A 50,503-nucleotide genomic window follows, 5' to 3' on the forward strand; every position below is an offset into this window, starting at 1 on the left:
TTTATGATCGGCAAGCCAGCGAACTCAAAAAACTGCCGTACCCTGTTTAAGTCATGGGATACGGCAGTTTCCATTTATTAACTCACGCCAGTTTCTCTCCGCAATTTGGACAGAATTTGGCGCCGCTCACTTTTTCACCGCAGTTGGGACAGAAGTTCGGGCCTTTTCCGCCGCTGGATTCAGCCTGTCCACCACTGTCCATGCCTGAACCGGCTTCTTTTTGCTTGTCCATCATTTCCTTCGCGATGTTCATGCCCATCATCATGCCGGCCATATCAGACGCGGTATTGGAGCCCGACGATTTGCCCATCGCATCAGCGACGGACATCTGCTGGTATCTCGAGATGTCGCCGACCATTCCATGAGATGCGTTTTTATTGATCATATCCTGGATTTCCTTCGGATAATTAAAGCTCATGATCTGGAAACCGGTAATTTTGAAGCCGTCGTCCATGACCTGCATATCCAAGTCATCCTGTATGCCTTTTGCAATATCGTGTGCATTGGCCTGCAGGTTGAACATGTCCTTGCCTTCTTTCGGAATCCATTTCATCAGGAGCTGATCGAGCACAGCGGTAATGCGGATTTTTACATCATCAACTGTATAGCTTGTACGAACACCGGCAATTTTATCGATCAAATTGATATAATCATTTACTTTAAACTGAAACGTTCCATTCGCCCGGATCGGCATACCGCCCGGCATACCCGGAGCCGGAATATTGATCGGATTCTGCGTGCCCCATCTGACGACAAATTCTTTCGTGTTGACGAACAGCACTTCGACACGCATGCCGCTGTTGAAACCAAACCGGAAACCTTTCAAAGTCGACAGAAAAGGAACAATCTGTGATTCGATATCATACTCGCCGTCGTCTTCGAAAATCCCTTCAATCTTTCCATTATTGAGGAAGATTGCATCCTGTCCGGGACGGATGATCAGCCGGCTTCCTTTTTTGACTTCTTTATTGGCCCATTTATAAAAAATCATGTCATCGCGAAACTCGTCCCATTCCACGACATCTGCAAATTGATTGCCGAAAAACACCATATTGTTCATTCCTTCCTTTAGTTCGATTGGCGGCTAGAAGCTCCGGCCTCCGCCACTGAATGAACGGCCTCCGCCGGTCATGCCGCCACTGCCGCCAAAACCGCCGCCTGAATTATTATTCTTGGGAATCCTGCGCCTCGTAACGGTTTTATTGCGGAAACGGTCCGAATCCCGGACGACGCGCGTATTGTCCCGGTCGATATAAGTCGCAGGCGTCGTCGTATTGCGGCCGCCTGAGTTGTAAAGCATCGAACCGACGATGATGGCGGCAAGCACCAGACCTGCCGCTGCATGGAACCACGTCTTTAAAAAGATGCTCTCGGGGTTGACGCCCGGACGATATTCCATATATCGATCTGAAGTTTCGATCGTTTCCCGGAACGCGCCGGCATACTGCCCCTGCACCATATAAGAAGTGATGCGGTCGAGCACCATTTCGACGCGCTGATTGTCGAGACGCGTCTCAGCTGTTCCAAAACCGGCCAGATAAAAATTACGGCCGCCCATATCGATGGTCAGCAGAACGGCATTCTCCTGGCCGTTTTCGTCAGCCCACTCATCGAAAAAATTCCCCATATACGTTTCTATCGGCAAACCATTCGTGCTGTCCGTCGTCAACAGCAGGAAATCCGCCCCGTTCTCGCGGCTCTTCTCAGAAGCATATGCTTCCAGATCCTGGATTTCCGTCTCACTCAACAATCCTGCCCCGTCATATATATGCTGGTCGGTCTGGGCAAAAGCTGCAATGCCGCCAAAACTCATAAATACTGTCAGCAATAAAAACAAAGCCAGGGTTTTCAAAGACAGCTTTCTCACCAAAGAACACCTCCCACCATATAGGAGATGGCTTTCAATACTGCAAACGTCGAAACGGCAATGCCCGTAAACCAGGCAGCGACTTTTCCGCCGCTGATCGGGGGCTTGCCGACGACTTTCCCGGTTTGGCCGTTCATTGCAAAAGTGTGTTCTTTGTTTTCGAAATCATAGTAGACCATCCATACCGGGAATAAGGTGTAATATACTTTCTTCTTGTGAGCGTTGATGTGTTTATCTGTATAGCTGACAGTTGAATAGCCGGATATCGTGCTGCCGATAAAGGAATCGATGTACGGCACGATTTTCGATTCAACTCGTGAAAACAATGCATCTTCATCGTAATCGTATTTCTCGGCGAGGAAGCCCGCCAGATAAGGCATTCGGAAATCTTTCAAATCACTGTAATCATAAGGCTCAAGCTTATCCATCAGTTCATCATCCATTTTTTCGGATGCATCCGCCGGCACCTTTAAATAACTTAGGTCAATTTCACGGTAAACATCATAGAAATCGGTTTCCGTTATTACGGTATCGCCCTGCTGATAAGTGCGGACCCGTGTACCGATTGCGGCCACTTCGGCTTTGCCGTCTATGTCATAGAGCCAGAACGGCACATACATGCCGGTCATTTTCTTGATGCGGTCGCCGTTCATAAAGCCGCGCGGCGTCAAACGGCCATTTTTCGTCCACTTGCGGAATGCCGCCACCGCTTCGTCTTTGCTGATCGTGAACGGAATCACTTTTGCCGGGGCGAATTCCCCCGTCAGCCTGTCAGAAAGCACGACCGCCGCACCACAGAAACTGCAGTGTGTCGCGGTCGTTTCCGGTTCTGTCAAAAGGACGGCGCCGCAGTTTTCACAATGATATTCCTTTGCTTCTTCAGGAGCGAATTCCTGCTGGATATTTTCCGCCGGAAAAGTTTCGATATCGTCCTGACGCCCGCAGTTCGGGCAGGACAAATGGCCGGTGGTGGCGTCGAACGCCATATCCGATCCGCAGTTCGGGCATTTATAATGAGTGACCAACCCGTCCCCCTCCCTTCAGCGCAGCATATAACATATGGGTACCAGTCATTATTCGCCCTTATTGACCTGGGATTTCAGCGCTTCCAGTTCATCGTCGACATTGATGCCGGACTTCAATGATTGCAGCTCCGCATCGACGTTCGCATCGTCGTCATATTTTTTCGCGAGGTCTTTGATATTGTCTCCCGAACCTTTGTTGAGTTCAGACATCGCCTGCGCCTCATCCAGCTGCTGGTTGATCTTTTTCTCCATGGCATCAAAAGCGGAAATGCGCTCTCCAGCCCCGCCCATCGATGAACCCATTTCATTCATGCGGCTCTGCGTTTTGGCAACAGCCGCTTTGCCTTTCAATTCCTGGCGGCGCGATTCCAGTTCGCCGATGTCTTCTTCCAGTTTATCGTGTATCTGGCGCATCTGCTGCGTGTTGGCCGCAGCCATTTCGACAGCTGTCTGGAGTCCTTGTTCGCGCTCCGTCAGTTCGGCTTTACGCTGGAGGAATTTCCGCGCATCGTCTTCATTGCCCGCTTCCAGCGCTTTTACCGCATAACGCTGCATATCGTCCATCTCTTTCTGCACATCAGCCAATTCCCGGCGTTCACGTTTTTCCGCCGCCATGATGGCAGCCGTCTCCGATTTCACTTTACCCAGATCGCTGTTCAAATCACGCAGATACTGGTCGATCATTTTCTCCGGATCCTCCGCCTGATCGAGCATTGCATGAATATTGCTTGTCATAATATCTCTGAAGCGTTTTAGGATTTCCATCATCATTCTCCTCTTCGGTTTTTTCCCGTTCACCGGGTGACTCTATTCCTTAAAACTACCCTTTTCGGCTGCGAATTAATCCGAAAGCTTTGTTTTGTTCCACTTAGAAAATCTCTTTAATAAATCGAAAAACTCCCCGCGGTATGAAAATAAGCAACTCTCCCGCATCAATCAGCAAGTCGAAAATCCACCATCGATCCCTTTTCTTTTTCGTTTCCGCCACCATCACCATCGCCAGCCTTTCCTTTTTTAAAATATACGGAATAGTCTGTTTAAAAGTTTCACTAGTTTCTTATTATAATATTTTCCCGTTCGCACTTGTTCCACAGGTATTTGCCAGACCATTCTATTCAGGAAAGGTTTTGTATATACTTAACTTACAAAGAAACAAAAGCTAAGGAGGGACCACCAATGGCAAGAAAAGAATTATCGCCGGATCAGCAGGAAGAATTGCTCGCGAAACTGCAAACCCGTTTCGAAAAAAACATGCATCGCCATGAAGGCATCGAATGGTCAAAAGTCCAGGCAAAACTGGAAGAAAATCCGGAGAAGCTGTGGTCGCTGTTTCAAATGGAAGAAACAGGCGGCGAACCGGATGTGGCAGTTCTGGAACCTCAGGAAGAAGTCTATTTCTTTTACGATTTTTCGGCTGAAACACCGAAGGGCCGCCGCAGCCTCTGCTATGACCGGGAAGCATGGGAAGCGCGCAAGAAATTCAAGCCGGAAAATACAGTGATGGATATGGCCGCTGAAATGGGCATCGAAGTCCTGACTGAAGATGAATACCGGGAACTGCACAAATTCGGCGCTTTTGACAAGAAAACATCCACTTGGGTGAAAACGCCGGAAAGGATCCGGGAACACGGCGGCGCCATTTTCTGTGATTATCGCTATGGGCAAGTTTTCACTTACCATAATGGCGCGGATTCGTATTACGCCAGCAGGGCGTTCCGCGGAAAGCTCGAAGTATAAAAGAAACTCAACAATCATTTCAAAAGGCTTCTGCATGTCCGGAAGCCTTTTTGCAATTCCAGTATTTTTTCAAATCTTCATTTCTTCTCTTCCCCGCCTTCTATGGTATTATGGCAAAAGCAGAAAGACAGTGAGGAGCTTATTGTATGATTCATTTCCGCGAATCCGATATCCAGGACCGGATGGCTGCACAGAGCAGCCGGCTGACTTTGAAAAAGAGGATGATCCTGTTGATAGGACTGCTGATCTCAGCAGTCGTTCTCATCATGGGCATTTTCCTCCAATACTTCATAACGGATACACTTGAAACGCAATTAGGGGAACAGGCATTGGCTGTAGCGGAAAGCATTGCGCTGAATCCGGATATTGCGGAAGCATTCGGTGAAGACGATCCGGCGTCCATCATCCAGCCGCTTGTCTCGCCCGTGCAGCAGGCGACTGAAGCCGAGTTCATCGTTGTGGGCAATAGAGAAGAAATACGTTTCTCTCATCCGAATCCATCGCAGATCGGTAAAAAAATGGTTGGCGAAGACAATCAGAGAGCGTTGGGAAGTGGTGAATCCTATATTTCCAAAGCGACAGGCACTCTAGGCAATTCGCTGCGTGCGAAAGTTCCCGTATTCGATGACGGGGAAGTTGTCGGCGTCGTTTCGGTCGGCTTTCTGGCTGCAGATATCCAGACTTTGGCCGGCAATTACAATCAGGAGATCTGGTTCATGTTGCTTGCAATCGGGCTTGGCGCAATCGCAGTCTCCATCGCCATTGCTTCCTATATCAAAAGGAAACTTCATGGACTTGAGCCGGAAGAAATTTCCCATCTGCTGCTGCAGAAAGAGACGATTTTGCAGTCAACCCGGGAAGGCATCATCGCCGTGAACAACCAGGGTAATATCATATTGATCAATCAGGTGGCGCAACAACTCCTGTTCGGAGAAGATACCCATCCGGCCCCTCTCATCGGCCGGCCAATCCAGACTGTGCTCCCTTCTTCCAAACTTCAAGGCATACTTGAAACGAAGGAAAGCCATTACGATGAAGAGCAAAGATACGGAGATCACGCGGTCTATGTCAATTCCGGTCCGATATTCTATGAGGAGCTGCTGGTCGGTGCCGTTTCCACTTTCCGCAATAAAACAGAGATTGACAAACTGACGAAAGAACTCACCCATGTAAAACAATATGCCAACGCACTGCGAGCCCAGACCCACGAATTTTCGAACAAGCTTTATACCATTTCCGGTTTGCTCCATCTAGGTAAAAAGAGCGAGGCGCTCGATTTTATTCGGATGGAGCAGGATGTCCAGCAGGAATGGATCCGCCAATTGATCGATAAAGTGGCAGATCCGCTGATCAGCGGCATTCTGCTCGGCAAAATGAATCAGGCGAGTGAACAGCAGGTCGAATTGTCCATTGACCCTGAAAGCCGGCTGAACACCGGTTTATCCGAACAGCAAAAACAGGCGCTGCTCACGGCAATCGGAAATTTGATCGATAACGCAATCGATGCCGTTAAACAACAGGCACCTGACAGGCGGCAAATTTCGCTGTATTTTACTGATGTCGGTGAAGACATTCTGCTTGAAATCGATGATTCCGGACCCGGAATTGCCGCTTCACAGGAAACCAGCCTGTTTGAAGAAGGCTTTTCTTCAAAAACCGGTTCTGACCGCGGATATGGCCTCAGCACCACCAGGAAATTCATCAGTCTCGCCGGAGGAGAAGTGCATATGGAAGAAAGTGAACTTGGCGGAGCGTGCTTTGTCGTTTCCCTGCCTAAAAAGGAGCTGAAAATATGAAGCGCAAATTCCGTGTCATGATCATTGAAGATGATTTTCGGATAGCTGCCATTAATCAGCAGCTCGTCGAACAGGTCGAAGGTTTTTCGGTTGAAGAAATCGCAAAAACAGGCCAGGAAGCGATGAGCTTTCTGGCATCCGCTGAATGGCTGCCGGACCTCATTCTGCTGGATGTCTTTATCCCGGACCGGAATGGACTCGATTTGTTCCATGACATACGCCGAAATTTCCCGCGAATCGACATCATCATGCTGACTGCAGCAGCGGAAACGGCTACGGTCGAAGAAACTGTCCGGGGCGGAATTTTCGATTATATCCTCAAACCCGCCGATTTCGGCCGCTTTGAACTGGCACTCCGCCGCTATCTGCAGCGGAAAGAAATTTTCGCCGCAAAAGATGCGATGGCGCAGCACGATATCGATCAATTGCTCGGCATCCAGTACAGTCCGAAAACAGAGCCTGCTGCGCCGCAAAGCGGCTTGCCCAAAGGCATCGATCCACTGACACTGCAGGGCATCAAAGATTTTCTTGAGTCTTCATCCTCTGCCGGTGTCACCGCCATGGAAACTGGAAAAGCAGTAGGTGTCAGCCGCTCTACTGCGCGCCGTTATCTGGAACATCTTGTATCAGCGGGCGAAGTGCAGGCGCAGCTGAATTACGGAGAAATCGGCCGGCCCGAACGCCGTTACAGCCGTGAACAAAATGAACAAAAGGGCCAAAATGCTTTTTAATTGCCTTAATCAAATAATCTTATTTTTCAAATCCCTCTGTGCTAAGTTTATACCTACAACTTAGAAACAGAGGGATTTGTCGTGTCAACTCCATTTTGTATGCGTTTTCACAAAGCCCCTCCGATTTTCAATCTCTGTCTGGAGGAATTTAGATGTTAAGTATTATTGGTTTATTGACCATAGTAGTAATAGTTGGTCTGCTCATCAGCAATAAAGTCACGCCAATTGCCGCACTTGTACTGGTGCCGATCGTTGCCGCTTTCGCTGCCGGCTTTAGTTTCGGCGAAATCGGCGAATTCTTCAACAGCGGCATAAGTGATGTCATGAGCGTCGTTGTCATGTTCATCTTTGCGATTCTTTTCTTTGGTATCATGCAGGACGTGGGATTATTCGATCCATTGATCAATAAAATGATCGACATTTCACGAGGAAATATCATCGCTGTTGCAGTCGGCACTGTGATAATAGCTGCCATCGCCCAATTGGACGGATCAGGGGCATCCACATTCCTGATTTCGATTCCGGCGCTGCTGCCACTTTACAAACGGCTGAAAATGAACCCTTATTTACTGTTATTGCTGGTCGGCCTTGCTGCCAGTATTATGAATATGGTGCCATGGGGCGGTCCGCTTGGCCGAACTGCAGCGGTTCTCGGAATGGACGTCACCGAGTTATGGCGTCCGCTGATCAAAGTTCAGGTAATCGGTCTTGTGATGTTGATCGGGCTGGCGGTCCTGCTGGCTATCCGTGAAAAGCGTCTGATTGCCAAGCGTGGCAATTTAAATGATGCTATTTATGAAGAAGCGAAGCCGCTGGTCGAAGGAGCAGACGATAAAGCGTCCAAAAAAGCTGCCGCTCTCAGAAGGCCGAAATTGCTTTGGGTCAACGCCATACTTGCACTCTCCGTCATAGGTGTTTTAGTCTGGGGAGTCATCCCTGCCGGATTTACCTTTATTATCGGAGTCAGCATCGCTTTGCCGCTGAACTACCCGAATATGAAAGATCAGATGGACCGCATCAAGGACCACGCGCCAAACGCTTTGCTGATGGCTGCGATTATTCTTGCCGCAGGATCATTCCTCGGAATTTTAAATGGCACGCTCATGCTCGACTCGATTGCCACTGACCTTGTCACGATTTTACCGGCTTTCGTTATTCCATATTTGCATATCATCATCGGATTTTTTGGCGTGCCGTTTGATTTATTGCTCAGCACGGATGCTTATTATTTCGCATTGTTCCCGATTGTTGAACAGGTCGTTACCGGCTTCGGCGTTTCTTCGCTGTCTGCGGCCTATGCCATGATCATCGGGAACATCATTGGAACTTTCGTCAGCCCGTTCTCTCCTGCCTTGTGGCTTGCGCTTGGACTGGCCGGCCTCGAAATGGGCCGTCACATCCGCTATTCCCTGCCGATCATGTGGGGCTTCAGCATTGTGCTGTTGGCCATTTCAATTTTAATCGGTGTTGTGTAAGGCAGAAACAGTCAATTTCATAAACGAACCGGCTTTCCATTTAACGTGGGCGAGCCGGTTTTTTGAATTTATTGCATTAACCAGCTTTCTCCCCTGTTTTCGAAATTTAATGCCTGCTCCTTCAGATCGTTGAATTTTTCATGCCATTCGTCCCGTCACATTCTATCTATTCGCATTTATCGGGATTATAATGTAAGTAAGAAAAAGGGGGTGCCATTATGGATTTGGAACAAAAGCTGGTTCAGTGGCGCAATGAAGGGCTGCTTGATCAAACGGCAATGGATCGCATCCTGGCGTTTGAAAAGAAACAGCCCCAAAAGAAAAAAGTTCCTTTGTTATTGCTGATCGGATTAATTTTCTTCGCTTTGGCGGTATTCAGTTTTATCGCTGCCAATTGGCAGGCGATACCAGAGCTGCTGAAAGTGGCGCTGGCTGTCGGATTAATGTGGATATTCTACATCCTAGCCCATTTTTCCGAAAAGAAAGGGCTCGGCCAGCCGCTGCTGTTCAGGCTTCTCGGCCTTGCTATGTTCGGTGCCAGCATTCTGATCACAGCCCAGACTTTCCATTTCACCCTGTCGAATTCCGTTTTACCGTGGGCCGTTTTCATCGCTGCCCTCGCCCATTATTTCCAATGGCACCACCTGGTCTATGCCATCATCGCCTTCATTTTCGGCATCAATACGCTCACATCGTTTCTGCCGAATACCGGCTGGATTGAATGGGGTATGTTTGTCGCCATCTCACTTGCCTGGTTCTATTTCAGCAAAGACAGCGCATCGAAAGTTTTCAGTTGGATGCTGCTGTTTTTTTCCGGGCTGCTGATGTGGGACCTGGTCACGTACAACAGCCCGTTTTGGCCGATTTGGACCTTGTTCGCTCTTGTGCTGGTGCTGTTTCTGGTACCAGATCGCACACAGAAATTACTGTCGCCTCTCTACCTGATTTTTGGTGCCATTATGCTGGTCGTTTACCTGGCGCTCAGAGGAGAAACGGAATTGTCGCTGGTCGATCTGAACTGGCCGGAATCCATCGCACTTGCTGCTGCCGGGTTCGCTGTTTTGTTCATCTCGTATACGAAATTCCGCAGCATCATCTGGATTTCGATTCTCGGGGCTGTCGGGCTGCTGCTGTTTGACAATACGGCTCTTGGATTGGCGGCCGTCGCTGAAGTGAGCGCACTCGCCTATCTCATTATCGCCCAGCGCCAAAACGGGCCGCTTGCTCCTGGCTTCGTTTATTTCATCCTGGTGCAGTTCGTGATTTACGTGATTTATGCATGGGAACGGCTTGATATGTCGCTGTTCTTCCTGATCGGCGCCCTTCTGCTGTTTGCTTTATCGGGAGCCGCCTGGTGGCTGAACCGCAGGAAAGAAGGTGCAGAAGCATGAAAATGAAACAATGGATCCTGCCAATTGCTATGACACTGTTTATCGTCCTGTTGGTCGCTGCGTTCTATTCGGCTTCGTGGTTTGGTGAACAATACAAATTGCGCGCAGAACCTTTTGATCCGTTCGATCCCTTCTACGGCGAATACGTCATGCTGCAGTATCCTGATCTTAATGAGGCAAGTACCGCCTATCAGGGTGATATCTATTTCAGCCTGAAAGAAGGCAGTGACGGCTTTGCCGTTATTGACCGGATCAGCCGGGAACCTTTCTTTGGTGCCATCAGCGGCTACTCCTATGGCGACCGTCTGAGCGCACCCCAGCTAGAACAATTTTACGTGGAGCAGGGCCGCGGACCTGAACTGGAAAAAGCGGTCCAGCTCCAGGCGACCATCGCCGTTGCGCCATGGGGTTTTATTCGGCCGCTTGAATTGGATGTACGGGAAGAATAACTGCATTAACTGGAAAGGCCTTCATCATATTATTGATGAGGGCCTTTTTTAGGTTCCATAAAAAATCAGAAAATTTGATAGCAAAGGATTGACAACTATCGAACAAGGGTATATGGTTATACACATAAGTATATAACCGTTATACTATGTAAGCAGGAGGTGCTTTTATTGAGCAGCGCATTTGATTCGAATAAACCGATTTTCATCCAGGTACGGGAGTCCATCGAAGACCAGATTGTCAATGATCAGCTGAAAGAAGGCGAACAGGCGCCGTCTACCAACCAGCTCGTCGATTTCTACAAGATCAATCACGCCACCGTGTCCAAAGGAATCAATCAGCTTGTTGAAGAAGGAATCTTATTCAAGAAAAGAGGGATCGGGATGTTTGTCGCAGAGGGAGCCAAAAAGACGCTGGTGAATCAGCGGAAGGAAGCATTTGTGGATAATTTTGTAAAAGGACTTGTCATGGAAGCGGAAAAATTGGGGATTACGGAAGAAGAAATAATTCACTTGATAAAAAATGCGAAAGGAATTGATGGATAATGTCCAGCGAAATCAAATTGCAAGATGTTTCTTTAACCTTTAAGAAGTTCGAAGCATTGAAGAATCTTACCCTGACCTTTGAAGCAGGCAAGATCCACGGACTGATCGGCCGAAACGGAGCCGGGAAGACTTCGCTGCTGTCACTGATCGCGGCTTTTCGCGAACCTTCTGCAGGCAACATCAACATTGACGGCAAAGAGGTTTTTGAAAATTCTGAAATTATGCAAAAAGTGATGTTCGTTTACGATAAAAATTACGACAATGAGTATGATACGATTCCCTCTGTGCTAGAAATTACAGAGAGTTTCCGTGCAAATTTTAACAAGGAATATGCCGATTATTTAATCAAACGATTCAAATTGCCAATCGATAAACCCGTTTACAAACTTTCAAAAGGTATGAAATCAGCAATGAACGTTGTGATAGGACTCGCTTCCCGTGCAGAAATAACAATATTTGATGAAGCTTATCTCGGAATGGATGCACCTGCACGAGAGATTTTCTATCAGGAAATTTTGGCAGATCAGGCAAAACATCCACGCACTTTCATCCTTTCCACTCATCTCGTGTCTGAAATGGATTATCTTTTCGACAATGTCGTCATAATCGATCAGGGTAAACTGCTTCTTAACGAAGATTATGAAACAGTTATCAGCAGAGGAGCTTCGATTACAGGAGCTGCGGATCAGGTTGATGCATTTGCAGCAGATTTGAAAATATTGAATGAACAAAAACTAGGCGGAACAAAAAAAGTCATGGTTTACGGGGCACTGGAAGAAGACCGCCTATCAGACGCCTTGCAAAGTGGAATCGAAATCGGTCCAGTCTCACTGCAGGATTTATTTATCCACTTAACAGAGGAGGAGCATTAAATGAAACAAGATCAAGTTTATCCCAAAATCGCCCGCGGCACATTTCATGAGCAATTCAAATGGAGTCTATGGTTTTTCGGTTTTCTTACTGCCGCACACATCATCGGATTGATCATCGTAAATATTACGGATGAACAGCTGCTTGGATTTTTTGTATTCTCCACCCATTCAGTCTCTATTTTCTTGCTGGTCTGCGGAATCATTAGCGTATATGTCTTCATGGGACTCTTTGTTCAGCAAGGGGTAACACGAAAAGACAGCTATCTGGGTATAGCGATTGCCGCTTTGGCATTGACCTTTGCTGTCACTCTGATTTCTCTTGTGCTAAATGCAATCGAGCAACTGATTGCCGGTTCTATGTCGTTGCCGCTTGAGACAGATGTCACGAATATGTTCGAGCCGGCTGCAGGCTGGTTTGCAGCCGCCTGCTATTATTACCTGAACATGCTGACCTATTACCTGGTTGGGTGGTTCATCGGTGTCGGCTATTACCGTTATGGCTGGCTCATCGGTTTTGTGTTTGTCGCACTTGCAATCCTTGCAATCAGCATAAATGGATATTTTTGGGGAGATGCTGATCTTAGCTCTATAATCCCGTTAATACCTCATAGCCCGGCTGATGCCAGCCCTGTTATCGCAGTAATCGGCTCACTGATCCTGAACACTGCCCTGCTTATATCCATACGACTGCTGACAAAACGCATGGCAATAAAACTGTAGACAAACTAAAACCGCTCAGACATCTCGTCTGAGCAGTTTTAGTTTTATGAAAATTTACAGGCTATGCATTTTTTCTTTTTCTGGCCGACAAGATCCAAATAATTGCAGCTAATATCCCTAGTAAAAGCGTTGCAATCATTACAGTGGCAAGGGTATTATCTGAATCATAGGCGTACAATTCAACTGCCTGCAACGGTATTTCCTCCTGATCACCAAAATGTTCTTCTGCTAAATCTGTATTGTACGTGCTCGGTGAACAAAGGGGATGAACCCATTTATCTTTATCTTTTTTGAGGAAAAACAGATAAGTTGCACCTTCTTGGCTTTCTCCCCATGTAATGTCTTCATGGACAGTAATTTTATGCCTATTTACTCCTTTGAAGCTTTTCTCTACATCAATCGTCAGCTTTTTTGCTCCATTGGTGCTTTCGATCCCTCGCACTGAACCAATTAAGATCCCATCGTAATTATCGGCAGCGATGTCAACTGGCAAAGGTTCTGCACAGGAAAGAGCGAAGCTTTGGCCAGGAACCAGAAGTAAGGATAAGGCAAATAAAAGAATCCATCTGCTTTTCATTAAAATGAGCCCCTTTTTCCATTAGTTCGTTGAACAGCGGTAAAAGTTACACGTTTGTTGTAAAAACCTCTGGACTTATGCCGCTGTGCGGGTATTCAAACGGTACATGCCGAAGACGAATAAGAAGATGGTTAACAGCGCCAGGATGCTGAGCAGATGGACATCCCTGAAAAATTGGATACATAACAAAACCCGCATCCTGGAAATTCCAGGATGCGGGAATCATGTTTATTTTTCCTTATTGTACTTGTCATCATTATTGTCATTGTCCATGCCGCGCAATCGCTGTTCGGGAAGATTAATCTCTTCTTTGTAGTTCTGTGCTTGTTCTCTCAATTCCAGATCGCGCTGATTCGTCTGCAGCTCATCTTTGTTCTTGTCTCTTGCCATTCGAATCCCTCCTCTTTCATGTTAGTCCCTTTATTCCCGAATAGCGGTCAGTGAAACGGAAGATTGCATTTTTAAAACTTTTATTTTACTGATGCCTCGTGCATCTTTAACATTCAAATCTTTGCCACTGAAAATTGATATTCAATATATGTACCTATTCTGCCGGACATTATTGCTCCTGGCGGTACTGCTGTTCGTGGTGATCACATTCCTGACGGAAAAAGAATAGAACATAAAAGGGTTGCCCGCAAAAGTCATCCTTCATGACTTTTGCGGGCAACCCCTTTTATCTCAAGATTTTATAAAATGATTTTTTTATTTTCCAGGTCTTCAATTTCCACGAATGAAAAACCGATTTCCTTTAGAATCTCTTCATTGTGCTGGCCCAGTGTCGGTGCCGGCCTGTTGATCGCACCGGGCGTCTCAGACAGCTTTGCGGGAAAACCAAGCGTCTTTACAGTACCGGCTTTGGGATGATCGAAATGTTGAACCATCTGGCGGAAATTGATGTGCGGATCCGCCAACGTCTGGTCATAAGAATAGATGGGACCGGACGGAATGCCGCTTGCCTCAAGCAACCCAAGCCAATGTTCCGACGGCTTTTCCGCAAATACCGCTTCGATGTCCTTTTCCAGTTCTGCAGCATGTTCAGCCCGCTTACTGTTCGTTTCGTAGCGCGGATCTTGCAGCCACTCGGGTTTGCCTGCGACTTTCAGACAGAATTTCTCCCATAATTTCTGATTGCCGGCACCCACTAAAATGGAACCATCTTTTGTTTCAAACCCTTGATAAGGAGCCGAAACCCGGTGAGCCGTGCCATTTCGGGATGCCACTTCGCCTTTGCCGAAATAAGCGGCTGCTTCCCAGACGGTCCACGCCAGCCCGGCGTCGACCAATGACACATCGATGTATTGCCCTTCGCCTGTCTTCAATCGGTGGATATAAGCGGCCAGAATCGATTGAATCGCCGTTTGGGCTGCAGCAATGTCGTTGATGGCGATTCCCACTTTTACAGGCTTCCCTTCTTTTTCCCCGGTCATATCGATAAAGCCGCCTAGTCCCTGCGCCATTATGTCGTAACCGCCTTTCTGGCTGTAAGGACCGGTTTGCCCGTAGCCAGAAATCGAACAATAAATCAGCGAAGGATTGAGGGCATGCAGGGTATCAAAATCAATTCCCAGCTTTGCCGCCACTCCCGGACGGTAGTTCTCTATCACCGCGTCAGCCGACCGGATCAATTCCTTGAAAACCGCCAATCCTTCCGGAGATTTCAAATCCAGGCACATGCCCCGCTTATTGCGATTGACCATCATATACATATAGCTTTCTCCATTAATATAAGGGCCCATTTTTCGGGTATCGTCCCCGCCGCCCGTTTTTTCAATCTTAATGACGTCGGCACCCATATCACCCAGCACCATTGTGCAGTATGGGCCTGCGAGCACTTGCGACAAATCCACGACCCGCATGCCATGCAACGCCTGTTTCATGCTGATCTCCCCCTATTCCCTGATCAATTCCACGGAAGATAATTCTGTGATTTTTGAAATGCCGGTTAAGGCGAGTGAAACGCGGGTTTCTTCTATAAAATTGCCCAGCACCTGTTCAACGCCTGCCTGTCCGCCTGCAGCGAGCCCATAAATATACGGTCGCCCCAACAGAACTCCATCCGCGCCGAGCGCCAGTGCTTTGACAAGATCGGTTCCTCTTCGGATACCGCTGTCGAGCAGGACCGGTATGCGGCCCCCCACCGCTTTCGCTATGAGCGGCAATGCGTCGAGTGAAGCTGCCACGCCGTCCAGTTGGCGGCCGCCGTGGTTCGACACGATGATGCCGTCAATGCCCGCTTCCACTGCAAGCATGGCATCGTCTGGATGCAAGATTCCTTTCAGCAGCACCGGCAAAGTGGTCGCCCGTTTGATCTTATCAATTTTCTTCCAGTCAAATGAAGGGTGATAGACATTTTTTAAAATTCCCTGGATGATGCTGTCGTCAGTCGCGTCCGGCAAAGATGCCATGAACGCCGGGTCATTGACGTAATTTGCTTTCCCGACGCCTGCACGCAATGGGGAAAATCCATTGCGCAGATCCTCTTCCCGCCAGCCGAGCATGACTGTATCCACCGTTACGACGATTGCTTCGTAGCCCGCTTTTTCTGCGCGCTTCAGCATGCTGAAAGAGACTGCTTCATCGTTGGACCAGTAAAGCTGGAACCAGCGCGGATTGTCCCCTGCCGCTTCTGCGATGTCTTCGAGGGAATAGCTGGAGACCGTGCTCGCGATGAACGGAACATCCCATTTTGCAGCAGCCCGTACAGAAGCCAGGTCGCCTTCTTCGTGGGCCAGCTTCTGCATGCCGATTGGCGCGAGCAAAAATGGATGTTTATAAGTATGACCAAATAATGTAAGTGAGGTGTCGATGGCTGATACATCTTTCAGCACACGCGGCAGAATCGCCCATTTGGAAAAAGCGGAACGATTTCGCCGCAGCGTTTCTTCTGCTCCGGCACCGGAACGAATATGGCCGAATTTATGGGGCTCCATTTTCTGTTTGGCACTTGCCTCCCATTCCTCGTGCGTCAGCGGGTTGTCTTTCTGCGCAACAATGCTTTTCAGCAACGCGTCTCCCTTTACTATGCTGCTCATCCGATTTCCTCCTCTATCTTGTGAAATTCGGCTCCCGTTTTTCCAGAAAAGCCTGGATGCCTTCTTTATAATCATCGGATTCGAACGAATCCAGTATCAGTTCGGCCATTTCTGCATCTTCCGACTGTGTACCGTCAATAATTGCCTGGATCACTTTTTTATTGCCGTGCATCGCCGTCGAAGAAACAGTTGACAATTCATGTGCAAAATCGAGTGCCGCAGCATTGGCCGCATCGCCTTCATGAAGCTGTTGGATAATGCCCAGTTCCACTGCTTCTTCCGCTTTGATCAATTTGCCGGTATACAATAATTCTTTCGTTTTCACAGGGCCAATGACGTTCATCAGCCGTTTCGTGCTGCGCAGGTTATAGATGATGCCGAGCCGTGCGGCTGTGATGCCGAATTTGCTGTCGCTTGACGCAATGCGGAAATCGCAGGACATTGCCAGCTCGAGACCGCCACCGATCGCCAGTTTCCTGATCAGGGCAATCGTCGGTTTCGGAAAACGGTAAAGCTGCTCGATGGCCGCCAACGCATGATCGTTGTAGTTTTTCGCTTTTGACTGGGACAACCGGTTGTCCATGAACTCTTTGATATCCGCTCCGGTTGAAAATGCCCGGTCGTCTACGCCTTTCACAATCAGCACGCGGACCGCCGGATCATCAGCCGCTTCTGTCAGCAGGGACGGCAGTAATTTGAACATATCGAGTGAAAATGCATTGCGCTGATCTGCCCGGTTGATGACAATCGTTGCAATCGCTCCGTCTTTCTCCAGGTATAATTCCTTTTGCATAATGATTGCTCTCTCCTTTTAATCTTTTTTCAAGCGTGCCGAGAAATAATTTCCGAAGCTCTGGATGCCTTGAACAAGAACAATCAGGATGAATACAGTTGCATACATGACGTCGACCTCGTAACGCAGATGCCCATAGCGGTACGCCAGGTCACCGAGTCCGCCTGCACCGACAAGCCCGGCCATAGCCGTAGCGCCAATCAGACCAACCGTCGCAATCGTCAGGCCAAGTACAATCGATGGCCGCGACTCGCGCAGTAATACGTTCCAGATAATATGATGCGTTTTGATGCCCATTGCTTCATAGGCTTCGCGCACACCGCTGTCCACTTCCAATAACGAAGATTCCATCAGGCGTGCGATGTAAGGAGCCGTATAGATGACGAGGGGCACAATTACACCTTGCACGCCGATTGTCGTGCCCACAATAATTTTAGTGAATGGCAGGATGAAAAACAGCAGGATGATGAAAGGGATAGAACGAATGATATTGACCAATAAATTCAGGATCTGGTAAATCCATTTATTTTCCCATGCCTGCCCTTTTCGCGTCAGAACGAGCAGGATGCCGAGTGGAATTCCAAGAATCGCGGAAATGACCAGCGAAATGAGGACCATCTGTGCGGTTTCCAGCACGGCTGTCCCGATGACCGGCAGCCATTGGTTTATGAACGTATCAAGCCTTTCCATATTGCACCTCCCATTCCTCGATCGCGACGCCGTTAGCATTCAGAAATGCCAGCGCACGTCCGACTTCCTCTTGTTCACCAGCAAGGTGGACATCCAGATTTCCGATGACGCCGTTTTTAAGTTCCATAATATTGGCCGTCAGGATATTCGGCTTCACATTGAATTCTTTAGCTACAACGGCAAGCAGCGGTTCACCCGTTGAATCTCCACGGAACGTCAAACGAAGAACGGATCCTGTCTGTTTCAGGTTGCTGACAAAATCATTGGAAAGTTTGCGCTGCGAAATGGTATTCAGGAAACTGCGCGTCGTTTTATGGCGCGGCTTTGAAAACAAGTCGATTACCGGCCCGTCTTCAACGATGTCCCCAGCTTCCATGACGTAGACATGATCGCAAATCTTTTGGATGACGTGCATTTCATGCGTGATCAATAAAATCGTAATCCCAAATTCCGCATTGATTTTCAACAGCAGATCCAAAATCGACTCGGTGGTTTCTGGATCGAGCGCACTGGTTGCTTCATCGCTCAGCAGCACTTCCGGTTCCTGTGCAAGTGCCCGCGCAATGGCGACGCGCTGCTTCTGCCCTCCGGATAATTGGCCGGGATAAGCGTTTTTCTTATCCGTCAATCCGACAATGTCCAAATATTTTTCCACACGTTCCGGAACTTCCCGGCCTTCGATGCCGATTAACCTTAAGGGAATGGCGATATTTTCTGCAACCGTAGCCGTACGCAGCAAATTGAAGCCCTGAAAGATCATGCCGATTTTTTTGCGTTCATCCAGCAATTCGTTTTTTGTAAGTTTAGTAAATTCGCGGCCGTTCACCTGCACTTTTCCTTCGGTTGGGGCTTCCAGTAAATTGACGCACCGGATCAATGTACTTTTTCCTGCACCGCTATAGCCAATGACGCCGTGGATCTCGCCTTTTTTCACATGCAGGGACACATCATTCACCGCTCGTATGACCCCTTTTTTCGACTTATACTCTTTTGAAATATTCTTAAGTTGAATCACGTTGCCTGCACCTCCCTCTAAAAAGGAAAAGCCAGTGGCCTTTTTGACCACACGGCTTCCAAGATTTTTTACCAGATTGCCAAAACCGATCCGTCAAATTCTTCTTCGATAAACGCCTTCACTTTATCCGACTGATATGCCGCATTCAGCTTTTCAAGCACAGCATCATCTTTATTCTCTTCTCTGACAACGATGTAATTGACGTACGGCGATTCACTGGATTCCAGCAAAATCGAATCTTCCAAGGTATTCAATCCTGCCTCGATCGCCCAGTTGGTATTGATGGCGGCAGCATCCAACTCGCTTAATTGTTTCGGAATCTGTGCCGCTTCCAGTTCAATGAACTCAAGTTCCAGTGGATTTTCCTCAACATCAAAAATGGAAGCCGTCTCTTCCGTCCCTTCCTTCAGCGTGATGACTCCCGCTGCTTCCAGGATGAACAATGCCCGTGCACCATTTGTCGGATCATTCGGCAAGCCGAACGTTGAACCTTTCGGCAATTCTTCGATCGAAGCATATTCATTCGAATAAACCCCCATCGGATTCAGGATCGTAGTGGCTCCGGCGACAAGATCCGTACCATGGTCTTCATTGAATGCATCCAGGAACGGTTTGTGCTGATAGCTGTTGACATCGAGGTCGCCTTCAGCCAGCGCGGTATTCGGCAGGACATAATCCGTGAACACTTTCAGTTCGATTTCCAAGCCGTCTTCAGCTGCCACTTCGGCTACCACTTCCATGATCTGCTCATGAGGCCCGGATGTTACACCGATAACCAATTTGTCTTCGCTCAATTCACCTGATTCTGCGTTGCTGCCGCACCCTGCCAATAATCCTGCTGCCAGTGCGAATGCTCCAAATACAACCATTTTTTTCATTTTATTTTCCTCCAATAATGTTATTAGGTTTAGAACAAGAAAAAGCCTCTCTTTCCATAAAGAAAGAGAGGCACAAATTCATCATAAATTCATCCTCTCTTATCTTCCAGAACATATCTGTTCTGCTGGATTTAGCACCTTTACATGTATTTAACATGTGTGGTTGCCGAGCTTCATAGGGCCAGTCCCTCCGCTACTCTCGATAAGAGATTTAATTGCTTATTCAATTGCCGAAACCTTATTGAATAATTTATCGCACCAATTTGTGAAAGTCAAACGTTTTTTCAATATTTTTTTATTCTCTTGAAAATTTGGATGATTGCTATATGATAGTTAGAAAAGAAATGGGGTTATGAAAATGAAGAAACAGACCCGTATCCAATATGCTGCCGGTTCATTGGGCCGTTCCATTGCTGCCAGGCTGCTACCTGGCACAGACCTGCTGACGGGAATAGAAGAATTATGCCGGGAAAACGGCATTTCCTATGCACAAATTTCCACCTGTTTCGGCAGTCTCCAGCAATCGGGGTACTATTACCTGGTACCTGATTCTTCTGCTAATCTTGGCGCCAGTTACGGAGAACTGCAGGAAGTTGCAGGGCCTATCGAATTTTTGAACGGCACCGGACTTGTCTGCAAAAGAGCGCAAGAATTCGACATCCATTTGCATGGCACCATCGCCGATCAGAACGGCTCGGTTTTTGGGGGGCATTTCGTAAAAGGGAAAAATCCCGTCTATACAGTCGATTTGATGCTCACGGAAGTTTTAGGAATGTCATTGACGCGGGCGCATGATGAAGAAAGCGGAGTAAACCAGCTGTATCCTGTGCCATACGGCAATAACAAGCCTCAGCAACTGGATTCATGAACTTACGGCCCTCTCTTTTCTGACGAAAATTTCTGTTCTGCTGATATCTTTTGAGAAGCTGCGTACTTTTGTGTGCAGTTTCTTTTGCTTTGGATAACTTAAGAATTCTTCATTTTTATGCATCATAATTCTTCAGATTTCTCCAGTACACTACAGTTAATACTCATGATAACGCGACTGGAGGAAATAATATGAAAACCATTTTAGAAGCTTCAAACATCTCAAAGACATACGGCAAAAAAGGCACTGCCGCCTACACGGCAATCCGCGATTTATCTTTTTCCATGAATGAAGGTGAATTTATCGGCATCATGGGCCCTTCCGGTTCCGGGAAAACCACCTTATTGAATATGGTGGCGACACTGGATCCGATGACGAGCGGTGAAATCACGATTGATGGAATTTCTGTTTCGGCCATGAACGAAGATCAGTTATCGGACTTCCGTTCACAAAACCTCGGATTCATCTTTCAGGATTTTAATCTACTGGAAAATATGACTGTCTTTGAAAATATCGCTTTGCCCTTGTCTCTCCGAAATACAAAATTAGAGAAGATCCAGGCGGGCGTACACCAGGTTTCCGCCATTCTTGGCATCGGTGATCTGTTGGAAAAATACCCGGCTGAACTGTCAGGCGGTCAAAAACAGCGGACAGCCATCGCGCGTTCTCTCATTCACGAACCGACGCTCCTGCTGGCAGACGAACCGACCGGCGCACTCGACTCACAAAACGCCGCTACTTTGCTCGATACCTTAGCCGATTTGAATGCAGAACGGAAGGTTTCCATATTGATGGTGACCCACGATCCGCGCAGCGCCAGCTATTGCAGCCGCCTCCTGTTTATAAAAGACGGTAAACTGGACCGCGAGCTCTTTCCGGCCGGCACGCGCGAAGAATTCCATCAGGAAATTCTGGCTGTTCTCGGCGACTTGGACCGCCGCCCTGTGGCAGGTGTCCGCATATGATCCTGAAGCTGGCATTTAACGGTCTGAAAAAGAAACAGCGGGATTATCTCATTCTTTTTACCGGCCTGATCATTTCCATCGCTGTATTTTATATGTTCCTCACCATGTCCCTGAACAAGGAATTCATTCTGCAAAATTCCGTCATCAATAATATCCAGGCGGTCTTCCTGGTAGGCACAGTGATGCTTTCCATCATTACATTTTTCTATTTGTTCTATACCAACTCATTTCTGCTGTCCTTGCGGAAAAAGGAGTATGGACTGTACGAACTGATCGGCGCAAAAAAGTTTCAGATCAGACGCGTCTTCCAGATTGAAACTATGGCCATTACGGCGATTTCACTCGCCATCGGTCTGATGCTCGGAATCATTTTAGCCCGTCTAGTTTCCTGGCTGTTGATGAACAGCCTGAATGTCGAATTCACGCAATTCAAGATCGTCTATTTACCGGCGGTTTTCTGGACCATGGCCTATTTCCTGACCGCTTCTTTCATTACGTCGACCGTTCATAACACACGGCTTGCCAAATCCTCCATCATCGAATTATTGCATTCCGATATGCACAATGATGGGATACCAGCGGAGCCAAAAGGCTCGGCATTGCAGATTCTGCTTGGCATCTTTTTTCTTGGAATCGGTTATTCAGCACTCTATTTTATGGAGCAGCTCCGGTTTATCGGTCTTTTCACCGCTCCGGCAGCAACGACGCTCGGCACTTACCTGCTGTTCACGGCGCTGCTGCCAAACATTGTGCGAAATTGGAAACGCAATAAAAGAGCCAATTTCAAAGGGCTCCATTCTTTCACATCCGGACAGCTTAACTTCCGGCTATCGTCCCTGAAGTGGGTGCTCGCCACCATTGCGATGCTGATTGCATTGTCTGCCGGCGCCATTGCAGGAGGATTCGCCTTCAAAAATAATGCTTTCACATCGATTGATGAATATTGGCAGTATGATGCCACACTTTACAACCCGGGCGCTGCCGAAACGGCTGTTTTAAATTCAATTCCAGTTGACGAACAACTCACTTTCCGCATGAAATTGGATGATGAGTTTATGTATCTTGTTCAGGAAGAACTGAATGCTTCACCTCCGCTGATCAGAGACTTTGTCACGTATGAAGTAGTCCGTCCCGATCCGCTGCCGGAAAAGCTGGACATTGTTGACGGCTCTCAAATTATCTCTGACCAATGGTTTACTGCATTGTATGCGATCAACCCTGCTCTTGAAGGCACGAAATCTACCCGCATCGTTCCGCTTGAAGAATATGAACTTGCGGAAGGAGAGGAAATTTCTATTCTGCTGGCAAGAACAGATGATTTTTCTGCCTATATCGGGGAGTGGCAGAAGCTGGATGAGCTGCAGTTGGACGTTTACACAGATCTCTTTACCGGGTTTGATCCAAAGACCGATTCTGTCGCGACCAAGTACTCCCAGTTCAAAGCACAATACGCCATAGCAAGCGGAACATTTTTCATGGGCTTTTTCCTCGGCCTTGCATTTCTGACGATGATGGCAAGCATCCTGATGTTCAAGATTCTGTCCGGCGCAAGCAATGACATTCGTCGTTACGACAGCCTGCGGAAACTGGGTGTGCGCCGCAGACTTCTTGAAAATTCCATCTATCGTGAAATTCTGGTCGTTTTCCTGTTTCCCGGCATTTTGGGTCTGCTGCATGTCTTTGTCGGTATGCGGATGTTCACATTCATCATGGATGACCCCTATTACCGTCTATGGGTTTCCATCCTGATTTTCCTGGCGATTTACGGCGGCTATTATTTCTTCGCTGTCCATCTGTACAGGAAGATCGTTTTGCCCCGCCAATAAAATCAGAACTGCCTGTTCGGAATCCCGTTTCCGGACAGGTTTTTTATTATCTAAAAATTTCCGAAATAATTTCCGCAATACCTTGCAATGAACAGTACTGAATGATATATTATTCATTAACCACTACTGTTCATAAAATACTAGCGAGGAAAGGAGGCAGTTCCGGTGAATATTCAATTTAAAAAAGGCGCCCTGAATTTATGTGTGCTGGTTTTACTGGATAAACAGGATCGCTACGGGTATGAATTGGTCCAGAAAATCTCGGACCGCATCGCCATTTCGGAAGGCGCGGTTTATCCGCTGCTCCGCCGGCTGACGAAAGAGGGCTATTTCTCCACCTACCTGCAGGAGTCGACTGAAGGGCCGCCGCGCAAATACTATTCGCTGACGGATGCCGGCAGAACGTATCTCCACGAACAGCTGAATGAATGGAAAAGTTTTACGGACGGGGTCAATAAACTAATTGAAGAGGGTGTGCAAAATGACTGAAAACCAATTTATCCAAGAACTTGAACATGCGCTGGACCGGCTTCCCGTTGAAGAACGAAAAGACATCATGCAGGATTTCCGTGAGTATTTCGCCAACGGACGGGCTGACGGCAAATCGGACCGTATAATTGCTTCGGAACTTGGCGAACCGCAAGCTATTGCAAAGGAATTAGTCGACAGTTTTGATTTCAGTCAACCGGAATTTTCAACGCTGAACATTGATATATCAAAAGACAAATTCGATGGAGTGGATATCGAGATCGAAAACGGAAATCTTGTGATCTCCCCTTCGGCAGATGGGAAAATGCATGTCGATATAGCGGATAAAAATTATAAGCAGCAGCTGACTGTTGATATTGTGAACCGGGCACTTGTCATTTCGCTGAAAGAGGAAATTAAGTTATGGGGTATCTTCAGTATCACCCGAAGCATGAATACACCAACACTCAATGTGCAGCTGCCGGACAAGCTTTATGAAAAAATAGAGATCAACTCAGAGAACGGCAGCATCACTGGTGAACGCCTTTCCGCCACTGTGTTTGAATTGGAAGCTGAAAATGGCAGCACCGATTTCACACATATTGGCGCAGGCAGTCTTACAGTGAACTCTACCAATGGCGATATCTCACTCACTTCGATCCAGGCAAAACAAATCGAAGCCGAAACAGAAAATGGACAGCTCAAACTGCAAGACGTTCAGTCTGCCAAAGTAAATGTTGTTTCGGCTAACGGCGACATTTTGCTGAAAGATGTCGATGGAGACGTTATTGCGCAAACGGATAACGGACGGGTCCAGCATGCGGCCTTCCACCTCGATCGCACCATACAACTTGAAACGGATAATGGCTCCATTCTGCTAGAAACTAAAAAGCAGCCTGAGAATGCCACAATTCGTGCAGAAGTGGATTGGGGTTCGATTTCTGTTTTCGGTTCGAAAGATACTAAAACTGTCTTCGGAAGCGGCCATCATTCGATCGACCTCCGATCTGACAATGGCAGTATTACAGTAAAACTAATTGATTGATGAGAAGAAGGCTTCGCATCCGCGAAGCCTTCTTTTTTAGTGACTGGGGTTTTTCGCGTGGTGAAAAACATCCGCTGTTTTTGGATTTCGGGTAAGGCTAACTGATTGGATATTTTGGTTAGGAAGCGACGTTGAAATATAGTTTTGGACGGACAGAATATCATCATTTTTATCATGCAATTATTTAGTTGAGCATACTTTGGTTTTTCAGCGCATATTCATGCCTCTTCCGCGCATATATCCTCTTTTCAGCGCATACTCAAGAAAAAATAAAAAAATGCCCCATACTCCAGCTCCTTCACCATAATCCAATCGATTTGTTCATCGTCTCCCATGAAAAAGGAGTGTTCGCCTGTTTTGACGAAACCTTTTTTGCCGTAGAACGCAATGGCATTGTCGTTATGCTCCCAGACGCCGAGCCAGATTTTCTTTTTCCCCAGCTCATCTGCCGCTTCCAGCGCCCGCTGCATCAGATGCCGGCCAAGCCCGAGCTTCTGGAATTTATTGCTGATGTAAATGCGCTCCACTTCCAGTGCTTCCGCTCCCATGTCTTCTGTCTGAGCATCTTCCGTATTGACCTTCAGATAGCCGGCGATCTGCCTGTCCACGATTACGAAGAAGAAGCGGGAGGACGGATTGGCCAGCTCTTTCTCGAGCTGCGGAATATTGAACGCCTTGTCAATATACGCCTGCATGTGTTCAGGGCTGTTCTGTTCTTCAAATGTTTCTGTGAAAGTCAGTATGCTGATTTGTTGAAGCTCCTGAACCTTTTCAAGAGTGCATTTCTCTAAGGCTATGTTCATAGTTTTTACTCCTTAAGTTTGAATTCCGATTCCTATATCACCCAATACGACGAACCTTCATTATTGCGGTCCATGAACCCGTATTCAATCAGATGCCTCCTCAGCGAAACGAAATCCGCGTTCACATTCTTTAATATTGCATTCACTTCTTTTTCACTATACGAACGCCCTGCTTCAAACTTCGTCACGATGTGCTGTAAAATGATAAGTTTTTTCTTCTCTTTGCTGGGAATCGTTTCACTCGGACCTTCGAGCCCGTCCTTGAAATAAGTTTTCATCACTTTTTCCCGTTCACCCTGATCAATGCCATACCTTTCGTCCACTTGCCTCTCTCCTTTATGTACCATGTACTTATCTTTTCCTTGAGTAATTCCATCAGTGCAATAAACGCCTGGACAATGGATAACCCGGAAATCCTTTTTAAAGATTCCCCGTCTGTCGTCTGATTCCCTGCAAAACAAATAAAAAACCTTCTCAAAAGCGCAGTTAACGCTTTCCAACAGGTTTTTCATCTCCCACCGATCAATTCCGAGTAGTTTATTTCCATCAATTCATCAGATGCAATATTCTTGAATTTCTCATTTCCTCTCCATTTATAGAGATGCTGATGCGAATTTGAAACATAATAGACTTTGCCATCTGCAGGATTAATCACTTTCTTCAAAAACAGTAAGTAATCGCCCGCTTTCATCGGCTTCATGCCTTTGTCATAGGCAAATTCAGTTGCTTCAGCATCTCTGATCCCGATGACCTGATTAACGATGATTTCGGATTCTACATCTACATTGTGTCCAGTATGATCGGCAAAAACCTCTTCAATCACGACTTCGTAGAATGCTTGCCTGGTGACCTTTTCCGCTTCCCCAATTTCGCGGATATCGTAATACAGCGGGACGTGGGCACGCACCACCAGATCCGCTTCCGCTTTAAGTTCATCGAGGGTTTCGTAAGATTCCGAGAACCCCCATACCAAACCGCTCGTTTCCGCTTCTCCGAAGTATTCGTAGCCCAAAACACTAAGGGCGACCAACGACAGGATGATAAGCGCTGAACACATCTTTCTCTTCATAGCTCCATCTCCAATAAAATAGTTTTTGTATATGCAACCCGTTGCAGTTTTCAGCAGATAAGTGACAATTTTGCGTGCTGCTTAACTCTGATGGTAAACTGACAATTTTTTCAAATCAACTGCATTTCGTATTTCCCAATACAAAAAAGACTTACATGATTGCTTATACTCAGAAAAATTTCTTTTCTCATACAAAAATGTCAATAAAATAACAATAATAACTGCAAAACATTATTTTTTATTCGCTGTTTTATTTTACCTGCTGCAAGTCGGCCCGAATTTTCCCAACCTGCTTTTCAAGGCTTTTATCGTATATAAAAAAGGCTCTCCGGTTTCCCGAAAAGCCTCCTCTTATTTTTGAAGCCGCTCCACAAAATCATGCAGCCGCTCCAATGTATCGATATTGCTGTTGCAGATTTCATTGTCCTGGCAGATATAATTGCCGCGTTTAACGAAATTGTCCTGGCCGGAGTTTTTCGTCTTCGCGGTAAACAGGCCAACTTCGCTGTGGCGATTGCAGATTGCACAGATGCCGCTTTTCGCACTGCGGTTGAAACTGCCGGGGATGCCTTCCAGCCGGCCGTCTTTTTCAGCGATCAGATACATCAGCGTTGAGCTTTCAATCCAGGCAAGGTAGGAACGCTTATGGAAATCAATCGTTTCAAGCTTCGGCCCCTTCAACTTTTTCGCTTTCGGAAATAGCTTTTTCAGCCCCGGATCAGCCACTTTTGGAAACGGCAGGCGGTAGACCGATAATTGCTCAAGGAAAGCTTCAGCGTCTGCTGTTTCCTTCACCAGCGCCAGTGGTTTCAAAATCGCTTTCTGTTCAACGGTCAGCATCGGAAACAGACCAAAAACTTTTTCCTGTGCAAGGTGGCGCAGCACGTTCAGCACTTCTGCGTCGCTGCTCGATGCTTTTCCATTAACCAGGATTTTTGTCTGGCCTTTGATGAAGTTAAATTGATCATTCCGGATGAACGCTTCCGCATCTTCTCCGGCAATGCCCTTTTTATCGCTTGTTTCTTTTACATGTATCATAGGAGACCCTCCTTATTGTGCAATGGTGTATTGATAAGAAAGCCATATCAGTAAAGACATTTCCATTTTCCAGTCACTCCATACGGCACGGACCGGCCATCACACAAATCAATTATTTAAACTATTTTACCATATTGGACCTGCAGCCTTATACCAAAACCAACTCTTCCAATCGTTTCCAATTATAGTATACTAATAAAAAAGACAAATCGAAAAGAGGTTGTGCTTATGAAAAAAACGTTAATGGTGCTCATCATCCTTTTAGCCGGAACACTTTATTACATAAACACTGAAAATAAACAAACTTCATTTGCCGAACTGTCAGCGGCGACTGTAAAGCCTGAAGAGGGCATCCATACTATCACGCTAAACCGGTACGTTGGCGGTTCGACCACTCCGGAAGGTTATGCGGAAATTACAGATCCTGCAGAAATCGAGAAATTTCTTGCGACTGCCTCAAAAACTGATTTAAAAGGTTCAAAAGATTTTCCTGGGCAAAAGGGAATGACGTACAGTATCCATTTCCTTCATTATACGGAAAGCCTTTCAGTCATGACGGACGGACAAATTACAATGATAGACAATACCCGCTTTGACGTTTTAAAAGACGATAACCCGGCGGACTTCGCTCCATTTTATGAAATAAATGGAACAGATTACTTTTCAGAAGCTGTCGCCGAGGCAGATATTGCATGGGAATAATCAGAAAAGGCCATTTTCCGGAGATTCCGGAAAATGGCCTTTCATATATTCGAATCCTCCAGCTCCTTCACAAACCTTTCTCGTTCCAGTCCATCAATACCTCTTTTTCCTTTTCCGGATTGAGTCCCGCTTTCTTCTCCGGTACGTCACGCGTCTCTTCCCACGCCAGCGTATCGCGGATGGTATCGGAGAGCGGACGGAACGTCAGCCCGGCAGCGAGCGCTTTTCGGATATCGACAGTATGGAATCCTTTCATATTCATGCTGTCTGGAATCCATAACGGCATATCAGACCAGCCCTGCACTTCATGGCCAAGAAGGAATTTCTCTTCAATCCAGACAAGCTCCGCTCTATTGCCAACGGTTTCCCTGCATGTATTCAAAACTTCTTCCATTGTCAATTCCGTTTCAGGGCCCGTTGCATTAAACGTGCCAGTTTCACCGGAACCGACCAGTCGGATGATCCAGTCGGCAAGATCGCGGACATCGATAAATTGAACTTCTTTGTCACGACGTCCGGGAGCAAGCACCTGTCCACCCTTTGCGATGCGATTGACCCAGTAACTGAAGCGATCGGTGACATCATGCGGCCCGACAATCAGTCCCGGCCGGATGTTCAGGCTGCGCCCCGCAAAAATTCGTTCCACTTCCTGCTCACATAAATACTTGAGTTCTCCGTAATGCTGCTGAATTGCCTCCATCGCTTCCATCGTTTTCAACTCTTCGATTCTGTCCGCAGAAAGTCTTCCGACCGAATGGTATTCATCCACTCCCGGTTCTTCCAGTTCATCATATACCGAGACACTGGAGATGAACGTATAATGTCCGGCGGCATCCGCCAGCAAATCCAAGGACTCGCGGACAATCCACGGCAAATAGCCGCTCGTGTCGATGACAGCATCCCAGCTGCGCCCTTTCAGTGATTCCAAATTTCCATCCCGGTCGCCGATCAGTTTTTCTGCTTCCGGGAAAAGCTCCGGATCGGATTTCCCTCTATTGAATAACGTCACTTCATGGCCGTTCGCCAGTGCGGCCTCGGCCAGAAAGCGGCCCAGAAACCGGGTGCCGCCAAGAATCAGTATCTTCATCTTCATTTCCCCTCTCCCTGTGTTCAACACGTACCAGCCAATTACAGCATCATAGCTGATTACTTATTTCTATTCTGCAAAAGGCGGCAACACTCCTTTTTGTCATTCATAAATGCTATCATTAGGGTTAAGCAATTTGCCTGTCAGGAGATGATTAAAATGTTGATCAGAAAAGCGGATAACAATGAAACTGAAACCATAAAAAACATGCGCCTTTCATCGTACGCACAATATAAAAACGATATTTCACTGGAACACTGGGACATGCTGCAGGGTACGTTGACTTCAAATGGAGACCAGCAGACCGGCACAGAAATTTTTGTCGCTGAAATTGATGGGCGCATTGCAGGCAGCGCAGTGCTGTTCCCTTCCGAATCGAAGGCCTATGAATGGGACACCGAAACCATAAAATACCCTGAAATCCGGATGCTGGCCGTGAACCCCGATTACCGTTCAAAAGGTGTCGGCAGAGCTTTGGTCAGGCACTGCATCGACAGCGCAAGACAGCAGCAATATAAATTCGTCGGTCTGCATACCGGCAGCTTCATGAAAGACGCAATTTCGCTTTATGAGAAAATGGGATTCAAGAGAGTTCCCGAACTGGATTTTGTTCCCTTTAATGACGGAATTACAGTAAAAGCATTCCGCTATGATATATAGAAAGCCAGGCCATTCTTTTATCCTTGGCGTAAACAGACGAAAGCCGCATTCAGGACCGCAATTCCTGAATGCGGCTTTTTTTGCTGTTCTTTCATTTATACAACCCCAACAGGCAGGAATTCTGAAGGCAAATCAATAATCCGGCTTGACTCTGCCATTTGTTTTCTGTTCGAAAGCATACGCCAATTCAATCAGTTTGGTTTCACTGAAGGCTGGCCCCATGAAAGTGATTCCGAAAGGGCCATTTTCTTCTTCAAAACGGTACGGAACCGTAATCAGCGGCATACCCGCAGCGGCGCCAAAATTGCCCCCGAAATCCTTAGGCAGGATAAAAGCATCCGCCTCCAGTTCCTTCAATGTCGAGTTAATGCCCTTTTCACCCGTCAGCAACCGTTTTTTCTTCAGTGCTTCTACGTACTCGGGTTCATTCAGACGGCCGGATGTGGCATTCGATTTCTCCAATTTGTCCTGCCCGTAACGCAGCATTTTCTCCGGATATTTTTTATGGAAGGCGATAAGGTCGTCCAATGAGCGGATTGGATTGGAAGGATGTGACTTCCCGAGGTATTCATTGAGATTCGGTTTGAATTCGAAAAATTGCACTTCGCTGCCGACCTCTTCTTCCGATATCCCTACATCGACCGGATCAATGATTTCGGCACCCATGGAGCGGATGATATCCAATGATTCATTGAATAATTCCAGTTCATTTTCTGTGATGCTCTCTTCAAATAGATGCCGGGGCACCGCCAAACGTGCGCCGCGCAACCCTTCCTCCTTCAGGTGAGCATGCCAGTCATAGGTTTCAAACGGCTGTGCGCCAATAGTGATTTCATCATCGGCGTCCCATCCGACAATTACAGAAAAAACCGTTACCGCGTCCGTCACGCTTTTCGCCAGCGGACCGGCGACGTCCTGTGTTGGTGCCAATGGGATGATACCGCTCCGGCTCGTCAACCCAAGCGTCGGTTTGATCCCGACCAGGCTGTTTTCATCCGCCGGGTTGATGATGGAACCGGAAGTTTCTGTTCCAATCGAAGCAACAGCTAAATTCAGCGCGATTGCAGCCGCACTGCCGGAACTTGAACCGCCGATATAATAATCACCGAACGGATGCTCCACATGCCCCGAGCGCGAACAATAATTATCAGGCATATCATTCGACATCATATCTGCCCATTCGGTCATATGCGTTTTTCCAAGCAGCACCGCTCCCGCTTTCCGGAGCTTTGCAGCGACAACTGCATCTTCCTGGGAGTAAAAATCCTTCAGCGCATAGGAACCCGCACTGGTGTGCATTTTATCTGCCGTACCGATATTGTCTTTCAATAGGATCGGGATGCCATGCAGCGCCGAACGCGGCCCCGATAGTTTTCGTTCAATATCAAGAGCTTGGGCAATCGTCAAAGCATCCGGATTTACTTCGATAATCGAATTGATGGAGCTGTCCCGTTCACTGATATTTTCATGGAACATTAAAACAAGTTCTTCGGAAGTCACCATACCGTCTTCCATATCCTTTTGCAGATCAGCTATTGTCACATCATCCAGTTTTCCAAGCCGGTATTCTTTTAATTTGTCTGAATCCATAGTTTTCCTCCTCGTAGCTGCATTTCCAAAAACACTCGTCCAGTCACGTCCAGTCACTTTATTGTTTCGATTCCCGGACAGACAATTCGATAAACAAAGGAAACATACGCTGGAAGCCTTTATCGCCTTCATACACCTTGCAAACAGTCATTTTCTTCGTTTCCACAGATAAACTGCTCCGGCAAACAGCGAACTGATACTGATCAGCAGCGATTTCCAGAAATGCGAAGGGTAGTACGTTAATGTGATTTCATTTAACCCGGAATCGGCCGGCCCGGCCAGGAAAGAGACCGCAGAAAAGGAAGTGGCAGCTGATTTTCGTAGACGATGTAATTGTCTGATGAGAGCATTTGCTCGAAATAGGCTGGCACATTTTTAGTTATGATTAATTTCCGCCTCCTAGAAGATGAGAAATCACGGAAAAACCTTTTTAAAATGGTTTAAAAACTATTGACTAATCGTAAGAAGCACACCCGATTGATTAAAATACAGGTGTGTTCAGGTATTGTTCTGCTGACTTCTGACAGGATCTACTCACTTCTTTTTGCTGCTTTGGCTGGAAATGAATTTTGCCTGCACGATATAACGGTCAGGCGCGTATCCGATAAAGTCAAAAGGATAACAAGTCGTCAGCGTCAAAGTCGCTTCATCTTTTTCCGAGATGACCGATTCATCGTCTTTATGTGTCCCGGGCTTCTTCTGCCGTGAAATCCTGGGCAGCCGTTTGCCCAGCGTTCCATTCCAAAAAGTTAGTTATTGCAATAGCCAAAAATCTAAAAAATCGATGCCTCCCCGATGAATTTCGATTCGCACTTCACACAATCCGAGTCGCCACAATCGCAAAGTAATTCCCTTTAGCCTCCGTGTATTCAACCCGTTCGAAATGCGCCTGAAATCCGGCCTGCGCCAGTAACTCTTCCCATTCCGGCATTGAAAAGAGACCACCTTTTGAATGGTCGTACTCTCTGACAACTGTCCCGTCCTCTTCGCGCATGACGTAAACGTATTCCGTTTCCGTCACTTTATCTTCGGAATCATTGTCGTAGGTCCATTCCAAGTAACGCATGCCTCGCTTGCCTTGATCGATGCCGCCGTGGTCTGTATTCGATTTGAAGGTTTCTGCGAACTGATCGGTCATGATCATCAGGATGCCTTTTTCGTTCAAATGTCTTTTCGCGTTATGCATCACTCCCAGCAATTCGGCCTTGTCCGTAAAATAAGTAATCGCATCGTGGATAAAAACCAGATCATATGCATCGCCAAGATATAAATTTCGCATGTCTCCCTGGATATGTTCGCAATCCGGGTTTAATTCGCGGCTTACCCTCAGCATGTCCGGCGACAGATCTGTCAATGTCATGGAAAAATGCCGTTTCAGGTAATAAGCATTGCTTCCTCCTCCCGACCCGAATTCAACCGCCTTTTTGACATCCGGATGGTAGCGCCTGATGATTTCGAGGTACAGTCCTGCTTCTTCTTCATATTCCGTATGGGGAGACATCAACGGCCACCAGTCTGCCAATTCGTTGTACAGTTTCATCGCTCGCTTCTCCGCCTTCCTTTTTAAATTGATTGAACTATAGAACGGTTTGTACCGCCTGTCAACTAACCGCTGTCACAATAGAGGAGTTTGCAATCAGACAGCGAATTAATAACATTAATCAAGCTGAAAAGGAGGAATGCGGATCCATGAAAATGAAGACGAAGATCAAGTCAAAAATGTCGAGGACTTTTTCCGGTAATTTCACGGGAGCCTACAGGAAATTCACCATGAGCCATATGAGGGAACATACGAGCCCGGCTGAAGCTTTTTTATCAAAACCCTTGAATGAATGTAAAGTAGCTCTTATGTCAACTGCAGGTGTCCATTTGAAAACAGACGAACCTTTTGATGTCGATAATCCAGCAGGCGACCATACTTTCCGAATCGTCCCATCGGAAGTGTCGGAACAGGAGCTGACGGTGACGCATATTTACATCGATACGAAATTTGCAAAATCGGATCCGACAATCGTCTTTCCACTGCCGCAGCTGAAGCAAGCTGCAGCTGATGGGAAAATCGGATCCATTTCAACTATTAACATCGGATTGAACGGCGGCATCCTGGATACGGCTTTAGTCGAACAGGAATCAATTCCGACAGTTGTCGAATTATTCCATAACGCAGGAATTGACGCTGCCTTGCTTGTGCCTGGCTGAGGATCCTGCCACAACGTACTCGGGCTGTATGCCCGGGCTTTAGAAGCTTCAAAGATCCCAACCGCCATGGTTACACTGTTCCCGGAAGTCACCGATAAAGTCGCAGCTCCGCGGACATTGCATGTCCCCTTTAAAATGGGCCGTCCTTGCGGTGAGCCCTTCGACTTCGATACACGGAAAAAAGTTGTGGACCAATTGCTCGAGCTTTTGACTCTTCCATCGGGGACACGGGCTGTCTATCAGGACAATCCATAATCTCCCGCTTTTATCGATACACCGAAAATCTTCTTGTATTATGGAAAACATAAAAGAGATGTTTACAGTGAGAAAACAGGTTTTATTCGTCCTTACTGCCTGATTTTGTTCTTTTTCGCAGCATCGGAGACGCTATCGTTCCTTTTAAGCATATGCAAAATAAATGGAGGAATTTCCCTCTGCGATTGTTAGGCAGCTTCCCTTTAGTGAGCATACATTTCAATGCAGATTCGTTGAAACGGCAGATAAAATTCGAAAAAACTAAGTCTTCACCCTCTAACAAAGGGCATCCTCAATCCGAGGATGCCCTTTTGAGTTTCTTATTTCATTCTTCTTCCTCTCTGTCAGCTCTTTGTACAGTTTCATCGCTCACTTCTCCGCCTTCCGTTTCGTTAGTGATTACACCATAAAAAAAAGCCATCTTTTAAAAGATGACTTTCAACTTACTATTCTTTTTGCCCGTCGGAAGATTTTTTGTCTTTCATTTCCATTGCCTTATCTTTTACCTGCGAGGCTGTCTGTGCCGCTTTTTCTTTAACCTGACTCAGCGTACTCTCCCCATCCGAACTGCCGCCCGGAATTTTTTCTTTCACAAGGCTTTGCATTTCCTTCCCGCTTTTTGGAGTCATCAGAAGTGCTGCCGCTGCACCGACCACTGCACCTGTCAGAATCCCGGATGTAAAGCCGCCACCACCGGAAGCACTTTTTTCAGCTTTCGCAGTGCCCGGAATTTTGCCGGCACGCTGGAGGCGTTCTTCCACTTCCTTAACGATTTCATCGACGCTGCGGCCACGTGTTTCCACAAGCGACGCTCTTATAAGCGAGCCATTCAATGCGTACTGATTGCGTACAACAACCACATCATACACGGAAGCATCAGCCTCCTGTTCCACCATGTCTGTCTGGTATCCTTTGTTCTGCAATGCCTGCCGTATGTCGGTAAATGGGTATTCGACTGCGATTTTCACCATTTTATCCATTCCTCCTTGGTTTTTTGTTATAACCTCTCACTTTCCCTTTCGGTCCCTGCCATTAAACATCTTTCCTATCTGCATCTGCCAAAGCGTAACTTTTGACGCACTAATCACAAGACCGTAGAGTGAAATTAATGCAGCAAAGGAGGAGATTCAGATGAATGACATTCCATTAATTGTATCGACTGACTGGCTCGCTGAAAGATTGGATGATCCTAAGCTCAGAATTGTTGATGCCACAGTATTCATGAAATTCCCGGAAGGCGGCGGCCCGCCGAACGTTGAATCCGGCCGTTCTTCCTATGAGCAGGGCCATATCCCGGGAGCAGTTTATGCTGACCTGGCCGGCGAATTATCGGATCCGGAATCCGATTTGCCGTTTACTGTGCCGCCCCGTGAAGTGTTCGTGAAGAAAATGACGGAGCTTGGAATTGGCGATGACACGTATACGGTCATCTACGATCAGAATGCATTGGTCGGTGAACCGGTTGCGGCCTCTTACTGGGCGTCCCGCCTTGCGTGGCAATTGCGCTATGAAGGATTCGACCGGATCGCCATTCTGGAAGGCGGTTTGCAGAAATGGCAAGCGGAAGGCCGTGGGTTATCGACGGAATCTCAAGCTTATCCGATGGCAAATTATACGGGGCACCGCCGACCTGAAATGCTGGCGACGAAGGATGACGTCAGAAAAGCGATGGACGATGACCAGACCGTGCTCATCAACAGCCTGTCGCCGGAAGATTTCAACAGCGGCCACATCCCTGGCAGCACCAACGTCTTTTTCGGCGCCCATGCGGACGAAGAGACAAAAGCGCTTTTCAGTGAAGAACAATTGCGCGCTTCTTTCGAACAGAGCGGCGCACTCGATCCCTCTAAAAAAGTCATCACCTATTGCGGGGGTGGCATCGCCGCAACATGGAATGCGCTGGTGTTGAACAGTCTTGGCCAATCAAACGTCGCGGTTTACGATGGCTCGATGAATGAATGGACAAGCGACCCGAACTGCCCGGTTGTGAAAAGCGGCGTTTAACTGTCGAACAAAATCATTCAACTGCAATTAAAAAGCTTCAGGCTTGATCGCCATTGAAACGATCGGGCCTGAAGCTTTTAATTTGTCTGCTTTTCCTGTTCCGCAAAATGATTTTCATCGAACTTTTAATCATTATCAATTAACGTTTAACAAACCGAGGTTCAAATTCTGATAAGACTTCAATAATGTCGTTTTCGTACAAATACAATTGTTGTTCAAGTTTAGGGTTGGTTTGCTTCGTCACTTTAAAGAATTACAAAGCATCCGGGTCCTGTATGCCACTCTTATCAATTGAATTTGAATACCCTTATCATAAAAGTTCACTGGAATTTTTTCGAAACAATAAACTCAGTAATCGGCAGCGTAACGAATGCCAGTCCAATTACAATAACAAGAGGAATATTTTGAATATCATTTAATGCGGTGACTCTTTCAGTAAGAAATAGGACGACCACCATCAACACAAGCAGCAGATAATAGCTGATTTTAGAACTGGTTAAAGTTATATGTTTATCTAGTTCATCTTTATCTCCTTCATGCTTTCCATCCATATCTCCCCATGTTAAAGACTGAAAGAAAAAACCGATGCCTAAAAACAGATAGAAAATAGTCGAAGCTGTTATTAAATCTTTCCGCACCCATTCATAAATACCAAACCCGCCAATGGCAATGATTAAAATTAATGAGCAGATTAAGCTTACTTTCTTTTCAATCCTCATTTCACGCCAATTTGCCAGGCTCATTTGACTTCCTCCTCGAAAAATCTAATTCATAATATTTTGCAATAAAATTTTTTGATAATTAAACAAACTTAACTTGAGTAGGCAGCAATTACTTTAACGCGTACTTTCTTGCTACAAAGAACTGGATTATAGGAAATAGCATTACTGCAAAACACAATGCGATAAATAAATAAAGATTTCCAAATTCTCCCGTGTCCGCAGAAGTCATTCTATCAACCACCCATAGGGTAAAGATACTGCCTGTTAATATAAAATAACTTAACTTTGCGCTGGTATTGAAAATACTTTTTCCCATTTCATCTTTTTGCACTTTTGGATCAGAACCCCATGTGAAAAATTGGAACCAGGAAGATAACAGCAGTAGAAACACCAGAACATCCGTTATTCCTATTTCCATTCCATTCATATAATCTGTCACATACATCGCTACAAGAAATAATGTCACCACAAACAAGAACATCCCACCGATTAACTTCATGCTTTTTTTCATAATCTGCTCCTCCTATTCTCTTAGAAAAAGTTCATCTACTGTAACGCCCAACTTGTCAGCAAGCTCAAATGCTAAATTCAGACTTGGATCATACTTGTTATTTTCAATTGCATTGATTGTCTGTCTGGAGACTGAACATCTTTTCGCCAACTCTTCCTGGGAAAATCCCTGCAATTTACGCAATTCCTGAATTTGATTTTTCATTTGCATCAACCACCCAGTCTTTTTCGGTGCATCACATAAAAAATAAAGTAGCTGATAATTGCAATAAGCAAATACAGCAGTTCCGGATAGACCATCGAAACACCATTTAAACGAATGTCGCTGAGATTAAAGAAATCAAGGACAAAGTTAATGACGAAAAACACTAAGAGTATAATCCAGCTGCTCACTATCGCCTGTTGTTTAATGTGTTTCTTTCGTTCGTCATCATTTGTTTTATATCCGTGTTCTTCACTTCCAGTTACTTTTCTTAATATTAGAAAGAGCAATAATGATATTACGATTAATATTAGCCAAGTTAACAGTGTCCTCACTCCTAAAGTGTCAAAGGTTCTTTACATATTATTATAATGTAAAGAACTTCCATGTAAAGAGTTTTTTACATTCTTTATTTACTAAAATAAAAACCTACTTCTCAAGGAAGTAGATTTAGGGGACCTACAGGCTAAATTACTGCTGCCTTTTTAATTTCTTATGAGCTACAATGTCGAAAACTCATCCCTCACTGATCGCCTTAATCTCCCGCCATTTGCCGTATCGGTAATACAGGAAAGCGAAAACGCTTGAGATAATGAAGGACACACCGATGCCAAGCGCGACGCCGTCCTGCCCGTACCACTGTGCGAACAGATAGGTAAGCGGATAGCGCAGCACCCAAAATGACAGGATATTTAAAATGAGCACCTGGAACATGGCGCCTGCCGCGCGGACAGTACCGTTCAGGATGAAATTGATCCCGAGGAACGGATAAAAGAATGCGACGCCCCTCAAATAATCGGTGCCGAATTCCACCGCATCCTCTTCTTTCAGGAACAGCCGGACAGCAGGTTCAGCGAAAATATAAAGGATGGCGGCAATCATGAACATTACTGCAAGATTATAGAAGAAAGCGTAGCGCGTCACCCGCTCCACGCGGTCCCATTGCCCCGCTCCAATATTTTGCCCAGCCATCGAATTGACCGCTGTGCCCAGCGCCTGCGCCGGCAGCATGATCAGGCTGTCGAGCCTTTGCGCCGCGCCGTATCCAGCGACGACTGCCGGGCCAAACGAAGCGACAACACTCATAATCGCGAGCACCCCTGCAGAAATGACGCCCATCTGAAGTCCTGCTGGTATGCCGAGCCTCAGAATATCAAGCACTTCCCGCTTTGCAGGAACGGAAGGGCGGATAAACGGAAGAATCTTTTTGCTGCGTATGTAAAAGAAACCGATGAAAAATGCCGACCCCTGGGAAACGATCGTTGCATAAGCCGCTCCTTCTACACCCCAGCCGAAAATGGAAATAAAGAGCGGATCCAATACCGTGTTCAATACGACCGCAATCGCCACAAAGTAAAGCGGCGACTTGGAATCGCCGACTGACCGGAGTGCGGTGCCTATGAAGTTATAGCCGAACAGGAACAGCATCCCGATAAAGTTGATTTTCAGATAGACGGCTGCCATCGGGAGAATCTCTTCAGGTGTCCCGACAAGCCGGAGCAGCTGCTCCGCAAGGATAAAGCCGATAATGCCGAGGCCGATCGACATCCCTGAAAGCAGGACGACGAACGCATTCAAATAACGGCGCAGCCCTTCTCCGCTTCCCCGCCCTTTCTGCTGGGACAGAATGGTCAGCGCGGCGTTGTTCAAGCCGATGACAAACGAAAGAACCGTAAACAGCACCGTTCCGGATAAGCTGACGGCGGCGAGTGCGTTTGCCCCGATCAGATTGCCGACCCACAGGCTGTCGATCAGCTGATAGGAAACCTGCAGCAGATTGGCCAGGATGATCGGACCTGAAAAATAGAAAAGCTGCCGTGCAATCGGCCCTTGTGTAAAATCGTGCTGTGTGGCCACTGGAACGCTCCTTCCGAAGTGAAATCAAGAAAGTGAATACGGTTTCAGTATACAGGAAACAGCAAAATCACTGCAGGAAACTACGCTTGCCTCCGTGGTTTTGACTATCCCTTTTGATTTTGCGCCAGGTACTGCTGATCAAACACACGGTAAACTGGCGTGGTACGACACGAAATCCGGCTTGTATTCTCAGCTTTTATGATTCTAAATTTACGGGTTTACTAATGTCAGGTATGTAAGAATTATTAGAAGAAATGAATAAAATGCTTTGTATAAAGTAAGAACGGTGCCTAATAGTCATTTACATGACCTATAGCACCGTCTTTTCTCTTTTCAATTATGGGAGATTTAGTGGATTACTTCCGATAATATCTCATATGTTAACTATATTAAGTTCATATTTCTTCGTTAAATTAATATTTTGCGAACAAATATCTGAAAGAAATAGTAATACTTATTAATCCACTCCATTCTATTTGACCTATTTATTATGCTACATAGATAAATAGTGAAATTCAAATACCTTTTCATTTAGTCCAAAATATTCACGGACGTAATGGAATCAATGGCGAGTTGTAAGTCGCCAAATGGATTTTCATCGTCGATAGTGCGCTGAGTATAGTCTATTTCTCAAATCGTGCAACGATGCAAGCAGAAATGATAATCTTGCTATGAATGAATAAAGACAATGTATTTACGTCCGAAGGATATTATGATTATTTCCATAATGGCTTGTTTTTCATCGGCACTGAGGCCTACTATGGACTTTCAAACTTCTTATGGAATGAAAGTTATTCTTTACTATACACATCTACATCTATAAAATTAATTTATCTAATATTTTATAAATATGGGTAAAAAGTAGTGCGTCAATCATATTGCAAAAGGAGGAAGAAAGTTGAAAAAATGTTACATGGTTTTTTTCTTACTTTTGTTTTTAACAGGTTGTAACCCTCTATTTCCTTATAAAAACAATATAAATTCTTTCGGGCAAAATGATTTAATGAAAGCAATTTACTATCAAGATTTACAAATGGTAAAGGAATTAGTAAAGGATGAAAACAATTTAAACGAAGTGGATATTCAGAATTCAAACATTCTCCATTACACGGCAGTATATGGAACAGCAGATATTGCTGCTTTTTTAGTAAATCAACCAGTAGAGCAGCTTTTTCTTAAAAAGGGAGGAATCCGAAATAACCTACCTCTGCAAGAAGCTATATTGGCAGGAAATTTTAATGTATTTAAAATATTTTCTGAATATTATAGCGGTAATTTGGATGAAGTAAGAGATGATTCGGGAAAAAGCTTGCTCCATTATGCTGTGATACAAATGGATGAATCTTTAATTTCGGATTTACTAGAAGCAGGAATGGATCCGAATTTAAAAGATATACACGGAAATACTCCGGGGCACCTTTTCTTATATACGGTTTCTACAAAGCCATTTGATAATCTTACTAGTGTGGATGATGAAAAAAATAGTAAGAATTGGCTTGTTGATAGAATTTCAAGAAACCTTATTGAATCTGGAATGGACCTCGACATTGTGAATAAGAAAGGCGAAACATTTCGAACGATAGCCAGAAGTGCTGTTATTTACGTGCGAAGTTATCGTGATCCAGAGAATCACTCCCTATTGGACTCATCGGAATTCGTTCTATCTAGGATTCTTTCTGATTATGAAAATAGGAAAAGTGGAAAGGATGAAAATTGATGGATCTCGATTATTTACCACACATATTCTATGTGTTGTTCTTCTTCTTTTTTGTCTATAAGGCTTTACAGATAGTTAATTCTTACATCTTTGCAAGAGCAGCTGGTTGGTATACCTATCCTATAATATTTTTATTTACGCTTATTTGCCCTCTGCTATACAGTAGTTTTTCAATTGGTGCAATCGTCTTACTCTTACGCACTCCCTCAGGCCATATGCCGATGGAGTGGGCCGTTCCTTTTCTATATATCCTTTGTGGATATTTATTTATGAGTCAACCTTTTGACAATTATTATAAAGAAAGAAAGTTAGCGTTATATGCTTTTTCGATTGCTTGTTTTTGGCTGGTAATTGGAGCTTTGATTACGGTTATTAATCCTGAATGGAATAATCAACTTGAAAGGAATTTAAATACGAACTTCCCTTCGATTGGGCAGTTTTTAATATTAACCAATCTTTGTGTTATAGTCCTTAACGGTTTATTTTATAAATATTTTATCGTTGAGGCTCAAAATGAGGAAATTAAAGTGAGGGATGAGCATGCCAAGATCAAGTAAAATCTTTCGAATATTTGTTAGTTCGACATTCTCGGATTTAAAGCATGAAAGAACCGTTCTACAACGCCATGTTTTCCCTGAATTACAAAGATTGTGCGAGTCATATGGGGCTAAGTTTCAAGCTATTGATTTACGCTGGGGAGTCAGTGAGGAAGCTCAGCTTGATCACAAAACACTAGAAATTTGTTTAAATGAGCTGCAACGGTGTAAAGAACTCTCTCCAAGACCAAATTTTTTAATATTACTGGGAAATCGTTATGGTTGGCGTCCAATTCCGGCTGAAATCACAAAGCATGAATTCGATAAAATTATTCATTACTATAAATCTATCGATCTTGAAGGCTATCATTTGTTACAAGAATGGTATAAAGAGGATTACAATCGACTTCCTATTTCTTATTGCTTGCAACCTCGCCAAGGAAAATATTCTGATTTTAATGAATGGAACATCATTGAGATGTCTTTAAGGCTGTTATTTGATCATGCTATTTCTTCACTTTCTTTACAAGAAAGCGAAGTAGGACGGTACTTAATTTCTGCCACCGAGCATGAGATTCAAGCAGGTGCTTTTCGACAAGAGGATGCCAAAGATCATGTTTTTGCATTTTTCCGAGAAATCCGAAATCTCTCTTCAGATTTTCTTGAAGCTGATTTTCAAGATATCACTTCAGATGGAAAGCTAGACATTTTTGCTGAACGTCAATTAGACCAACTAAAAGAAAAAATTCGCTCGTTTTTACCTGGAGAGAATATCAAACAATATTCTGTGAATTGGAACGGAACCGATATTGATACTTCTTATTTAATCTCATTCTGTCAAGATGTGATCAATCAATTAAAGCCCGTGATTGAGAAAGAATGTCTTACTATAGAAGAAAAGAGCATTAGGGAAGTAGAAAAAGAAAGGCATCAAAAATTTGGATTTGAGAGAGCTCGTAACTTTATCGGGAGAGACAACTTGTTTTCTCAAATTGAAGAAGCTATACCTAAAGCCGATTCGCCACTTGTTATCTTTGGAGAATCTGGTACTGGAAAAACCGCGTTTATGGCCGAACTATATAATCGCTTAAATTCTAAGCATAGTCAGGGGATTGTTGTTCAGCGCTTTATAGGAGCTTCTGCTTTTGGTACAAATATAAAGGAATTATTAGAATCGGTTCTTATTGAATTAACACCTGACCAGGAGAAAGAAATTTTTGCACTTACTGAAATTGACGAAATACTCCAACTGATGATAGAAGCTTTTAATAATGCTTCGAAAGAAAAGCCATACTACCTTCTAATTGATGGGGTAGACCATTTATCAGACAATCACCTCTTCCCTAAATGGTTCTCAGTAAAATTGCCAGAACATGTGCATTGTATTATTACAGTTGCTGTTGACCGCCCTGCTTTTTCGCTTATTGAAGGATTAGTTCCTAAGGGAAACCTTTTTCATATTGGACCATTAGAAGTAAATGAAGGAAGAAAGCTTCTAGAAGAATGGCTGACTGAACAATCTAGAACTCTTCAAGCAGATCAATTCCAAGTCGTGATGGAAGCTTTTGAAAAATGTCCGCTCCCGCTATTTTTAAAACTCGCTTTTGAAGAATCGAAACTTTGGAAATCCTACACAAAGGAGGTGGTAATTCAACCATCCATCTCAGAACTCATTGGACAGTTCCTAAAACGGATATCAGATAATTCTAACCATGGCTTTCAATTGGTAAGCCATGTTCTTGGTTTTATTGCGGCTTCTAAGAACGGGTTAGAGGAAACAGAACTGCTTGAACTTTTGTCTGATACAGAAGAAGTTATGAATGATTTTCGAAAACGAGCAAAACATGAATTCATGGAGAATCATCTGCCTCCTGTCATATGGGTGCGTTTATTAAATGATATAGAACCTTACCTTATCGAGAAAATGGAGAATGGATCCCTAGTTTATAGCTTTTATCATCGTCAATTGGAATCTCGAGTGAAAGAAAGTTATTTAACAGTCGATTTTCATCAACGCTTAGCTGATTATTTTGATCGTAAACCTATTTTTTTAGACGAGCAGCAAACACTGCCCCATAGAAGAAAAGCGATTGAGATGCCGTTTCAGCTTTATCAGTTGAAAAATGCCGAGCGGTTTGAAAGTTTATTATTAAACCTTGACTTTATACAAGGTAAAATAGCAAGTTTGCTCTCACAAGATTTGTTAAATGATTTTTTCTTATTAAAACAATTGATGAAAGAGCAAGGCCTGGCAGTTGAAAGAGTTCAGGACATAGAAAGGTTTTGTCGTGTTAGACATACCTTACTTCTTCAACATCCTAATCGACTAAAGTTGTTCGCTCTGCAAATGCCTCACTCGTCATTTGCTTTTTTGGAGGCTACTCGCTGGCATGAAGAACGAGGAGTCCCCTACTTAAAATCTTATGAATCGTCTAGTTATGAAAATCGATTGATTCATGCTTTTGATAGCGGAGATAAAGAGAGCTTAATCTGTCGGTTTCATCCTAATAAAGAACACTTATTAGTAATGAGTGATGATGTCGTTAAAATATGGGATATTCAAACTGGTGAAGAAGTATATCAATTTCATCCGCAAATTGGAAATCTAATCGACCTTGATCTTGCTTATGACTCTTTTATTGGTGCCATTATTGGAGCAAATGGGTTAAGAATTTTTGATTTAAACTCTTATGAGGTTCAATGTGAGCAACAATTTAAGAAGAATCCTCTGCATACATCCCTTCATCCTAAAAGAAATTATGTAGCTGTAGGAGATGAAGAAGGAACTATATGGTTGATAAACTTTAAAAACGGTCAAAAAAAATACATTCCCTCTAAAGGAAGGAGTGTAGTGAAGCTACAGTGGCATCCAACCAAACTTCTTTTAGCAATATGGTATAGCAACGAAAGGATTCACCTTTGGGATGCAGAGAAAAATAGTGACACGCAAGTCCTTTATTCAGAATATCAAAATGCCACACCTGCTATACATACAGCAAAGTTTAGATCCTTATCTTTTAATCATGAATCGGACTTGTTATACGCAAGCCAAGATCATGGTCTAACTGTTTGGGATACTGCTCTTGGAATTCGTGTTAACAACACCGTCTCACTACCTAAAGGAAATCACCTAATTAAGGGAAATCTTGTTTTCTCAGTTTTTTATGACCATCATTTAAAGGTATGGGATATAGAAGGCTATACTCACTATTTGGAAGATCATCAACATTTCCAACTCCACCAATATGCTGATGTTTATAATGGCTTATTAGTTGTGATGACTCTAAATGGAAGAATTTTAATTTGGGACCTCACCGAAATCAGCATCAATCATGAAGAAATGAAAATCAAGATGCTTAATGAAAGTATTGGCTGGGTAGTAACCCCTGTAGTTTCTGGAATTTTTAACGACGTGGCACCCAATTTAATAGATTGGCTTTTTCGTTCTTCTCTTTCAAAAAGTATTTCAGAGAGAACACAAAATAGCATCAATTTTTGGGATTACAAGGTTTCATCCGTAAATATATCTTCTAAATTCAACTATATTACTTCAGGACATCTAGGAGGATTTTTACAGATTTCTGATATTAATAAAAATACGGTTACCCAATTTAGACCATATAAAACAGGACCCATTATATATGTAGATTGGTCCTATGATGATGCCCTTGTTTTCTATGGAACTACTCAAAAAGCTTGGGTTATGGACTCAAAAGGTAAGCTTAAAATGACAATTAAGAGGGATGGAGGAATCCTTAGTGGTAGTTGGTCATCTACTAAAAAACAGCTCCTTCTCCTCGATTGTGAGGGAACGGTGGAGTTAATCGATTTTGATGAAAATTGGAACCAGCGATGGCCACTGGATGTTGAGGGCACATCACATATTACTGCAAGCTGGAGCAATAGTGGCAGGTATTTTACTATCTGCAATCGTCATGTTTTTTGTGTATTCGAGGTACTAAGGAATTCGAACCCAAAGTTAATCCTACAGGGAAAAAGCACTAGCCTGATACATTCAGTGACCTGGAGCCCCGATGATACTTGGATGACCATCATTGGTACAAATTACGAATGCGTTTTGGTTAATTCAAGCACTACCGATATACAATCTAAATTTAAGATTATTGATGAAAGAGAACTGAAAACGCACCACAACTATTATAAACAGGTTCTGACATCACCAGTTTCTCGAATTCAATTTTTAGAAGACCTTTTACTAGAACAAGGAAATACAAGTGACTTAGAACAATATATCCGCATGTTCCCATTCCAATTGTTAGTCTCATGGAATGAGGAACAGAACAAAATAGCATTCTCCTACGGAGTTTGGGTGACTGTGCTAATGCTGGAACAACCAGCTAGAAGTGTCGACGGCTATGTGGTTGAAGGAGTATATGGCCTGAGATGGGAAAATGATGAATTATATGTACTTACCGGAGATAAAATTCGGGAAAAAAGGTATTTATTGGTCACTTAACCACACAAAAAAAGCAATAGATTGTCCTTAATGAGCAGGCAACCTATTGTTTCTTGCTAAAAAAAATATGATTTTCATAAAGGGGTTCACCAGGCAAAACAACATTCTCTTCGATTCGCATAATTTGTTTCGTATTTGGTAAATACGTAATAATAACTGGTTGATTCTTCAATTCTTTCATACGATTGATTGTTTTTATATATTCAGATCTACTAGCAAAATAGGCAGTTTGGAAGGCTTGTTGGTTAACCTTAAATTCTATTGCGTACCGATTTATCTTTTCAGGTGAATTGGACGGTAATTGCCCGTAAAAACCATGTCCAAACACACCTAGATATTTTTCGTTTATAGTAGCTAAATGCGTTATTGATCCTTCCATCTGTACTGGTATATCGTCTTTCAAGATTTCACCATAATTTTTCGTTATCGAGTAACCTATAGTTGTCGGAAGAATAATGAAAATTGTAAGTAAGCCGATGAATAAAAATTGATTCCACCTAGTCGGACCTCTTTCTTTTCGAAGGGCATAAAGTTTCCCACTAAAAAAGGTACTTACTATAAACAAGGGATACAACACCAAGATTTTTTCGATAGATAAAAATTGATAAATCAAATGAGTGTTATAGAAAAATAGAAGGGATGTAGCAAATAACGGGAAAATCAAAAAGGTAATTATAATGAATAAAAAATGTACACTTCGATAATAAACTATGTGGGTATGCAATTAATCACCTCCCCTGGCTAGTATGTTTTTATAATAATGTAATTTTTTCCAATAGTAAAGATATATAGAAAGAGAGGACACTATGGTTTATCTCACTTTTTTTCTCCGAAATATTCTCATGACATTCTGTTTCATTGCTATAATTTTTATTATCTTAGGAATCGTGATTTTTGAGATTGTTTTGATTATATTACCGATTTTATTTCTTTTAATAATGTTTTTTGTTTCTCGTGCTATTGATAAGAGGACTGTAAAGATTCATTATGTAAAGAAATCTGAGAGGAAAAAAAGATTTGACCAAGTTATAAGAATTGGTTTAATTCTTTTATTTATTATATCCTCTTCATTATTTGTTTATGATATTGCAACGGATCAGCCTGGTTCTCTATTTTTGTATGGAATGACTCTAATGCTATTTTCCGGAAGTGCAATTATCCAATCGTTTTTAAGATGGCAGTAATTTAAATACAACAGTAAATAAAGAAATTTATAGTAAAGGCATGGGAGGCATAGTATATTCTGTCTCATCGAGCAACAAAATTTACAATAAGTCAAAAAAAAAAGAATATATGTTGAAAAAAGATATGGAAAGGAGAATGATTTTGTACTCATATCACCCGAAACCCGTGGATACATCAAAAATAAAACTTCCCGAAGAAATTCAAAATTTACAAGAGATGTTAGCTGAGAACATTCATGAAATATGGTCTTCACAACGAGTCCAGCAAGGTTGGAGGTATGGTCCGAAGCGAGATGACGTAAAAAAAGAGCATCCAAATCTTGTTCCCTATAATAATCTTACTGAAGAAGAAAAGGATTATGATCGATATACCGCCATGGAAACGTTAAAAACTATTCTTTCAATGGGTTACACCATTGAAAGAACTAAATGATTTTATCATTTTAAAAAAGGGGGAATTATGTGAATGAGATTAGACGTAGAGTAATCAAGTTTGAAATCTTTAGTATAATAATGGCCCTGTTACTCTCAATCGCTTATTATCAATTTGAAACTTTTTCTTTCCCGCTGTTATTTATATTACTCATAAACATATTTTTTGCCTCTATTTTAATTTGGTTTATTCCTATCTACACATTTCAACTACAGCTAATTTTATTAGCTGTCTCCACAGGTGTTTATGGATTTATGAACTATACATCTCCGGGACTACATATTAGTTTTCTAGATGCCCTATATTACAGTATCCGTTTATTCTTCTTTAATACGGATACTGTGGTTGTTCAAAATGCTGGATGGTTTTCATCTTATCCACTGTCAATTGAAATTGCACGTTGGTCTGCAGCCTTATATACCTTGTATGCGCTCTTCACAATAGCCAAGAAGCTATTTGGTCAATCTTTTCGATTATTTTGGTACCAATTATTTGGTAACCATTATGTCATTTATGGTTTCCATAAGGATACGAAAATTTTGATTGAAAATTTAATAAGTGAAAGAAAAAGTATCGTAGTGGTTACAGAAGAAATTTCAGAAAATGATAAGCACTACTTGGAAGGACTTGGCGTCATTGTCTTACCACACAATGGCAATAACGGAAAAAGCTTTAGAAAAAGTCGCTTAAAACGAGCTGCCTATTATCTGATTTTCCATGAAAACGACACAAAAAATTTAGATGAACTAATTTCTTTAAAAGAAAATTTTTTTAAAGAGCAATCAATGAGTAAATTTCCGAACTTAAAAATTTATCTTCATTTAACCCATCAGGGTTCCTTCGATATTTTCGATAAATATGTAGCTAAAATCAAGGCCGAAAACAGAGAAAATGACACAGTACCAACTTTCTTAAAAGATTATATTCCGGTTCGTATCATTAATTCGTACAGACTTGTTGCTGAAAAATTTTGGGATGATAATCCTTTATACCAAGGTTATGAAGAACGGGCTCGTGATGTCAACGGACCACCATTTCATTTAGCAATTATTGGTTTTGATGATATAGGTAAGTCTATCTTTATAGAAGCCTTGGAACGTGCACATTTCCTAAACAGAAACAAATTACAAGCCACCATTCTTGATCAAGAAGCATCTAAAAAAGAGCGGCATTTCAATAAAAGATATAACAAGACATCTCACATAGCTGAGTTAAAATTTCAAGATTTTGAATTGGAGTCTGATGTTTTGTATGAAACATCATTTACACAGGCTACTCACATAATTATTAGTTTACCGGACGATTCGACCAATATTACCCTAGGAATGGATCTGGCAAAGAAGTTTCCGGAAACACCTATCTATATAAAGATTTCAAATGAAGCACTTATCAGTAACTGGCTTCATATTGATAATAATGAGTTTAAAAATATCATTTGTTTTGGGGATAAGAATCATATCTTAAGTAGCCAGTACTTTGTCAATGAACAAATGGACCAAGCAGCTAAAATGGTGCATGGAAATTACATTAAAGAAAAAGGAAAAGGCGTACCGTCTAAGTGGGATATGTTAGACGATTTCAGTAAAGAATCTAATCGGAAGCAAGTTTCTCATGCTTTGACAAAAATTGTATTAGCAGGTTATAAACCTGTAAAAAAACTAAAGCCTGATGATGTGGAAATCACTCCCGAAGTGTTTGGACAACAGATTAATTCTGTGCTTCATGACTTAGCGGTAGTTGAACATCAGCGTTGGAATGCTTTTCATTATATACGGGGGTGGGACCGGTATAATAACATCCACAAGAACCATTGGAAGGATAAAAAAAATAAACTTCATGGTTGTATTGCTCCTTTTGAGGACCTTCCATTAATAAGTAATATAGTTTTGGAAAAAGATCATACCTCTTTTGAGGAATACGATTATCAAACAATCAAAAATCTTTATCAAACTATTGTAGAGCGGCTTGGTTATAAAATTGTTAAGGGCTGATTATTGCACTCTTAGAGCCGTGCTTTTTTGTGCGTTCTTAGAATTGTTACTCAATGTAGAAACCCATCAAAATATTTTAGTTTTTTACTATCAAAGAATTATTAAGGAAACTAATGTCCATATTGTGCTTAAAACTTTAATATTGCTTAAGCACTGTAAATATAAAATGCTACAGAAGAAAATGGAGAGAAGAGAGGTTTTGATTAGCTTCTTCTCTCCATTTTTATACAAGCAACTTTCTATAAGTGTTAATATGTAAACCTAATTTTTTGTAATTTAGATTTTGAACCGAAAAGTTCATTATGTTAAAAATCTTGCCAATCTTTCTCTTCTTGGTCATAATATTCTTTCGCGAAATTCATTGCTTCCTCAATAGTGTAATGGAGAGTATCACCTAACACGTTAAGCTGTTCATCACAAGCAAGCAAACAAATAATATGCATTTTTCTGTTCATAATTACAAATTGGTAAAACAGTTATTTGCTCATTTTTATTATCTTCACATTCAACAAAATCAAAATGTTTGGTTCTTGTAAATTTAATTATCTCAGCACCATCAATCTCTTTCCTCAATTTCCTTACCTCTCCCCTTTATGATTTTTTACTTTAACAGAGCTAATTATTCAACTATACTCATTTCTTAAAAGGATAGAAATCTAATTCCGAAAATTAAAAGCGTTCGTAAAAGTACACTTTTACGA

50 protein-coding genes, 1 pseudogene and 1 riboswitch are annotated in these 50,503 nt (G+C 44.0%); of the genes and pseudogenes, 24 read left to right on the forward strand and 27 right to left on the reverse strand.

Annotated elements, in window-relative coordinates:
• Positions 1-82 precede the first annotated feature (82 nt).
• The 4 genes from KW93_RS10300 to KW93_RS10315 are packed head-to-tail and all read right to left on the reverse strand — an operon-like array spanning position 83 to position 3,657.
• Positions 83-1,051 (reverse strand): SPFH domain-containing protein, encoded by a 969-nt coding sequence (locus tag KW93_RS10300; RefSeq protein WP_033542928.1) that lies wholly within the window; start codon positions 1,049-1,051, stop codon positions 83-85.
• 33 nt (positions 1,052-1,084) lie between these two features.
• A complete protein-coding gene (locus tag KW93_RS10305; protein WP_235318399.1) occupies positions 1,085-1,867 on the reverse strand; it encodes a TPM domain-containing protein in 783 nt (260 codons plus the stop codon).
• A complete protein-coding gene (locus KW93_RS10310; RefSeq protein WP_033542930.1) occupies positions 1,864-2,892 on the reverse strand; it encodes a TFIIB-type zinc ribbon-containing protein in 1,029 nt (342 codons plus the stop codon). Before KW93_RS10310 ends, KW93_RS10305 begins: the two co-directional genes overlap by 4 nt.
• A 48-nt stretch (positions 2,893-2,940) precedes the next feature.
• Positions 2,941-3,657, reverse strand: coding sequence for a PspA/IM30 family protein (locus KW93_RS10315; protein ID WP_033542967.1), 717 nt, complete (start codon positions 3,655-3,657; stop codon positions 2,941-2,943).
• 411 nt (positions 3,658-4,068) lie between these two features.
• On the opposite strand from KW93_RS10315, the gene KW93_RS10320 reads away from it, so the two are divergent.
• The 9 genes from KW93_RS10320 (at position 4,069) to KW93_RS10360 (ending at position 12,606) form a co-directional block, all read left to right on the forward strand.
• On the forward strand, positions 4,069-4,629 hold the full coding sequence (locus KW93_RS10320) for a DUF4256 domain-containing protein (RefSeq protein WP_033542931.1): 561 nt from the start codon (positions 4,069-4,071) through the stop codon (positions 4,627-4,629).
• 146 nt (positions 4,630-4,775) lie between these two features.
• Entirely contained in the window at positions 4,776-6,425 is a 1,650-nt protein-coding gene (locus KW93_RS10325) for an ATP-binding protein (protein WP_052131558.1), read from the forward strand.
• Positions 6,422-7,156: a response regulator gene (locus KW93_RS10330; RefSeq protein ID WP_033542932.1), complete on the forward strand. Its 735-nt coding sequence runs from the start codon at positions 6,422-6,424 to the stop codon at positions 7,154-7,156. Before KW93_RS10325 ends, KW93_RS10330 begins: the two co-directional genes overlap by 4 nt.
• Before the next feature lie 152 nt (positions 7,157-7,308).
• A complete protein-coding gene (locus KW93_RS10335) occupies positions 7,309-8,631 on the forward strand; it encodes a CitMHS family transporter (RefSeq protein ID WP_033542933.1) in 1,323 nt (440 codons plus the stop codon).
• A gap of 218 nt (positions 8,632-8,849) precedes the next feature.
• The gene (locus KW93_RS10340; protein ID WP_033542934.1) at positions 8,850-10,022 is read left to right on the forward strand and encodes a DUF2157 domain-containing protein; all 1,173 of its coding nucleotides are present in this window, start codon (positions 8,850-8,852) and stop codon (positions 10,020-10,022) included.
• Positions 10,019-10,471 carry a GDYXXLXY domain-containing protein gene (locus tag KW93_RS10345; RefSeq protein ID WP_235318400.1) on the forward strand — a complete coding sequence of 151 codons (453 nt, stop codon included), beginning with the start codon at positions 10,019-10,021 and terminating at the stop codon, positions 10,469-10,471. Before KW93_RS10340 ends, KW93_RS10345 begins: the two co-directional genes overlap by 4 nt.
• A 168-nt stretch (positions 10,472-10,639) precedes the next feature.
• Positions 10,640-11,014, forward strand: coding sequence for a GntR family transcriptional regulator (locus KW93_RS10350; protein ID WP_033542935.1), 375 nt, complete (start codon positions 10,640-10,642; stop codon positions 11,012-11,014).
• The gene (locus KW93_RS10355; protein WP_033542936.1) at positions 11,014-11,886 is read left to right on the forward strand and encodes an ATP-binding cassette domain-containing protein; all 873 of its coding nucleotides are present in this window, start codon (positions 11,014-11,016) and stop codon (positions 11,884-11,886) included. Before KW93_RS10350 ends, KW93_RS10355 begins: the two co-directional genes overlap by 1 nt.
• Positions 11,887-12,606: a hypothetical protein gene (locus KW93_RS10360; protein ID WP_033542937.1), complete on the forward strand. Its 720-nt coding sequence runs from the start codon at positions 11,887-11,889 to the stop codon at positions 12,604-12,606.
• Between the two features lie 61 nt (positions 12,607-12,667).
• Here the strand turns inward: KW93_RS10360 and KW93_RS10365 are convergent, their stop codons facing one another.
• The 8 genes from KW93_RS10365 to KW93_RS10395 form a co-directional block, all read right to left on the reverse strand.
• On the reverse strand, positions 12,668-13,183 hold the full coding sequence (locus KW93_RS10365) for a hypothetical protein (protein ID WP_033542938.1): 516 nt from the start codon (positions 13,181-13,183) through the stop codon (positions 12,668-12,670).
• Between the two features lie 228 nt (positions 13,184-13,411).
• On the reverse strand, positions 13,412-13,573 hold the full coding sequence (locus tag KW93_RS17480) for a hypothetical protein (RefSeq protein WP_161787040.1): 162 nt from the start codon (positions 13,571-13,573) through the stop codon (positions 13,412-13,414).
• Between the two features lie 299 nt (positions 13,574-13,872).
• On the reverse strand, positions 13,873-15,063 hold the full coding sequence (locus tag KW93_RS10370; protein ID WP_033542939.1) for a CaiB/BaiF CoA transferase family protein: 1,191 nt from the start codon (positions 15,061-15,063) through the stop codon (positions 13,873-13,875).
• Between the two features lie 12 nt (positions 15,064-15,075).
• On the reverse strand, positions 15,076-16,218 hold the full coding sequence (locus KW93_RS10375) for an alpha-hydroxy acid oxidase (RefSeq protein WP_033542940.1): 1,143 nt from the start codon (positions 16,216-16,218) through the stop codon (positions 15,076-15,078).
• 13 nt (positions 16,219-16,231) lie between these two features.
• The gene (locus KW93_RS10380) at positions 16,232-17,011 is read right to left on the reverse strand and encodes an enoyl-CoA hydratase/isomerase family protein (protein ID WP_033542941.1); all 780 of its coding nucleotides are present in this window, start codon (positions 17,009-17,011) and stop codon (positions 16,232-16,234) included.
• An 18-nt stretch (positions 17,012-17,029) separates the two neighbouring features.
• Positions 17,030-17,701, reverse strand: a complete 672-nt coding sequence (locus tag KW93_RS10385) for a methionine ABC transporter permease (RefSeq protein ID WP_033542942.1) — start codon at positions 17,699-17,701, stop codon at positions 17,030-17,032.
• The gene (locus tag KW93_RS10390; protein ID WP_033542943.1) at positions 17,688-18,716 is read right to left on the reverse strand and encodes a methionine ABC transporter ATP-binding protein; all 1,029 of its coding nucleotides are present in this window, start codon (positions 18,714-18,716) and stop codon (positions 17,688-17,690) included. The genes KW93_RS10385 and KW93_RS10390 overlap by 14 nt, the downstream gene beginning before the upstream one ends.
• Before the next feature lie 68 nt (positions 18,717-18,784).
• Positions 18,785-19,594, reverse strand: coding sequence for a MetQ/NlpA family ABC transporter substrate-binding protein (locus tag KW93_RS10395; protein ID WP_033542944.1), 810 nt, complete (start codon positions 19,592-19,594; stop codon positions 18,785-18,787).
• A gap of 96 nt (positions 19,595-19,690) precedes the next feature.
• Positions 19,691-19,803: riboswitch (SAM riboswitch) on the reverse strand.
• Positions 19,804-19,952: 149 nt separating this feature from the next.
• On the opposite strand from KW93_RS10395, the gene KW93_RS10400 reads away from it, so the two are divergent.
• From KW93_RS10400 to KW93_RS10420, 5 genes are all read left to right on the forward strand, one after another.
• Positions 19,953-20,462 carry a PPC domain-containing DNA-binding protein gene (locus KW93_RS10400; RefSeq protein ID WP_033542945.1) on the forward strand — a complete coding sequence of 170 codons (510 nt, stop codon included), beginning with the start codon at positions 19,953-19,955 and terminating at the stop codon, positions 20,460-20,462.
• Between the two features lie 191 nt (positions 20,463-20,653).
• Positions 20,654-21,427, forward strand: a complete 774-nt coding sequence (locus KW93_RS10405) for an ABC transporter ATP-binding protein (protein WP_033542946.1) — start codon at positions 20,654-20,656, stop codon at positions 21,425-21,427.
• On the forward strand, positions 21,424-23,253 hold the full coding sequence (locus KW93_RS10410; protein ID WP_033542947.1) for an FtsX-like permease family protein: 1,830 nt from the start codon (positions 21,424-21,426) through the stop codon (positions 23,251-23,253). The genes KW93_RS10405 and KW93_RS10410 overlap by 4 nt, the downstream gene beginning before the upstream one ends.
• 165 nt (positions 23,254-23,418) lie before the next feature.
• Complete coding sequence (locus KW93_RS10415; RefSeq protein ID WP_033542948.1) at positions 23,419-23,742, forward strand: PadR family transcriptional regulator; 324 nt, start codon at positions 23,419-23,421, stop codon at positions 23,740-23,742.
• Positions 23,735-24,766, forward strand: coding sequence for a DUF4097 family beta strand repeat-containing protein (locus KW93_RS10420; RefSeq protein ID WP_033542949.1), 1,032 nt, complete (start codon positions 23,735-23,737; stop codon positions 24,764-24,766). Before KW93_RS10415 ends, KW93_RS10420 begins: the two co-directional genes overlap by 8 nt.
• Before the next feature lie 248 nt (positions 24,767-25,014).
• On the opposite strand, the gene KW93_RS10425 is transcribed toward KW93_RS10420, so the two are convergent.
• The 4 genes from KW93_RS10425 to KW93_RS10440 all read right to left on the reverse strand — a co-directional run bounded on the left by KW93_RS10425 (position 25,015) and on the right by KW93_RS10440 (position 27,676).
• Positions 25,015-25,569 (reverse strand): GNAT family N-acetyltransferase, encoded by a 555-nt coding sequence (locus KW93_RS10425; RefSeq protein ID WP_052131559.1) that lies wholly within the window; start codon positions 25,567-25,569, stop codon positions 25,015-25,017.
• A gap of 32 nt (positions 25,570-25,601) precedes the next feature.
• Positions 25,602-25,892, reverse strand: coding sequence for a DUF2087 domain-containing protein (locus tag KW93_RS16790; RefSeq protein ID WP_052131560.1), 291 nt, complete (start codon positions 25,890-25,892; stop codon positions 25,602-25,604).
• A gap of 185 nt (positions 25,893-26,077) precedes the next feature.
• Positions 26,078-26,638: a hypothetical protein gene (locus tag KW93_RS10435; protein ID WP_033542950.1), complete on the reverse strand. Its 561-nt coding sequence runs from the start codon at positions 26,636-26,638 to the stop codon at positions 26,078-26,080.
• A 351-nt stretch (positions 26,639-26,989) separates the two neighbouring features.
• The gene (locus KW93_RS10440) at positions 26,990-27,676 is read right to left on the reverse strand and encodes a FusB/FusC family EF-G-binding protein (RefSeq protein ID WP_052131561.1); all 687 of its coding nucleotides are present in this window, start codon (positions 27,674-27,676) and stop codon (positions 26,990-26,992) included.
• A 228-nt stretch (positions 27,677-27,904) separates the two neighbouring features.
• On the opposite strand from KW93_RS10440, the gene KW93_RS10445 reads away from it, so the two are divergent.
• Positions 27,905-28,378, forward strand: a complete 474-nt coding sequence (locus tag KW93_RS10445) for a hypothetical protein (protein ID WP_033542951.1) — start codon at positions 27,905-27,907, stop codon at positions 28,376-28,378.
• A gap of 67 nt (positions 28,379-28,445) precedes the next feature.
• On the opposite strand, the gene KW93_RS10450 is transcribed toward KW93_RS10445, so the two are convergent.
• A complete protein-coding gene (locus KW93_RS10450; protein ID WP_033542952.1) occupies positions 28,446-29,465 on the reverse strand; it encodes an NAD-dependent epimerase/dehydratase family protein in 1,020 nt (339 codons plus the stop codon).
• Positions 29,466-29,624: 159 nt separating this feature from the next.
• Between KW93_RS10450 and KW93_RS10455 the strand changes: the two genes are divergently transcribed.
• Positions 29,625-30,125 (forward strand): GNAT family N-acetyltransferase, encoded by a 501-nt coding sequence (locus KW93_RS10455; protein WP_033542953.1) that lies wholly within the window; start codon positions 29,625-29,627, stop codon positions 30,123-30,125.
• A 132-nt stretch (positions 30,126-30,257) separates the two neighbouring features.
• Here the strand turns inward: KW93_RS10455 and KW93_RS10460 are convergent, their stop codons facing one another.
• The 3 genes and pseudogenes from KW93_RS10460 to KW93_RS10465 all read right to left on the reverse strand — a co-directional run bounded on the left by KW93_RS10460 (position 30,258) and on the right by KW93_RS10465 (position 33,255).
• A complete protein-coding gene (locus KW93_RS10460) occupies positions 30,258-31,715 on the reverse strand; it encodes an amidase family protein (RefSeq protein ID WP_033542954.1) in 1,458 nt (485 codons plus the stop codon).
• Between the two features lie 534 nt (positions 31,716-32,249).
• Positions 32,250-32,417: pseudogene (locus KW93_RS17150) on the reverse strand (sortase domain-containing protein); the annotation flags it as partial.
• 112 nt (positions 32,418-32,529) lie between these two features.
• Positions 32,530-33,255 carry a class I SAM-dependent methyltransferase gene (locus KW93_RS10465; protein ID WP_033542955.1) on the reverse strand — a complete coding sequence of 242 codons (726 nt, stop codon included), beginning with the start codon at positions 33,253-33,255 and terminating at the stop codon, positions 32,530-32,532.
• A 149-nt stretch (positions 33,256-33,404) separates the two neighbouring features.
• On the opposite strand from KW93_RS10465, the gene KW93_RS16965 reads away from it, so the two are divergent.
• Both KW93_RS16965 and KW93_RS17325 read left to right on the forward strand, forming a co-directional pair.
• Complete coding sequence (locus KW93_RS16965) at positions 33,405-33,914, forward strand: glycine/sarcosine/betaine reductase selenoprotein B family protein (protein WP_052131562.1); 510 nt, start codon at positions 33,405-33,407, stop codon at positions 33,912-33,914.
• Positions 33,915-33,980: 66 nt separating this feature from the next.
• Positions 33,981-34,169 (forward strand): hypothetical protein, encoded by a 189-nt coding sequence (locus tag KW93_RS17325; protein ID WP_152602445.1) that lies wholly within the window; start codon positions 33,981-33,983, stop codon positions 34,167-34,169.
• Positions 34,170-34,615: 446 nt separating this feature from the next.
• Here KW93_RS17325 and KW93_RS10475 read toward each other — a convergent pair whose 3' ends face one another.
• The gene (locus KW93_RS10475; protein WP_052131563.1) at positions 34,616-35,140 is read right to left on the reverse strand and encodes a YkuS family protein; all 525 of its coding nucleotides are present in this window, start codon (positions 35,138-35,140) and stop codon (positions 34,616-34,618) included.
• A 160-nt stretch (positions 35,141-35,300) separates the two neighbouring features.
• Here KW93_RS10475 and KW93_RS10480 point away from each other — a divergent pair, with 160 nt between their 5' ends.
• Positions 35,301-36,173 (forward strand): sulfurtransferase, encoded by an 873-nt coding sequence (locus KW93_RS10480; protein ID WP_033542956.1) that lies wholly within the window; start codon positions 35,301-35,303, stop codon positions 36,171-36,173.
• Between the two features lie 320 nt (positions 36,174-36,493).
• On the opposite strand, the gene KW93_RS10485 is transcribed toward KW93_RS10480, so the two are convergent.
• The 4 genes from KW93_RS10485 to KW93_RS10500 all read right to left on the reverse strand — a co-directional run bounded on the left by KW93_RS10485 (position 36,494) and on the right by KW93_RS10500 (position 39,464).
• Positions 36,494-36,916, reverse strand: a complete 423-nt coding sequence (locus KW93_RS10485; RefSeq protein ID WP_033542957.1) for a hypothetical protein — start codon at positions 36,914-36,916, stop codon at positions 36,494-36,496.
• An 88-nt stretch (positions 36,917-37,004) separates the two neighbouring features.
• Positions 37,005-37,406 (reverse strand): hypothetical protein, encoded by a 402-nt coding sequence (locus KW93_RS10490; RefSeq protein ID WP_033542958.1) that lies wholly within the window; start codon positions 37,404-37,406, stop codon positions 37,005-37,007.
• Positions 37,407-37,418: 12 nt separating this feature from the next.
• Positions 37,419-37,610 (reverse strand): helix-turn-helix transcriptional regulator, encoded by a 192-nt coding sequence (locus tag KW93_RS10495; RefSeq protein WP_033542959.1) that lies wholly within the window; start codon positions 37,608-37,610, stop codon positions 37,419-37,421.
• Positions 37,611-38,123: 513 nt separating this feature from the next.
• A complete protein-coding gene (locus KW93_RS10500; RefSeq protein ID WP_033542960.1) occupies positions 38,124-39,464 on the reverse strand; it encodes an MATE family efflux transporter in 1,341 nt (446 codons plus the stop codon).
• A gap of 898 nt (positions 39,465-40,362) precedes the next feature.
• Between KW93_RS10500 and KW93_RS10505 the strand changes: the two genes are divergently transcribed.
• From KW93_RS10505 to KW93_RS10515, 3 genes are read left to right on the forward strand one after another with little or no spacing between them, the layout of a single operon-like run.
• Positions 40,363-41,181: an ankyrin repeat domain-containing protein gene (locus KW93_RS10505; RefSeq protein ID WP_033542961.1), complete on the forward strand. Its 819-nt coding sequence runs from the start codon at positions 40,363-40,365 to the stop codon at positions 41,179-41,181.
• Positions 41,181-41,738 (forward strand): hypothetical protein, encoded by a 558-nt coding sequence (locus KW93_RS10510; protein ID WP_033542962.1) that lies wholly within the window; start codon positions 41,181-41,183, stop codon positions 41,736-41,738. The genes KW93_RS10505 and KW93_RS10510 overlap by 1 nt, the downstream gene beginning before the upstream one ends.
• Positions 41,722-46,194 (forward strand): DUF4062 domain-containing protein, encoded by a 4,473-nt coding sequence (locus tag KW93_RS10515; protein ID WP_033542963.1) that lies wholly within the window; start codon positions 41,722-41,724, stop codon positions 46,192-46,194. The genes KW93_RS10510 and KW93_RS10515 overlap by 17 nt, the downstream gene beginning before the upstream one ends.
• Positions 46,195-46,237: 43 nt before the next feature.
• On the opposite strand, the gene KW93_RS10520 is transcribed toward KW93_RS10515, so the two are convergent.
• Positions 46,238-46,918: a hypothetical protein gene (locus tag KW93_RS10520; RefSeq protein WP_033542964.1), complete on the reverse strand. Its 681-nt coding sequence runs from the start codon at positions 46,916-46,918 to the stop codon at positions 46,238-46,240.
• Positions 46,919-47,490: 572 nt separating this feature from the next.
• Between KW93_RS10520 and KW93_RS10530 the strand changes: the two genes are divergently transcribed.
• A complete protein-coding gene (locus tag KW93_RS10530) occupies positions 47,491-47,811 on the forward strand; it encodes a RyR domain-containing protein (protein WP_235318401.1) in 321 nt (106 codons plus the stop codon).
• A 29-nt stretch (positions 47,812-47,840) separates the two neighbouring features.
• Entirely contained in the window at positions 47,841-49,802 is a 1,962-nt protein-coding gene (locus KW93_RS10535; protein ID WP_033542966.1) for a hypothetical protein, read from the forward strand.
• Positions 49,803-50,216: 414 nt separating this feature from the next.
• On the opposite strand, the gene KW93_RS17485 is transcribed toward KW93_RS10535, so the two are convergent.
• Complete coding sequence (locus tag KW93_RS17485; RefSeq protein WP_161787041.1) at positions 50,217-50,375, reverse strand: hypothetical protein; 159 nt, start codon at positions 50,373-50,375, stop codon at positions 50,217-50,219.
• Positions 50,376-50,503: the final 128 nt, after the last annotated feature.

This window comes from Planococcus sp. CAU13, from assembly GCF_000775575.1.
Taxonomy (GTDB): Bacteria; Bacillota; Bacilli; order Bacillales_A; family Planococcaceae; genus Planococcus.

What these genes read in the sequence shown, in the direction of transcription:
- KW93_RS10300 (WP_033542928.1), bottom strand. Translation starts at nt 1,051, where the DNA reads ATGGTGTTTTTCGGCAATCAATTTGCAGATGTCGTGGAATGGGACGAG.
- KW93_RS10315 (WP_033542967.1), bottom strand. Translation starts at nt 3,657, where the DNA reads ATGGAAATCCTAAAACGCTTCAGAGATATTATGACAAGCAATATTCAT.
- KW93_RS10320 (WP_033542931.1), top strand. Translation starts at nt 4,069, where the DNA reads ATGGCAAGAAAAGAATTATCGCCGGATCAGCAGGAAGAATTGCTCGCG.
- KW93_RS10325 (WP_052131558.1), top strand. Translation starts at nt 4,776, where the DNA reads ATGATTCATTTCCGCGAATCCGATATCCAGGACCGGATGGCTGCACAG.
- KW93_RS10330 (WP_033542932.1), top strand. Translation starts at nt 6,422, where the DNA reads ATGAAGCGCAAATTCCGTGTCATGATCATTGAAGATGATTTTCGGATA.
- KW93_RS10335 (WP_033542933.1), top strand. Translation starts at nt 7,309, where the DNA reads ATGTTAAGTATTATTGGTTTATTGACCATAGTAGTAATAGTTGGTCTG.
- KW93_RS10340 (WP_033542934.1), top strand. Translation starts at nt 8,850, where the DNA reads ATGGATTTGGAACAAAAGCTGGTTCAGTGGCGCAATGAAGGGCTGCTT.
- KW93_RS10345 (WP_235318400.1), top strand. Translation starts at nt 10,019, where the DNA reads ATGAAAATGAAACAATGGATCCTGCCAATTGCTATGACACTGTTTATC.
- KW93_RS10355 (WP_033542936.1), top strand. Translation starts at nt 11,014, where the DNA reads ATGTCCAGCGAAATCAAATTGCAAGATGTTTCTTTAACCTTTAAGAAG.
- KW93_RS10360 (WP_033542937.1), top strand. Translation starts at nt 11,887, where the DNA reads ATGAAACAAGATCAAGTTTATCCCAAAATCGCCCGCGGCACATTTCAT.
- KW93_RS10365 (WP_033542938.1), bottom strand. Translation starts at nt 13,183, where the DNA reads ATGAAAAGCAGATGGATTCTTTTATTTGCCTTATCCTTACTTCTGGTT.
- KW93_RS17480 (WP_161787040.1), bottom strand. Translation starts at nt 13,573, where the DNA reads ATGGCAAGAGACAAGAACAAAGATGAGCTGCAGACGAATCAGCGCGAT.
- KW93_RS10370 (WP_033542939.1), bottom strand. Translation starts at nt 15,063, where the DNA reads ATGAAACAGGCGTTGCATGGCATGCGGGTCGTGGATTTGTCGCAAGTG.
- KW93_RS10375 (WP_033542940.1), bottom strand. Translation starts at nt 16,218, where the DNA reads ATGAGCAGCATAGTAAAGGGAGACGCGTTGCTGAAAAGCATTGTTGCG.
- KW93_RS10380 (WP_033542941.1), bottom strand. Translation starts at nt 17,011, where the DNA reads ATGCAAAAGGAATTATACCTGGAGAAAGACGGAGCGATTGCAACGATT.
- KW93_RS10385 (WP_033542942.1), bottom strand. Translation starts at nt 17,701, where the DNA reads ATGGAAAGGCTTGATACGTTCATAAACCAATGGCTGCCGGTCATCGGG.
- KW93_RS10395 (WP_033542944.1), bottom strand. Translation starts at nt 19,594, where the DNA reads ATGAAAAAAATGGTTGTATTTGGAGCATTCGCACTGGCAGCAGGATTA.
- KW93_RS10400 (WP_033542945.1), top strand. Translation starts at nt 19,953, where the DNA reads ATGAAGAAACAGACCCGTATCCAATATGCTGCCGGTTCATTGGGCCGT.
- KW93_RS10405 (WP_033542946.1), top strand. Translation starts at nt 20,654, where the DNA reads ATGAAAACCATTTTAGAAGCTTCAAACATCTCAAAGACATACGGCAAA.
- KW93_RS10410 (WP_033542947.1), top strand. Translation starts at nt 21,424, where the DNA reads ATGATCCTGAAGCTGGCATTTAACGGTCTGAAAAAGAAACAGCGGGAT.
- KW93_RS10420 (WP_033542949.1), top strand. Translation starts at nt 23,735, where the DNA reads ATGACTGAAAACCAATTTATCCAAGAACTTGAACATGCGCTGGACCGG.
- KW93_RS10425 (WP_052131559.1), bottom strand. Translation starts at nt 25,569, where the DNA reads ATGAACATAGCCTTAGAGAAATGCACTCTTGAAAAGGTTCAGGAGCTT.
- KW93_RS10435 (WP_033542950.1), bottom strand. Translation starts at nt 26,638, where the DNA reads ATGAAGAGAAAGATGTGTTCAGCGCTTATCATCCTGTCGTTGGTCGCC.
- KW93_RS10440 (WP_052131561.1), bottom strand. Translation starts at nt 27,676, where the DNA reads ATGATACATGTAAAAGAAACAAGCGATAAAAAGGGCATTGCCGGAGAA.
- KW93_RS10445 (WP_033542951.1), top strand. Translation starts at nt 27,905, where the DNA reads ATGAAAAAAACGTTAATGGTGCTCATCATCCTTTTAGCCGGAACACTT.
- KW93_RS10450 (WP_033542952.1), bottom strand. Translation starts at nt 29,465, where the DNA reads ATGAAGATACTGATTCTTGGCGGCACCCGGTTTCTGGGCCGCTTTCTG.
- KW93_RS10455 (WP_033542953.1), top strand. Translation starts at nt 29,625, where the DNA reads ATGTTGATCAGAAAAGCGGATAACAATGAAACTGAAACCATAAAAAAC.
- KW93_RS10460 (WP_033542954.1), bottom strand. Translation starts at nt 31,715, where the DNA reads ATGGATTCAGACAAATTAAAAGAATACCGGCTTGGAAAACTGGATGAT.
- KW93_RS10465 (WP_033542955.1), bottom strand. Translation starts at nt 33,255, where the DNA reads ATGAAACTGTACAACGAATTGGCAGACTGGTGGCCGTTGATGTCTCCC.
- KW93_RS16965 (WP_052131562.1), top strand. Translation starts at nt 33,405, where the DNA reads ATGAAAATGAAGACGAAGATCAAGTCAAAAATGTCGAGGACTTTTTCC.
- KW93_RS17325 (WP_152602445.1), top strand. Translation starts at nt 33,981, where the DNA reads ATGGTTACACTGTTCCCGGAAGTCACCGATAAAGTCGCAGCTCCGCGG.
- KW93_RS10475 (WP_052131563.1), bottom strand. Translation starts at nt 35,140, where the DNA reads ATGGTGAAAATCGCAGTCGAATACCCATTTACCGACATACGGCAGGCA.
- KW93_RS10480 (WP_033542956.1), top strand. Translation starts at nt 35,301, where the DNA reads ATGAATGACATTCCATTAATTGTATCGACTGACTGGCTCGCTGAAAGA.
- KW93_RS10485 (WP_033542957.1), bottom strand. Translation starts at nt 36,916, where the DNA reads ATGAGCCTGGCAAATTGGCGTGAAATGAGGATTGAAAAGAAAGTAAGC.
- KW93_RS10490 (WP_033542958.1), bottom strand. Translation starts at nt 37,406, where the DNA reads ATGAAAAAAAGCATGAAGTTAATCGGTGGGATGTTCTTGTTTGTGGTG.
- KW93_RS10495 (WP_033542959.1), bottom strand. Translation starts at nt 37,610, where the DNA reads ATGAAAAATCAAATTCAGGAATTGCGTAAATTGCAGGGATTTTCCCAG.
- KW93_RS10510 (WP_033542962.1), top strand. Translation starts at nt 41,181, where the DNA reads ATGGATCTCGATTATTTACCACACATATTCTATGTGTTGTTCTTCTTC.
- KW93_RS10515 (WP_033542963.1), top strand. Translation starts at nt 41,722, where the DNA reads ATGCCAAGATCAAGTAAAATCTTTCGAATATTTGTTAGTTCGACATTC.